General features: G+C 70.3%; 47 protein-coding genes and 2 tRNA genes (2 of these 49 only partly in view). 9 read left to right on the plus strand and 40 right to left on the minus strand.

The window, feature by feature from the left end; genetic code table 11:
- The 6 genes from IE325_RS07030 to hrcA all read right to left on the minus strand — a co-directional run.
- Positions 1-442, minus strand: the 5' portion of a protein-coding gene (locus IE325_RS07030) for a hypothetical protein (protein ID WP_190068842.1). 98 nt of this gene lie to the left of the window's left edge; 442 of the gene's 540 nt are visible here — the first part of the coding sequence; the start codon lies at positions 440-442; its stop codon lies beyond the left edge, outside the window.
- Positions 443-495: 53 nt separating this feature from the next.
- Positions 496-888 carry a VOC family protein gene (locus IE325_RS07035; RefSeq protein WP_190068843.1) on the minus strand — a complete coding sequence of 131 codons (393 nt, stop codon included), beginning with the start codon at positions 886-888 and terminating at the stop codon, positions 496-498.
- A gap of 18 nt (positions 889-906) precedes the next feature.
- Positions 907-1,647 carry a 16S rRNA (uracil(1498)-N(3))-methyltransferase gene (locus IE325_RS07040; protein WP_190068844.1) on the minus strand — a complete coding sequence of 247 codons (741 nt, stop codon included), beginning with the start codon at positions 1,645-1,647 and terminating at the stop codon, positions 907-909.
- Positions 1,644-2,729 (minus strand): nitronate monooxygenase, encoded by a 1,086-nt coding sequence (locus IE325_RS07045; RefSeq protein ID WP_190068845.1) that lies wholly within the window; start codon positions 2,727-2,729, stop codon positions 1,644-1,646. Before IE325_RS07045 ends, IE325_RS07040 begins: the two co-directional genes overlap by 4 nt.
- Before the next feature lie 167 nt (positions 2,730-2,896).
- Positions 2,897-4,033, minus strand: coding sequence for a molecular chaperone DnaJ (gene dnaJ, locus IE325_RS07050; protein WP_190068846.1), 1,137 nt, complete (start codon positions 4,031-4,033; stop codon positions 2,897-2,899).
- Complete coding sequence (gene hrcA, locus IE325_RS07055) at positions 4,034-5,050, minus strand: heat-inducible transcriptional repressor HrcA (RefSeq protein WP_190068847.1); 1,017 nt, start codon at positions 5,048-5,050, stop codon at positions 4,034-4,036. It abuts the gene before it with no gap.
- Between the two features lie 164 nt (positions 5,051-5,214).
- Between hrcA and IE325_RS07060 the strand changes: the two genes are divergently transcribed.
- Positions 5,215-5,946 (plus strand): MBL fold metallo-hydrolase, encoded by a 732-nt coding sequence (locus tag IE325_RS07060; RefSeq protein ID WP_190068848.1) that lies wholly within the window; start codon positions 5,215-5,217, stop codon positions 5,944-5,946.
- A gap of 31 nt (positions 5,947-5,977) precedes the next feature.
- Positions 5,978-6,793, plus strand: a complete 816-nt coding sequence (locus IE325_RS07065) for a DUF3097 domain-containing protein (protein ID WP_190068849.1) — start codon at positions 5,978-5,980, stop codon at positions 6,791-6,793.
- Here IE325_RS07065 and IE325_RS07070 read toward each other — a convergent pair.
- From IE325_RS07070 to IE325_RS07080, 3 genes are all read right to left on the minus strand, one after another.
- Positions 6,771-7,325, minus strand: a complete 555-nt coding sequence (locus IE325_RS07070) for a Uma2 family endonuclease (protein ID WP_190069220.1) — start codon at positions 7,323-7,325, stop codon at positions 6,771-6,773. The two genes, IE325_RS07065 and IE325_RS07070, sit on opposite strands and share 23 nt — an antisense overlap.
- Before the next feature lie 82 nt (positions 7,326-7,407).
- Entirely contained in the window at positions 7,408-8,640 is a 1,233-nt protein-coding gene (hemW, locus tag IE325_RS07075; protein ID WP_190068850.1) for a radical SAM family heme chaperone HemW, read from the minus strand.
- A 27-nt stretch (positions 8,641-8,667) separates the two neighbouring features.
- Positions 8,668-10,605 carry an ATP-binding SpoIIE family protein phosphatase gene (locus IE325_RS07080; protein ID WP_190068851.1) on the minus strand — a complete coding sequence of 646 codons (1,938 nt, stop codon included), beginning with the start codon at positions 10,603-10,605 and terminating at the stop codon, positions 8,668-8,670.
- Positions 10,606-10,707: 102 nt separating this feature from the next.
- Here IE325_RS07080 and IE325_RS07085 point away from each other — a divergent pair, with 102 nt between their 5' ends.
- Positions 10,708-14,871, plus strand: coding sequence for a HAMP domain-containing protein (locus tag IE325_RS07085; protein WP_190068852.1), 4,164 nt, complete (start codon positions 10,708-10,710; stop codon positions 14,869-14,871).
- Between the two features lie 16 nt (positions 14,872-14,887).
- Positions 14,888-15,454: a response regulator gene (locus tag IE325_RS07090; RefSeq protein ID WP_190068853.1), complete on the plus strand. Its 567-nt coding sequence runs from the start codon at positions 14,888-14,890 to the stop codon at positions 15,452-15,454.
- 41 nt (positions 15,455-15,495) lie between these two features.
- Here the strand turns inward: IE325_RS07090 and IE325_RS07095 are convergent, their stop codons facing one another.
- Both IE325_RS07095 and lepA read right to left on the minus strand, forming a co-directional pair.
- On the minus strand, positions 15,496-17,370 hold the full coding sequence (locus tag IE325_RS07095) for an AMP-dependent synthetase/ligase (protein ID WP_190068854.1): 1,875 nt from the start codon (positions 17,368-17,370) through the stop codon (positions 15,496-15,498).
- 245 nt (positions 17,371-17,615) lie between these two features.
- Entirely contained in the window at positions 17,616-19,484 is a 1,869-nt protein-coding gene (lepA, locus tag IE325_RS07100; protein ID WP_190068855.1) for a translation elongation factor 4, read from the minus strand.
- A gap of 222 nt (positions 19,485-19,706) precedes the next feature.
- Here lepA and rpsT point away from each other — a divergent pair, with 222 nt between their 5' ends.
- A complete protein-coding gene (rpsT, locus tag IE325_RS07105; RefSeq protein ID WP_190068856.1) occupies positions 19,707-19,973 on the plus strand; it encodes a 30S ribosomal protein S20 in 267 nt (88 codons plus the stop codon).
- A gap of 187 nt (positions 19,974-20,160) precedes the next feature.
- Here the strand turns inward: rpsT and IE325_RS07110 are convergent, their stop codons facing one another.
- The 10 genes from IE325_RS07110 to leuS all read right to left on the minus strand — a co-directional run bounded on the left by IE325_RS07110 (position 20,161) and on the right by leuS (position 32,577).
- Positions 20,161-20,559 carry a nuclear transport factor 2 family protein gene (locus IE325_RS07110; protein ID WP_190068857.1) on the minus strand — a complete coding sequence of 133 codons (399 nt, stop codon included), beginning with the start codon at positions 20,557-20,559 and terminating at the stop codon, positions 20,161-20,163.
- A gap of 65 nt (positions 20,560-20,624) precedes the next feature.
- Positions 20,625-21,614, minus strand: a complete 990-nt coding sequence (gene holA / locus IE325_RS07115) for a DNA polymerase III subunit delta (RefSeq protein ID WP_190068858.1) — start codon at positions 21,612-21,614, stop codon at positions 20,625-20,627.
- 98 nt (positions 21,615-21,712) lie between these two features.
- Positions 21,713-21,958 carry a hypothetical protein gene (locus IE325_RS07120; RefSeq protein ID WP_190068859.1) on the minus strand — a complete coding sequence of 82 codons (246 nt, stop codon included), beginning with the start codon at positions 21,956-21,958 and terminating at the stop codon, positions 21,713-21,715.
- 40 nt (positions 21,959-21,998) lie between these two features.
- Positions 21,999-22,880 carry a YceI family protein gene (locus IE325_RS07125; RefSeq protein WP_190068860.1) on the minus strand — a complete coding sequence of 294 codons (882 nt, stop codon included), beginning with the start codon at positions 22,878-22,880 and terminating at the stop codon, positions 21,999-22,001.
- 174 nt (positions 22,881-23,054) lie between these two features.
- Positions 23,055-23,894, minus strand: coding sequence for an arylamine N-acetyltransferase family protein (locus IE325_RS07130; RefSeq protein WP_190068861.1), 840 nt, complete (start codon positions 23,892-23,894; stop codon positions 23,055-23,057).
- A 4-nt stretch (positions 23,895-23,898) separates the two neighbouring features.
- Entirely contained in the window at positions 23,899-26,571 is a 2,673-nt protein-coding gene (locus IE325_RS07135; RefSeq protein ID WP_190068862.1) for a ComEC/Rec2 family competence protein, read from the minus strand.
- A complete protein-coding gene (locus IE325_RS07140; protein ID WP_190068863.1) occupies positions 26,568-27,680 on the minus strand; it encodes a ComEA family DNA-binding protein in 1,113 nt (370 codons plus the stop codon). Before IE325_RS07140 ends, IE325_RS07135 begins: the two co-directional genes overlap by 4 nt.
- Positions 27,681-27,797: 117 nt before the next feature.
- Positions 27,798-28,643: a DegV family protein gene (locus tag IE325_RS07145; protein ID WP_190068864.1), complete on the minus strand. Its 846-nt coding sequence runs from the start codon at positions 28,641-28,643 to the stop codon at positions 27,798-27,800.
- 93 nt (positions 28,644-28,736) lie between these two features.
- Positions 28,737-29,516 carry a hypothetical protein gene (locus IE325_RS07150; protein ID WP_190068865.1) on the minus strand — a complete coding sequence of 260 codons (780 nt, stop codon included), beginning with the start codon at positions 29,514-29,516 and terminating at the stop codon, positions 28,737-28,739.
- A 187-nt stretch (positions 29,517-29,703) separates the two neighbouring features.
- Positions 29,704-32,577: a leucine--tRNA ligase gene (gene leuS / locus IE325_RS07155; protein WP_190068866.1), complete on the minus strand. Its 2,874-nt coding sequence runs from the start codon at positions 32,575-32,577 to the stop codon at positions 29,704-29,706.
- A 470-nt stretch (positions 32,578-33,047) separates the two neighbouring features.
- Between leuS and IE325_RS07160 the strand changes: the two genes are divergently transcribed.
- Positions 33,048-34,400, plus strand: a complete 1,353-nt coding sequence (locus tag IE325_RS07160; RefSeq protein WP_190068867.1) for a ferric reductase-like transmembrane domain-containing protein — start codon at positions 33,048-33,050, stop codon at positions 34,398-34,400.
- Positions 34,397-36,010: an NADH-quinone oxidoreductase subunit NuoF family protein gene (locus IE325_RS07165; protein ID WP_190068868.1), complete on the plus strand. Its 1,614-nt coding sequence runs from the start codon at positions 34,397-34,399 to the stop codon at positions 36,008-36,010. Before IE325_RS07160 ends, IE325_RS07165 begins: the two co-directional genes overlap by 4 nt.
- Before the next feature lie 49 nt (positions 36,011-36,059).
- On the opposite strand, the gene IE325_RS07170 is transcribed toward IE325_RS07165, so the two are convergent.
- The 9 genes from IE325_RS07170 to IE325_RS07210 form a co-directional block, all read right to left on the minus strand.
- A tRNA-Ala gene (locus IE325_RS07170) sits at positions 36,060-36,132 on the minus strand.
- A 126-nt stretch (positions 36,133-36,258) separates the two neighbouring features.
- Positions 36,259-36,492, minus strand: coding sequence for a hypothetical protein (locus IE325_RS07175; RefSeq protein WP_003976229.1), 234 nt, complete (start codon positions 36,490-36,492; stop codon positions 36,259-36,261).
- 444 nt (positions 36,493-36,936) lie between these two features.
- Positions 36,937-37,009: transfer RNA gene (locus tag IE325_RS07180), tRNA-Ala, on the minus strand.
- Positions 37,010-37,087: 78 nt separating this feature from the next.
- Positions 37,088-37,753 (minus strand): histidine phosphatase family protein, encoded by a 666-nt coding sequence (locus IE325_RS07185; RefSeq protein ID WP_190068869.1) that lies wholly within the window; start codon positions 37,751-37,753, stop codon positions 37,088-37,090.
- A complete protein-coding gene (gene rsfS / locus IE325_RS07190; protein WP_190068870.1) occupies positions 37,750-38,196 on the minus strand; it encodes a ribosome silencing factor in 447 nt (148 codons plus the stop codon). The genes IE325_RS07185 and rsfS overlap by 4 nt, the downstream gene beginning before the upstream one ends.
- A 124-nt stretch (positions 38,197-38,320) precedes the next feature.
- Positions 38,321-40,006 carry an LCP family protein gene (locus IE325_RS07195; protein ID WP_190068871.1) on the minus strand — a complete coding sequence of 562 codons (1,686 nt, stop codon included), beginning with the start codon at positions 40,004-40,006 and terminating at the stop codon, positions 38,321-38,323.
- Between the two features lie 26 nt (positions 40,007-40,032).
- Complete coding sequence (gene nadD / locus IE325_RS07200) at positions 40,033-40,671, minus strand: nicotinate-nucleotide adenylyltransferase (protein WP_190068872.1); 639 nt, start codon at positions 40,669-40,671, stop codon at positions 40,033-40,035.
- Positions 40,672-40,747: 76 nt separating this feature from the next.
- Positions 40,748-40,912 (minus strand): hypothetical protein, encoded by a 165-nt coding sequence (locus tag IE325_RS07205; RefSeq protein ID WP_190068873.1) that lies wholly within the window; start codon positions 40,910-40,912, stop codon positions 40,748-40,750.
- Positions 40,913-41,042: 130 nt separating this feature from the next.
- Positions 41,043-41,204, minus strand: coding sequence for a hypothetical protein (locus IE325_RS07210; RefSeq protein WP_190068874.1), 162 nt, complete (start codon positions 41,202-41,204; stop codon positions 41,043-41,045).
- Between the two features lie 137 nt (positions 41,205-41,341).
- Here IE325_RS07210 and IE325_RS07215 point away from each other — a divergent pair, with 137 nt between their 5' ends.
- Complete coding sequence (locus tag IE325_RS07215; RefSeq protein WP_190068875.1) at positions 41,342-42,505, plus strand: M48 family metallopeptidase; 1,164 nt, start codon at positions 41,342-41,344, stop codon at positions 42,503-42,505.
- 16 nt (positions 42,506-42,521) lie between these two features.
- On the opposite strand, the gene IE325_RS07220 is transcribed toward IE325_RS07215, so the two are convergent.
- From IE325_RS07220 to proB, 5 genes are all read right to left on the minus strand, one after another.
- The gene (locus IE325_RS07220; RefSeq protein WP_190068876.1) at positions 42,522-43,598 is read right to left on the minus strand and encodes an SCO2583 family membrane protein; all 1,077 of its coding nucleotides are present in this window, start codon (positions 43,596-43,598) and stop codon (positions 42,522-42,524) included.
- Positions 43,599-43,719: 121 nt separating this feature from the next.
- On the minus strand, positions 43,720-44,295 hold the full coding sequence (locus IE325_RS07225; protein ID WP_190068877.1) for an SCO2584 family spore wall biosynthesis protein: 576 nt from the start codon (positions 44,293-44,295) through the stop codon (positions 43,720-43,722).
- A 148-nt stretch (positions 44,296-44,443) separates the two neighbouring features.
- Complete coding sequence (locus tag IE325_RS07230; RefSeq protein ID WP_190068878.1) at positions 44,444-45,730, minus strand: glutamate-5-semialdehyde dehydrogenase; 1,287 nt, start codon at positions 45,728-45,730, stop codon at positions 44,444-44,446.
- A 74-nt stretch (positions 45,731-45,804) separates the two neighbouring features.
- Positions 45,805-46,248 carry a DUF8830 family protein gene (locus tag IE325_RS07235; protein WP_190068879.1) on the minus strand — a complete coding sequence of 148 codons (444 nt, stop codon included), beginning with the start codon at positions 46,246-46,248 and terminating at the stop codon, positions 45,805-45,807.
- A gap of 158 nt (positions 46,249-46,406) precedes the next feature.
- On the minus strand, positions 46,407-47,534 hold the full coding sequence (proB, locus tag IE325_RS07240; protein ID WP_190068880.1) for a glutamate 5-kinase: 1,128 nt from the start codon (positions 47,532-47,534) through the stop codon (positions 46,407-46,409).
- Between the two features lie 201 nt (positions 47,535-47,735).
- Between proB and IE325_RS07245 the strand changes: the two genes are divergently transcribed.
- Positions 47,736-49,775 (plus strand): CDP-glycerol glycerophosphotransferase family protein, encoded by a 2,040-nt coding sequence (locus tag IE325_RS07245; protein WP_190068881.1) that lies wholly within the window; start codon positions 47,736-47,738, stop codon positions 49,773-49,775.
- Here IE325_RS07245 and IE325_RS07250 read toward each other — a convergent pair.
- The 5 genes from IE325_RS07250 to IE325_RS07270 all read right to left on the minus strand — a co-directional run.
- Positions 49,744-50,994 carry a glycosyltransferase family 2 protein gene (locus IE325_RS07250; protein ID WP_190068882.1) on the minus strand — a complete coding sequence of 417 codons (1,251 nt, stop codon included), beginning with the start codon at positions 50,992-50,994 and terminating at the stop codon, positions 49,744-49,746. The genes IE325_RS07245 and IE325_RS07250 overlap by 32 nt on opposite strands.
- 250 nt (positions 50,995-51,244) lie before the next feature.
- Positions 51,245-53,293: a CDP-glycerol glycerophosphotransferase family protein gene (locus tag IE325_RS07255; protein WP_190069221.1), complete on the minus strand. Its 2,049-nt coding sequence runs from the start codon at positions 53,291-53,293 to the stop codon at positions 51,245-51,247.
- 150 nt (positions 53,294-53,443) lie between these two features.
- Entirely contained in the window at positions 53,444-54,943 is a 1,500-nt protein-coding gene (locus tag IE325_RS07260) for a bifunctional cytidylyltransferase/SDR family oxidoreductase (RefSeq protein WP_190068883.1), read from the minus strand.
- 181 nt (positions 54,944-55,124) lie between these two features.
- Positions 55,125-56,297: a hypothetical protein gene (locus tag IE325_RS07265; RefSeq protein WP_190068884.1), complete on the minus strand. Its 1,173-nt coding sequence runs from the start codon at positions 56,295-56,297 to the stop codon at positions 55,125-55,127.
- Positions 56,298-56,391: 94 nt separating this feature from the next.
- Positions 56,392-57,671, minus strand: the 3' portion of a protein-coding gene (locus tag IE325_RS07270) for an alkaline phosphatase D family protein (RefSeq protein ID WP_190068885.1). The gene runs 280 nt beyond the window's last position; the window shows 1,280 of its 1,560 coding nt (coding positions 281-1,560); the start codon falls outside the window, past its right edge; its stop codon occupies positions 56,392-56,394.

Consider the following 57,671-nt stretch of genomic DNA (forward strand, 5'->3'; position numbering starts at 1 on the left):
ACGGATTGACGGGCGAGGGGGTGGCATCGCAGTTCCCCAGCCCGTTCACATGGAACCACTCCTTGCCGCCGACCTTGGCGACGAGATCCCCGCGCACACAGGAGCCGCTGACGGCCCGGGTGATCCGCCCGGTGACGGTGATGTCCTTGCCGTCCTTCGTCTCGCCCTCGCAGTCGACCTTGACGACGGTGTTCTCGGTCGCCGTCGGCGAGCCGTTGCCGTTGCCGCCCTCGTACGAGCCGGTGCAGTTGAGCCACTGCACATCGGCCTTCTGCCGCTCCAGCTCCGCGGTCACGGTCTGGTCGGTGGTGAACGCCACGGTGGCGCTGCTGAGCCCGCCTGGATCACAGGCGGTCATCCCGCCGACGACGAGCACCACGATGCCCGCCGCACCGGCCGGCCTCGCCCCGCGCAAGCTCCGAACCCTGCTCAAAGCCCCCATGGGAGGGCAGCCTGCCACTGTCCCGGCCGCCGCGGTAGAGCGCATACGGCCACTCACGTACGCAGCAGAAGCCACTCCTGGAGTTCCACCAGGTTGCCCTCCGGGTCCTTCAGATGGGCCACGCGCATACGGTCCGTCATGGGTGCGGGACCGTGCAGCAGGGTCGCGCCGCGGGAGGTGATCCGCTCGCAGTAGCCGTCGAGATCGTCCACGCGCAGCACCACCAGGGAGCGGTGGCCGCTGGCCGCGTCACCGAGTTCGCCCAGTATCTCGGCCATCATCGCCCGGTCCTGCAGCGCGATGCCCGCGGCGCCGGTGGCGGGGCTGAACTTCTCGTACGGCCCGTTCATCGCCCCCGACTGCGGCTTGAGGCCGAGGACGTCGGCGTAGAAGCGGTAGCAGGCGGGAAAGTCGCCGACCAGCAGCCGTACTTGAGCGAGTTCCACGGCGACGCGCCTCCCGGGTCAGGACCAGCGGCCGGTGCGGCCGAGGAGCAGTGCCGTCGCCGCGGTTCCCGCGGTGGAGGTGCGCAGGACGGCACGGCCCAGACGGTACGCCTTCGCCCCCGCCTCCTCGAAGAGCGCCAACTCCTCGGGCGACACCCCGCCCTCGGGCCCGACGACGAGCACGATCTCGCCCTCGGCGGGCAGTTCGGCCGTCGCGAGCGGCTCACTGCCGTAGTCACGGTCCTCGTGCAGTACGGCGGCGAAGTCGGCCTGCGCGAGCAGCGCCGCGACCTGCTTGCTCGTCGCCGCGTCCGCGACGTCGGGGAAGCGCACCCGGCGGGACTGCTTGCCGGCCTCGCGCGCGGTGGCCCGCCACTTGCCGAGGGCCTTGACGCCCCGCTCGCCCTTCCACTGCGTGATGCACCGGGAGGCCGCCCACGGCACGATCGCGTCGACGCCGGTCTCGGTCATGGTCTCGACGGCGAGCTCACCGCGGTCGCCCTTGGGGAGGGCCTGGACGACGGTGATACGGGGCTGCTCCGGGGGCTCCTCGTGTACGTCCCCCAGCCGCACCACCAGCCGGTCCTTGCCCTCGGCCGCCTCGACGACGCCCTCGGCCCAGCGGCCGTGCCCGTCGGTGAGGACGACGTCCTCGCCGGCCCGCAGCCGCTTCACGGAGACGGCGTGCCGCCCCTCGGGCCCGTCCAGCACGAAGTCGCCGGCCCGCAACGCCTCGACGACGAACACCGGCGCGGTCATCGTCCGGCACCGCCCTGCGGGTAGCCCGACAACGCTGTCCAAGCCGCGTTCAGTTCGGCGGCCAGCACCTCCACCAGCTGTCCGGCGGGCAGCTCGCGCGCCATGCGGTGCCCCTGTCCCGCCCACAGGGCCATGCCCTGCGGGTCGCCGGAGGCGGCGGCCTTCTTGCGCAGGGGCGAGGTGAGATGGTGGATCTCGGGGTACGCGGCGGGGGCGTAGGGGCCGTGCTCGCGCATGAAGCGGTTGACGAGGCCGCGCGCGGGGCGACCGGAGAAGGCGCGCGTCAGCTCGGTCCGTACGAACAGGGGGTTGGTCAGCGCCTGCTTGTGCAGGGCGTTGGCGCCGGACTCCTGGGTGGCGAGGAACGCGGTGCCGAGCTGGGCCGCGCTCGCCCCGGCCGCGAGGGCGGCGGCGATCTGGCTGCCGCGCATGATGCCGCCGGCGGCGACCAAGGGCAGGCTCACGGTCTCGCGGACCTGGACGATCAGGGAGAGCAGCCCGATGCCGGTGCCGTCGGTCTCGGGGTTGTCGCGATGGGTTCCCTGATGCCCGCCGGCCTCGACACCCTGCACGATCACGGCGTCGGCTCCGGCCCGCTGTACGGCGAGGGCCTCGTCCGGGGTGGTGGCGGTGACGAGGGTGACGGTGCCGGCACGGCGCAGGGACTCCAGGACCTCACCGCCGGGCACGCCGAAGTGGAAGGAGACCACGGGCACCGGGTTGTCGAGCAGCACGGCGAGCTTGGCGTCGTAGCCGTCGTCGCGTCCACTGTCGGGGTCCCCGAGCTCGACCTCGTACCAGGCGGCCTCACCGGCCAGCTGGTGCGAGTAGACCTCCACAGCCGAGGCGTCGGCGTACTCGGGCTGCGGCATGAACAGATTGACGCCGAACGGCCGCTGCGTCAGTCCCCGCAGCTGCTTGATCTCCTGGTACATCCCGTCGGCGGTTTTGTACCCGGCAGCGAGAAACCCCAGCCCACCGGCATCGGACACGGCAGCGGCGAGCTGAGGCACGGACACGCCGCCTGCCATGGGGGCCTGCACGATCGGATGGGGGAAGAGATCGGTCAGCGCGGAGGACATGACGGCATGTTGTCACGTCCTCCGAACAAGTCCGAATCGGCCCTTCCCTCAGCTGTCAGCGCCCGTTGAACGCGTCCTTCAGCCGCGAGAACAGCCCCTGCTGCCCCGGCTGACTGTGCTTGCCCGGGGGCCGACCCCCGGACCCCCAGCAGCCCGCCGAGCTCACGTCAGCGACCGTTGAACGCATCCTTCAACCGCGAGAACAACCCCTGCTGCCCAGGCTGGAACTGCCCCTGAGGCCGCTCCTCGCCCCGCAGCTTCGCAAGCTCCCGCAGCAGTCGCTCCTGCTCCGGGTCCAGCTTGGACGGGGTCTGGACCTCGACGTGGACGATGAGGTCGCCGCGTCCGCCGCCCCGCAGATGTGTGACACCGCGTCCGTGCAGCGGGATCGACTGGCCGGACTGGGTGCCGGGGCGGATGTCGACCTCCTCCATGCCGTCCAGCGTCTCCAGCGGCACCTTGGTGCCGAGGGACGCCGCCGTCATCGGGATCGTCACCGTGCAGTGCAGATCGTCGCCGCGCCGCTGGAAGGTCGAGTGCGGGAGTTCGTGGATCTCGACGTACAGGTCACCGGCGGGGCCGCCACCGGGCCCGACCTCGCCCTCACCGGCGAGCTGGATCCGCGTGCCGTTGTCGACACCGGCCGGGATCTTGACCGTGAGGGTGCGACGGGACCGTACGCGACCGTCACCGGCGCACTCGGGGCACGGGGTGGGGACGACTGTGCCGAAGCCCTGGCACTGCGGGCAGGGCCGCGATGTCATGACCTGGCCCAGGAAGGACCGCGTCACCTGCGACACCTCACCGCGACCGCGGCACATGTCACACGTCTGGGCGGAGGTCCCCGGCGCCGCGCCCTCACCGTTACAGGTGTTGCAGACGACGGCCGTGTCGACCTGGATGTCCTTCGTGGTGCCGAAGGCCGCCTCGTCGAGCTCGACCTCAAGACGGATCATCGCGTCCTGGCCGCGCCGGGTGCGCGAGCGCGGACCGCGCTGGGACGCCGTACCGAAGAACGCGTCCATGATGTCCGAGAAGTTGCCGAAGCCACCGGCGCCGAAGCCGCCCGCGCCCGCGCCGCCCGCCTGGGACAGCGGGTCACCGCCGAGGTCGTAGACCTGCTTCTTCTGCGGGTCCGACAGCACCTCGTAAGCGGCGTTGATCTCCTTGAACCGCTCCTGGGTCTTCGGATCCGGGTTGACGTCCGGGTGCAGCTCGCGGGCGAGCCGCCGGAAGGCCTTCTTGATCTCTTCCTGCGACGCGTCGCGACGCACGCCGAGCACGGCGTAGTAGTCGGTGGCCACTTACGACTCCGCCAGGATCTGTCCGACGTAACGTGCCACTGCGCGTACCGCTCCCATCGTTCCCGGGTAATCCATGCGGGTCGGTCCGACCACGCCGAGCTTGGCGACTGCCTCGCCGCCCGAACCGTAGCCCACCGAGACCACGGAAGTGGAGTTGAGTCCCTCATAGGCGTTCTCGTGCCCGATGCGCACGGTCATGCCCGAATCCCCGGCCTCGCCAAGGAGTTTGAGGAGCACGACCTGCTCCTCCAACGCTTCCAGGACGGGCCGGATGGTGAGGGGGAAGTCATGTCCGAAGCGGGTGAGATTGGCGGTGCCGCCGATCATCAGCCGCTCCTCGTTCTCCTCGACCAGGGTCTCCAGGAGGGTGGAGAGCACGGTCGAGACGGTGCCGCGGTCCTCGACGCCGAAGGCCTCGGGGAGGTCCTCGACGAGCCCCGGCACATCGGCGAAGCGCCGGCCCGCGATCCGGCTGTTGAGCCGGGCCCGCAGATCCGCCAGCGAGGCCTCGCCGAAGGGCGCCGGGCAGTCGACCATCCGCTGCTCGACGCGCCCGGTGTCCGTGATCAGGACGAGCATCACGCGCGCTGGGGCGAGCGAGAGCAGCTCGACATGCCGGACGGTGGACCGGGTCAGGGACGGGTACTGCACGACGGCGACCTGCCGCGTCAGCTGCGCGAGCAGCCGTACGGTCCGAGCCACCACATCATCGAGATCGACGGCGCCGTCGAGGAAGTTCTGGATGGCGCGCCGCTCGGGCGGGGTCATCGGCTTGACGCCGGCGAGCTTGTCGACGAACAGCCGGTAGCCCTTGTCGGTGGGGATGCGCCCGGCGCTGGTGTGCGGCTGGGCGATGAAGCCCTCGTCCTCCAGGGCAGCCATGTCGTTACGCACGGTGGCGGGCGAGACTCCGAGGTTGTGCCGCTCGGTCAGGGCCTTGGACCCCACCGGCTCCTCGGTCCCCACATAGTCCTGGACGATGGCGCGCAGCACCTGGAGCCTGCGTTCACTCAGCATCTCGCGCACACCTCCAGAAGTAGTTCCCCTTGGCGCCTTTCCTGGCACTCTGTCCATCCGAGTGCCAGCCGTCCCCGGCCAGTGTACGGCGGTGGGGTACGCCCCGGGCAAGGCCGGGCCAGGTCCGCCGTGCCCGGTGGTGCTGTCTTGGTTAGCGTCGCCGTATGACGGTGACTTGGGAAGAGCTGGGGTGGGAACGGCTGGCGTCGGGGGTCGGCCGGTGCCGGCTTCCGGGCTGGGACTGCACGGCGGGGCTGGTCGTCGGGGAGGGCAGCGCGTTGATCGTGGACGCCGGGTCGTCGCTCGCGGAGGGCGCCCGGTTGCGTACGCAGGCGCAGTGGCTCGCGGGTCACCGTGTGACTCATCTCGCGCTGACGCACCCCCATTTCGATCATGTCTTCGGCGCCGCGGCGTTCGCGGGGACGGCGGTGTACGGCCCGGTGGGCATGGACACGGTGCTGGAGGGCAGGCACGCGCGCGACGAGCTGCGCGGGGACGCGGTCCGCAACGGCCTCGACCCGGCGTCGGCCGAGGAGGCGGTGGACGCGCTGGTCCGACCGCACCACCAGGTCAGCGGCGAGTGGACCCTCGACCTGGGCGGCGGCCGCCGGGTCCTGCTGGCGAACGTGGGCCCGGCGCACACGGCCCACGACCTGGTGGTGCTGGTGCCGGGCGACCCCGAGGTCGTCTTCTGCGGCGATCTGGTCGAGGAGTCCGGCGAACCCCAGGCGGGCTCCGACGCCGTACCGTCCCACTGGCCGGCCGCCCTGGACCGTCTGCTGGATCTCGGCGGCGAGGACGCGCTGTACGTACCCGGTCACGGAGCGGTGGTGGACGCGGAGTTCGTACGACGCCAGCGAGACGAGCTGGCCACGAGATTCGGCGTGTCGCAGTGACCGTGGGACCGGTTCTCCTAACGTCATCCGAATGCGCCAGTACTCCCCGGACCTGACCCCGCCCTGGAAGAAGCCCAAGCCGGTCCCCGAGGTACCGGCGGAGCCCGGCCTGGTGGTCGAGGAGCCCGGCACCGGCTTCTGCGGTGCGGTGATCCGCTGCGAGGCGGGCACGGTGACCCTGGAGGACCGCTTCGGCAAGCACCGGGTGTTCCCGCTGGAGCCGCGCGGCTTCCTGCTGGAGGGCAAGGTGGTCACCCTGGTCCGCCCGTCGTCCCCGGCTCCGACCCGCCCCGCCCGTACGGCATCCGGTTCCCTCGCCGTCCCCGGCGCACGCGCACGCGTGGCCCGCGCCGGCCGCATCTACGTCGAGGGCCGCCACGACGCCGAACTGGTCGAGAAGGTGTGGGGCGACGACCTGCGCATCGAGGGCGTGGTGGTGGAGTACCTGGAGGGCGTGGACGACCTGCCGTCGATCGTGGCCGATTTCGCACCGGGTCCGGACGCGAGGTTGGGCGTGCTGGTCGACCACTTGGTGCCCGGCACCAAGGAGTGGCGCATCGCCGAGTCCGTGACCAGCGAACACGCCCTGGTGGTCGGCCACCCGTACATCGACATCTGGGAGGCGGTGAAGCCGTCGACCCTGGGCATCGAGGCGTGGCCCCGGGTGCCGCACGGGCAGGACTGGAAGACGGGGGTGTGCCGGGCGCTGGGGTGGCCGCCGGAGAACACCGGGGCGGTGTGGCAGGCGATCCTGAAGCGGGTCGGGTCTTACAAGGATCTTGAGCCGGAGTTGTTGGGGAGGGTGGAGGAGCTGATCGACTTTGTCACGGGTAGCGGTGGGGCCTGACGTCGGTGAAGGTGACGAATCGGGTGGTGTCGAGTTCGATGCCGAGACACTCGATCGGTACCGGGCAGCCGAACCTGCTCAGCCGCTGCACCTGGTAATCGGCTTCCTCCCCGCTGCCCTTCGGGTCGGTGAACAGCACACAGTGCGCCATGATCGGGTCGATGATCAGGTAGACGGGCACGGCACTCGCCGCATAGAGCTCGCGCTTGATCCCGTAGTCGCGATCCACGCTGGTCCGGGAGACGACTTCCACCAACGCCGTGACAACCTCCGAGGGCATGTACGTCCCTTGATCCGGACCAACACCACGTTCGGTCACCACCAGGTCCGGCACGGGCGCGCTGACATCGTCGAGCATGTCGACGCACTGGGTCTGGGGCCGGAACCAACGCAGGCGGGGAATCTGGTCCGCCGCCTCCGTGACGTCGCGGTTGTGGACCAGATCAGGGCTGGGCGACATCACGATCGCCCTTCGCAGAAGTTCGACCCTGATGCCCTCGGGTGGCTCCAGTTCCTCGAAGAACTTGATCATGTCGCGGTCGTTCACAGCGGCACCCTACGAATTGAGTAGCCACCCGAACCGGCCTCGGGCACCGCTTCACTCACCCGAGTGATCAGTCCACCAAATCCCTGACCACCGCATCCGCCAGCAACCGCCCCCGCAGCGTCAGCACCGCACGCCCCTCGTCATAAGGCCCGCCCTCCAGCAGCCCCTCCCCCAGAGCCCGCCGAGAAGCCGCGAGCCCCTCCTCCCGCAGCAACCCCAGCGGCACCCCCTCCCGGAGCCGCAGTTCCAGCAGGATGCGCTCGACCCTTCGGTCCTCCTCGGACAGGAGCTCCCGCCCCGCCCCAGGCGAGCGTCCCTCCGCCAGTGCGGCCGCGTACGCGCCCGGGTGCTTGACGTTCCACCAGCGGACGCCGCCCACGTGGGAGTGGGCTCCGGGGCCCGCGCCCCACCAGTCGGCGCCGCGCCAGTACAGCTCGTTGTGGAGGCAGCGGGCCGGGTCCGAGGTGGCCCAGTTGGAGACCTCGTACCAGTCGAAGCCCGCCTCGGACAGCACCGACTCCGCGATCAGGTACCGGTCCGCGTGGACGTCGTCGTCCGTCATCGGGACCTCGCCGCGGCGGATACGGCGGGCCAGCTGGGTGCCCTCCTCGACGATCAGGGCGTAGGCGGAGACATGGTCCGGGCCGGCGCCGATCGCCGCCTCCAGGGAGGCCCGCCAGTCGTCGTCGGACTCGCCGGGGGTGCCGTAGATCAGGTCGAGGTTGACGTGCTCGAAGCCCGCCGTACGGGCCTCGGTGACGCATGCCTCGGGGCGTCCCGGCGTATGCGTGCGGTCCAGTACGCGCAGGACATGCTGCTTCGCGCTCTGCATGCCGAAGGAGATCCGGTTGAAGCCGCCCTCGCGGAGCGTGGCCAGGTAGGCCGGATCCACCGACTCCGGGTTCGCCTCCGTCGTGATCTCCGCGTCCGGTGCCAGTCCGAACTCGTCGCGGATCGCCCCCAGCATCCGTACGAGATCGTCGGCGGCCAGGAGGGTGGGCGTACCGCCGCCGACGAAGACCGTGCGGACCTCGCGCGGGTCGTCGCCGAGGGTCTTTCGGGCGAGTCGGATCTCGTCGATCAGGGTCTCGGCGTAGTTGTCGCGGGACGCCAGGACGCCGCCGGTGCCGCGCAGCTCGGTCGCCGTGTAGGTGTTGAAGTCGCAGTAGCCGCAGCGGGTCGCGCAGTACGGGACGTGGAGGTAGAAGCCGAGGGGACGGTCGGCGGAACCGGTGAGGGCCTGCGCGGGGAGCGCGCCGTCGGCGGGGACGGGCTCGCCGTCGGGGAGTGCGGAGGGCATGGGTTCCATTGTCCCGTACCGCGCGGGTTACTCCGCCTGCAGCACCAGCAGCGCCAGATCGTCCTCCGGCGGGCGCCCGCCGAACTCGTGCACAAGGCGGCGGATGCGTTCCGCGATGAGCTGGGCGTTCAGGCCCGTGCACCCGGCGAGCGCCGCCGCGAGGCCGTCGCCGTCGTCGAACTGGCGGGAGCCGCTGCGCCGCTCCGTCACCCCGTCGGTCACGCACAGCAGGGTGTCGCCGGAGCGCAGCTCGAAGGTCTCGCTGGTGTAGGTCGCGTCCTCGAAGACGCCGAGGAGGGTCTGGGGCTCGGCGGCGGTGTGGACCTCGCCGTGGGGGCCGAGGAGGAGGGGCAGGGGGTGGCCGGCGGAGGCGAGGGTGCAGCGGATGCCTCCCTCGACGGGGGTCAGCTCGCCGTAGAGGAGGGACAGGAAGCGGGTCTGGGGGCCGTCCCCGGGGGCCGCCGGGCCGACCAGCGCGCGGGCCGCGGCGTCGGCTGCCTCGGTGGCGTCGTCCAGGAGGAGCTGGTTGAGGCGGTCCAGGACGTCGGAGACCCGGTAGCCCTCACGGGCCAGGAGCCGCAGCCAGGGGCGGGCGATGCCGATCACCACGGCGGCCTCCGGGCCCTTGCCCTGGACGTCGCCGATGGCGAAGCACCAGCGGCCGTCGCCGGCCGGGAACAGGTCGTAGAAGTCTCCGCTGGGACCGCCCTTGTCGTACGGCTCGTAGACGAGGGCGCTGGCGACGCCCGGGATCTCCGCGACGGCGCCGGGCAGCAGTCCGCGCTGCAGGACCCGGCTGATGGTGGCCTGGCGGGCGTACTGGCGGGCCGCGCCGATGGCGAGGGCCACCCGGCGGCTGAGGTCCTCCACAAGGCCGGTGACCTCGTCGGGGAAGCGCATGAGGTCGGCCCGTCCGATGACCAGGGTGCCCAGCGGATGGCCGCCGGCGATGAGGCGGTACGCGAGCGCGGTGCCGTGCGCGTGGCGGGTGCCGAGCGCCTCGCCGGGCCAGGGGTAGGGGACGGGCCCGGTGCGGTGGTTGTCGGGCGGGATCGGCGGTTCCTTCTCCAGGGCGCGGCGCAGTTCCTCGATGAGGTTCTCCGAGCCGTGCCAGACGCGGGCCAGCCGGGGCCCGGTGCCGGCCGTGGCGTCCGCGGGCCAGCCCGCCCCGCCCTGCGTCTCACCGGAGCCGGGGTACCCCCAGCGCCCGGCGACCTCGTCCTCCAGCCACACCGCGCACCAGTCCGCGAGCCGCGGCACGATCAGCTGGCCGGCGAGCGCGGCGACGAGGTTCTCGTCGAGCTGCCCGGCGAGCAGGTCGGAGGCCTCGGCGAGGAAGGACAGGGCGCCCCGGTTGAGCCAGTCCCGCTCCCGCTCGGCGCGCTGCGGCTCCGGCGCGAGGATCTCGGCGACACGCAGCCCGCGCCCCTCGGCGTACGTCTCCGGGTACTCCCCCGCCGCCACCGGGTCCTCGGCCGGCAGCCGCGCCCACACCGTCTTGGCGCCGGTGCGATAGGTGACGCCCCAGGACTCCGCGAGCCGGGACACCAGCCGCAGCCCGCGCCCGTACTCCGGTGTCTCGTACGGCGCCTCCAGCTCCCCGTCGCGCGGGGCGCGCGAGGGGTGGTGGTCCAGGACCTCGACGAGGAGGGCGCCGTCCGGCTCCAGCCGGCAGGTGAGCTCGACCTCGGTACCGGCGTGCACGACGGCGTTGGTGACGAGCTCGCTGACGGCCACGACGGCGTCGTCGACGAGCCGCTCGCTGACGTGCTCGGTGCCGGGGAGTCCGGACGCGGCCCACTCGGTGAGGGCGGAGCGTACGAGGGTGCGGGCGGAGCCCGGGGAGAGCGGGCTGCCGGGGAGGGTGGTGCGGGCCTCCGCGCCGGTCTCCGCTCGCGGACCCTCGTGCGCGGGCGCCTCAGAGGCACGGGAAAGCGTCTCCCGTTGCACCGGAATGGCCCCCATGTACAGCTCCCCGAACGGTTCGGACGAATACGCCTCAGTCGACGCCGACAGAGTGACAGACTGGCCACGCCCATAAGCACCGAGTTACCGAAGTGGGCCGCCATGAGTGAGAACCGTGCTACGCGTGTGCTCGAAGACGGACAGAAAGACGGTCAAATTCGAGCATCGGACCTGCGCGCGCTGCTCGCCGCGATGACCGCGGCCCGGGACGGCGACTTCCGCAGGCTCCCGGAGACGGGCGAGGGGGTCGTGGCCGAGTTGACCGCGGTCTTCAACCAGGTCATGGACCGCAGTACGCATTTCAATGGAGAAGTGCAGCGCGTGAAAAGGGAGTTGGTCCGGCACGGCAGGCTGGACGAGCGGCTCTCGGCGAGCCCGGGCCAGGGCGACTGGACGACACGCGTCAACGACGTCAACCATCTGCTCGACGCCCTGGTGGCCCCGGCGGCGAACGCCACGCGCGTGCTGGACGCGGTGGCGGGCGGCGATCTCACCCAGCGCGTCGATCTGCATGACGGCACCCGTCAGTTACGCGGCGACCTGCGCCGGCTGGGCCGGGCCGTGAACAAGATGGTCGACCAGCTCTCCCTGTTCACCGGCGAGGTCACCCGCGTCGCCCGCGAGGTCGGCACCGAGGGCCGGCTCGGCGGTCGGGCCAAGGTGACGGGCCTGTCGGGCAGTTGGCGGGACGTGACCGAGGCGGTCAACGCGATGGCGTCCCGGCTGACGGCCCAGGTGCGGGACATCGCGGCGGTGACGACGGCCGTGGCGCGGGGCGACCTGACCCGCACGGTCACCGTCGAGGCGACCGGCGAGCTGCTCGAACTGAAGCTGACCGTCAACACGATGGTCGACCAGCTCTCCGCCTTCGCCGACGAGGTGACCAGGGTCGCCCGCGAGGTCGGCACCGAGGGGCAGCTGGGCGGGCGTGCGCAGGTGCGGGGCGTCAGCGGCGTATGGAAGGACCTCACCGACAACGTCAACTTCATGGCGTCGAACCTGACTTCACAGGTCCGCAATATCGCCCAGGTGACGACCGCCGTGGCCAACGGCGACCTGTCGCAGAAGATCACCGTGGACGCCCAGGGCGAGATCCTGGAGCTGAAGTCGACCATCAACACGATGGTGGACCAGCTGTCCGCCTTCGCCGACGAGGTCACCCGCGTCGCCCGCGAGGTCGGCACCGAGGGCAACCTCGGCGGCCGGGCTCAGGTGCGCGGCGTGTCCGGGGTCTGGAAAGACCTCACCGACAACGTCAACTTCATGGCGGACAACCTGACCTCCCAGGTCCGCAACATCGCCCTCGTCTCCACCGCCGTCGCCCAGGGCGACCTCGGCAAGAAGATCACGGTGGAGGCGAAGGGCGAGATCCTCGAACTGAAGTCGACCATCAACACGATGGTGGACCAGCTCTCCGCCTTCGCCGACGAGGTCACCCGCGTCGCCCGCGAGGTCGGCACCGAGGGCAACCTCGGCGGTCAGGCGCAGGTGCGCGGCGTGTCCGGGGTCTGGAAAGACCTCACCGACAACGTCAACTTCATGGCGCTGAACCTGACTTCACAGGTCCGCAATATCGCCCAGGTGACGACAGCCGTCGCCAACGGCGACCTCTCCAAGAAGATCACCGTCGACGCGCGCGGCGAGATCCTGGAGCTGAAGGACACCGTCAACACGATGGTGCAGCAGCTGCGCGCCTTCGCCGACGAGGTCACCAGGGTCGCCCGCGAGGTCGGAACCGACGGCCGGCTCGGCGGCCGTGCGCAGGTGCTGGGCGTCTCCGGGGTGTGGCGGGACCTCACCGACAACGTCAACTACATGGCGGACAACCTCACTTCCCAGGTGCGCAATATCGCCCAGGTCACCACCGCCGTCGCCAACGGCGACCTCTCCAAGAAGATCGACGTGGACGCGCGCGGCGAGATCCTGGAGCTGAAGACCGCCATCAACACCATGGTCGACACCCTCTCCTCCTTCTCCTCCGAGGTCACGCGCGTGGCCCGCGAGGTGGGCTCCGAGGGCCAACTGGGCGGCCAGGCACGGGTGGAGGGCGTGTACGGCACCTGGAAGCGTCTGACGACGAACGTGAACGAGCTGGCGTCGAACCTGACCACCCAGGTCCGCGCGATCGCCGAGGTCGCCTCCGCGGTGGCCCAGGGCGACATGTCCCGCTCGATCACGGTCGAGACGCGCGGCGAGGTCGCCGAGCTGAAGGACAACATCAACCTGATGGTGGCCAACCTGCGCGAGACGACCCGCGCCAAGGACTGGCTGGAGTCCAACCTGGCCCGCCTCGCCGCCCTGATGCAGGGCCACCGTGACCTGATGGAGGTCGCCGACCTGCTGCTGCGCGAGCTGACACCGCTGGTGAACGCCCAGTACGGCGCGTTCTTCCTGGCCGACCCGGACGAGGAGAGCGCCGCGCTGCGCACCACGGTTCCCACGAAGGGACTGGCGTTCATCGCCGGGTACGGCTCGGCTCAGGGCACGACCATCGAGACCGGCGGTCTCCCGGTGCACGGCCTGGTCCGGCAGGCGGCCCGGGAGAAGAAGCGGATCCTGGTCGAGGAGGCCCCACCGGACTACATCAAGATCAACAGCGGGCTCGGCGAGGCGTCTCCCAGCAGCGTCGTGATCATCCCGATCCTCTTCGAGGACAAGCTGCTCGGCGTGATCGAGCTGGCGTCCTTCTCCCGCTTCTCCGATGTGCACCTGGCGTTCTTCGACCAGTTCGTGAACACCATCGCCGTCGCGATCAACACGATCATCGCCAACTCCCGTACGGAGTCCCTGCTCGGCGAGTCCCAGCGTCTGGCCATGCAGCTCCAGGAACGCTCGGACGAACTCCAGATGCAGCAGGCGGAGCTTCAGCGCTCCAACGCCGAGCTGGAGGAGAAGGCGGCGCTGCTCGCGACGTCGTCGCAGTACAAGTCGGAGTTCCTGGCGAACATGTCGCACGAGCTGCGCACCCCGCTGAACTCCCTGCTGATCCTGGCCCGTCTGCTCTCGGACAACCCGGACGGCCATCTCTCCGACCAGGAAGTGCAGTTCGCGACGACGATCCACCGCTCCGGCTCGGACCTGCTCCAGCTGATCAACGACATCCTGGACCTGTCGAAGATCGAGGCCGGCCGGATGGACGTACGCCCGAAGAAGCTCCCGCTGATCAAGCTCCTGGACTACGTCCACGCCACCTTCCGCCCGCTCACCCTGGACCGTGGGCTCGCCTTCGAGGTGGCGGTCGGCGAGGACGTGCCGCGCGAGATGTACTCCGACGAGCAGCGCCTCCAGCAGATCCTGCGCAACCTCCTGTCCAACGCGATCAAGTTCACCGCGACGGGCCGGGTCGAGCTACGGGTGGGCCGGCTGAAGGACCCCGAGCACCGATGGGGGTCCCCCCGCTCGAGCGAAGTCGAGAGTGGGGGAGTCCTGGAGAGCGACGAGGTGATCGCCTTCGCGGTCAGCGACACGGGCATCGGCATCGCGGCGGAGAAGCTCCCGGTGATCTTCGAGGCGTTCCAGCAGGCCGACGGCACCACCAACCGCAAGTACGGCGGCACGGGGCTCGGCCTGTCCATCAGCCGCGAGATCGCGGGCCTGCTGGGCGGCCGTATCGTCGCCGAGAGCGAACCCGGCAAGGGATCGACCTTCACGCTGTACGTCCCTGTCGTCAGCCCCGGGCACTCGGCGACCGGCCCGGTGCCCGAGGACCGTCCGCTGCCGGTGCCGGAGCAGATGTCGGCCGAGCCGTACCCGGCCGCCCACGACACGGACGACTCCTGGCCGACGCCGACCAAGCTGGAGGCGTGGCAGACGGGGCGGGCAGGCCGGGTCCTGCCGGGCCGGCGGGTGCTGATCGTGGACGACGACATCCGCAACGTCTTCGCGCTCACCCATGTGCTGGGCCGGGTCGGCATGCCCGTGCTGTACGCGGAGAACGGCCGCGAGGGCATCGAGACCCTGGAGCGCAGCCCGGACGTCGAACTCGTCCTGATGGACATCATGATGCCGGAGATGGACGGGTACGAGACAATCTCGGCCATCCGCCGCACTCCGCGCTGGGCGCATCTGCCCATCGTCGCCCTGACCGCGAAGGCGATGCCCGGAGACCGGGAGAAGTCCATCGCGCGGGGCGCCAACGACTACGTACCGAAGCCGGTGGACGTGGATCAGCTGCTCACCGTCGTCTGCGACCTCCTGGACCCCGAGGGCGCGGACGCCACGGCGGCTGACACCCCGGAGGAAACGGCGGGATCCGCCGACGAATGAATGAGGCCAATTCAACATGAGCGCTGAGGTAACGACCGAAGAGCGTGCCGGCATCCTCCTGGTCGACGACATGGAGGACAACCTGATCGCGCTGGAGGCCGTCCTGGGGTCCCTCAACGAGCCGCTCGTCCGCGCGCGTTCCGGCGAGGAGGCCATGAAGGCGCTGCTGCGGCAGCGCTTCGCCCTGGTCCTCCTCGACGTCCGGATGCCGGGCATGGACGGTTTCGAGACCGCCACGAACATCAAACGCCTCGACCAGACCAAGGACGTCCCGATCATCTTCCTGACCGGTGTGGAGGACGATCCCGTGTATGCGTTCCGCGGCTATGCGACGGGCGCGGCGGACTATCTGACCAAGCCGTTCGATCCGTGGGTGCTGCGGGCGAAGGTGACGGTGTTCCTGGACCTGTACCGCAAGAACCGTCAGCTGGAGCATCTCCTGAGCCGCGAGCACGGGCACAGCAAGGAGCTGAGCGCACAGCTGACGGCCCTGGAGCAGCAACTGGCGGAGGACACGCCCCCGGACATGACGGACCTGCGCGCGAGGGTCCACGAGATACGCCGGCTTGTCGGACAGGCGTGATTCACACACCGGACCGTCACCACTCAGCCCCCCGCCATCCCCTACGCCTCCCGCGTACCCGCGTACATCTCCTCGATCAGCGCCTTGTACTCCCGCTCCACCACCGGCCGCTTCAACTTCAGACTCGGCGTGATCTCACCGTGCTCCACATCGAGATCCCGCGGCAGCAGCCGGAACTTCTTGATGGTCTGCCACTTCTGCAGTCCGCCGTTGAGCTGCTTGACGTACTCCTCGACCATCGCCACGGTCTGCGGCGCGGCCACGACGTCGGCGTACGACTTCCCGCCCAGCCCGTTCTCCTCGGCCCAGCCCAGGATCGCGACCTCGTCGAGGGCGATCAGGGCGGTGCAGAAGTTCCGGTCGGCGCCGTGGACCAGGATGTTGGAGACGTAGGGGCAGACCGCCTTGAACTGGCCCTCGACCTCGGCGGGCGCGATGTACTTGCCGCCGGACGTCTTGATCAGGTCCTTCTTGCGGTCGGTGATGCGCAGGTATCCGTCCGGGGACAGCTCGCCGATGTCACCGGTGTGGAACCAGCCGTCGCTCTCCAGCACCTCGGCGGTCTTGTCGGGCAGCCCGTGGTAGCCCTCCATGATGCCGGGGCCGCGCAGCAGGATCTCGCCGTCGTCGGCGATACGGACCTCGGTGCCGGGCAGCGGCTTGCCGACGGTGCCGGTGCGGTAGGCCTCGCCCGGGTTCACGAAGGACGCGGCGGAGGACTCGGTGAGGCCGTAGCCCTCCAGGATGTGGATGCCGGCGCCGGCGAAGAAGTAGCCGATCTCCGGGGCGAGCGCGGCCGACCCGGAGACGCAGGCGCGCAGGTTGCCGCCGAAGGCCTCGCGGATCTTGGCGAAGACGAGCGCGTCGGCGACCTTGTGCTTGGCGGCGAGACCGAAGGGCGCGGAGTGGGTGCCGGTGCGCCGGAAGTTGTCCTGGGTGACCTTGGCGTACTCGCGGGAGACCTCGGCGGCCCACTGGAAGATCTTGTACTTGGCGCCACCGCCCGCGCGGGCCTTGGCGGCGACCCCGTTGTAGACCTTCTCGAAGATGCGGGGCACGGCCGCCATGTACGTCGGCTGCACGACCGGCAGATTCTCGATGATCTTGTCGACGCGGCCGTCGACGGCGGTGACGTGGCCGACCTCGATCTGCCCGGAGGTCAGCACCTTGCCGAAGACGTGCGCGAGCGGCAGCCACAGGTACTGCACGTCGATGCTGCTGACCAGGCCGGTCGCGGCGATCGCCTTCGCCATGTACGACCAGTTGTCGTGCGGCAGCCGTACGCCCTTGGGGCGGCCGGTGGTGCCGGAGGTGTAGATGAGGGTGGCCAGCTGATCCTTGGTGATCGCGCCGACCCGCTCCTTGACCAGGTCGGCGTCCTTCTCCAGGCGGGCCGCGCCGCGCTTCTCCAGCTCGTCCAGGGTGAGGATCCAGTCGGCGGTCTCGACGCCGGCCGGGTCGATGACCACGACATGCGTGAGATGCGGCAGCTCGGCGCGCTTCTCCACCGCCTTGGCCAGCTGCGCCGCGTCCTCGGCGATCAGCACCCGGCTCTCGGAGTCGGAGAGGATGAACGCCGACTCCTCGGCGTTGGTCTGCGGATAGACGGTGGTCGTCGCGGCACCGGCGCACATGATGCCCAGGTCGGCCAGTATCCACTCGATACGGGTCGAGGAGGCGAGGGCGACGCGCTGCTCGGGCTGGACGCCCAGCTCGATCAGTCCAGCCGCGATGGCGTAGACCCGCTCGGCGGCCTGCGCCCAGCTCAGCGACTTCCACTCGTCGGGGCCCTGCCCCGAGGCCGCCGGCACGGGATAGCGGTATGCCTCGGCGTCCGGCGTGGCGGCCACGCGCTCCAGAAAGAGGGTCGCCACGCTCGGCGGACGGTTCTCGATCAGTGTCTGTGTGTCGCTCAAGACATCCTCCGGGGGCCCGCGACTGTGCGGCTGGTTCCACTCACATTGGTTCCACTCACGTTGTTTAACTCGTGAGTAACTATCGAGCAGGGATCAGGTTAGAGCCCGACCGGCCCCGACGTAAGGGGCTGCGGCCTGTCACTTCCTACAGACAGCGACGCTACGCACGCGTAGGGGCCCGTCGCGCTTTCGCACGACGGACCCCTGTTGCGGCGATTTGCCGGGTCACCTGGTGTTACCTGCGGTTACTTCTTGCCCTTGCCCGACCCCGCGCTGTCATCACTGCTGAGCACCGCGATGAAGGCCTCCTGCGGAACCTCCACGGAACCCACCATCTTCATCCGCTTCTTGCCTTCCTTCTGCTTCTCCAGCAGCTTCCGCTTACGGGAGATGTCACCGCCGTAGCACTTGGCGAGGACGTCCTTGCGGATGGCGCGGATGGTCTCGCGGGCGATCACCCGGGAGCCGATGGCGGCCTGGATGGGCACCTCGAAGGCCTGCCGCGGGATGAGCTCGCGCAGCTTGGCGACCAGCCGCACGCCGTACGCGTAGGCCGCGTCCTTGTGCGTGATCGCCGAGAAGGCGTCCACCTTGTCGCCGTGCAGCAGGATGTCCACCTTGACCAGGGAGGACGTCTGCTCACCGGTGGGCTCGTAGTCCAGCGAGGCGTAACCGCGCGTCTTGGACTTCAGCTGGTCGAAGAAGTCGAAGACGATCTCCGCGAGCGGGAGGGTGTAGCGGATCTCGACGCGGTCCTCGGAGAGGTAGTCCATGCCGAGCAGAGTGCCGCGCCGGGTCTGGCACAGCTCCATGATCGAGCCGATGAACTCGGTCGGCGCGAGGATCGTGGCCCGCACGACCGGCTCGTACACCTCGTTGATCTTGCCCTCGGGGAACTCGCTCGGGTTGGTGACGGTGTGCTCGGTGCCGTCCTCCATCACCACCCGGTAGACCACGTTCGGCGCGGTCGCGATCAGGTCGAGGCCGAACTCGCGCTCCAGCCGCTCACGGATCACATCGAGGTGGAGCAGGCCGAGGAAGCCGACGCGGAAGCCGAAGCCGAGGGCGGCGGAGGTCTCCGGCTCGTAGACGAGCGCGGCGTCGTTGAGCTGGAGCTTGTCGAGGGCCTCGCGCAGCTCGGGGTAGTCGGAGCCGTCCAGCGGATACAGCCCGGAGAAGACCATGGGCTTGGGGTCCTTGTACCCGCCGAGGGCCTCCGTCGCCCCCTTCTGCTGGCTGGTGACGGTGTCACCGACCTTGGACTGGCGGACGTCCTTCACACCGGTGATGAGGTAACCCACCTCACCGACGCCGAGGCCGTCGGCGCCCAGCATCTCGGGCGAGTTCGTCCCGATCTCCAGCAGCTCGTGCGTGGCGCCCGTCGACATCATCTTGATGCGCTCGCGCTTGTTGAGCTGGCCGTCGATGACACGGACGTACGTCACGACACCGCGGTAGGAGTCGTAGACCGAGTCGAAGATCATCGCGCGGGCGGGGGCGTCCTTGACGCCGACCGGCGCCGGGACCTCCTTGACCACCTTGTCGAGCAGGCCGTCGACACCGAGACCGGTCTTGGCGGACACCCGCAGCACATCGCTCGGGTCGCAGCCGACCAGGTTGGCGAGCTCCTCTGCGAACTTCTCGGGCTGCGCGGCCGGCAGGTCGATCTTGTTCAGTACGGGGATGATCGTGAGGTCGTTCTCCATCGCCAGGTAGAGGTTGGCGAGGGTCTGGGCCTCGATGCCCTGGGCGGCGTCGACGAGGAGGACGGTCCCCTCGCAGGCGGCGAGCGACCGCGAGACCTCGTAGGTGAAGTCGACGTGCCCCGGGGTGTCGATCATGTTGAGGATGTGCGTGTTGCCGGGTTCGTGGGTGGGAGCCCACGGCAGCCGCACCGCCTGGGACTTGATCGTGATGCCGCGCTCGCGCTCGATGTCCATCCGGTCGAGGTACTGAGCACGCATCTGCCGCTGCTCGACCACGCCGGTCAGCTGGAGCATCCGGTCGGCGAGCGTGGACTTGCCGTGGTCGATGTGCGCGATGATGCAGAAATTGCGGATCAGAGCCGGGTCGGTACGGCTCGGCTCGGGCACATTGTTAGGGGTCGCGGGCACGCAGGGTCCTGTCTCTTGAGGCGCCTTATGCCTCGGGTCGGATCTATACGTAGGCTCCATGGTCCCATGGGCGGCGGACTGGGGCCGGTTTGGGCCATTCTCCGGGCCGCTGGTAGCCTGGGTGGCTGTGTCTCATGCCCTCTCAGCGCGAGGCACACCCCAAGAAATCACCTGGCAGGGGTCCCACACGGTCCCGTGCCTGAACCTGAAAAGGCTCAATCAGTGGCGAACATCAAGTCCCAGATCAAGCGGATCAAGACCAACGAGAAGGCCCGGCTGCGCAACAAGGCCGTCAAGTCCTCCCTGAAGACCGCGATCCGCAAGGCCCGCGAGGCCGCTGCCGCGGGTGACGTCGAGAAGGCCACCGAGTACCAGCGCCTCGCCGCGCGTCAGCTCGACAAGGCCGTCTCCAAGGGCGTCATCCACAAGAACCAGGCCGCCAACAAGAAGTCGGCGCTTGCTTCGAAGGTCGCGTCCCTCAAGGGCTGACACCTTTCTCTGATCTGACCGCCGGAAGGACCCAGAGCGGGCCCTCTCTCATCCGCTCCCGACCGGCACCCCGGATCCGCACGCGGCCTGCGTTCGCCACGCGGGTGCGGATCCAGCAGCTTCATTCGAAGGCCCCGGCACCTCGCCCTTCCCCAGGGCGGGCGCCGGGGCCTTCGGCATGACTGCGTCAGGACCAGAAGTCGTTGCCCTTTTCGATGTCCGCGACGCACTCGTCGAGGTCGGTGATCTTGTCGCCGACGATCCGGAAGACGATGCCGCCCATCTCGTCGATGTGCTTGCCACCGCGGTCGGCGGTGAAGTGGTGCGCGGAGATGGCGTGCCCGCGGCCGTCTACGAAGATGTTGCGCAGCTCGACCTTGAACGTCCCGTCGGTCTCCGAGAAGAGCCGGCCGTAGTACCCCTCGAAGATCGAGTCGACGCCTTTGTAGTCCCCCGACAGCGGGTGGGAGCCGGGTACGTGGTGCGTGCAGTCCCCGGTCATCAGGCCGCGCAGGGTGTCCATGTCTCCGCGCTGGAAGGCCTCGTAGCCCTTGCGTACGAGAGCCGCGTGCGGGTGTTCAGCCATGGTGCTCGCCACCTTTCCCAATCCGGCGAAATACGGCTGATACGCCCGATTCTCCTCTCCCGGGCCTAGCCGCGCCCTCTGGACCGAGCCGCCCGCGCGATGGTCACGACCGCCTTCTCCAGGGCGTACTCGGGATCATCGCCGCCGCCCTTCACTCCGGCGTCGGCCTCGGCGACCGCCCGCAGCGCGATCGCCACCCCGTCGGGTGTCCATCCGCGCATCTGCTGCCGGACGCGGTCGATCTTCCACGGCGGCATGCCCAGCTCGCGCGCGAGATCGGCGGGACGCCCGCCGCGCGCGGAGGACAGCTTGCCGATGGCCCGGACGCCCTGGGCGAGGGCGCTGGTGATCAGGACGGGCGCCACCCCGGTGGCCAGCGACCAGCGCAGCGCCTCCAGCGCCTCGGCCGCCCGGCCCTCGACAGCCCGGTCGGCCACGGTGAAGCTCGACGCCTCCGCGCGGCCGGTGTAGTACCGCCCGACGACCGCCTCGTCGATGGTGCCCTCGACATCGGCGACCAGCTGGCTCACCGCGGACGCCAGCTCCCGCAGATCGCTCCCGATGGCGTCGACCAGCGCCTGGCAGGCCTCGGGCGTCGCGGAACGCCCCGTCGCCCGGAACTCGCTCCTGACGAACGCCAGCCGGTCCGCCGGCTTCGTCATCTTCGGGCACGCCACCTCCCGCGCCCCCACCTTGCGGGCGGCGTCGAGCAGCTTCTTGCCCTTGACCCCACCGGCATGCACCAGCACCAGCGTGATCTCCTCGGCGGGCGAGGCGAGATACGCCGTCACGTCCTTGACGGTGTCGGCCGACAGGTCCTGCGCATTACGTACGACGACGACCTTGCGCTCCGCGAACAGCGAGGGGCTGGTCAACTCGGCCAGCGTGCCCGGCTGCAACTGCTCCGGCATCAGCTCCCGCACATCCGTGTCCGCGTCGGCGGCCCGGGCGGCGACCACCACCTCCCGCACGGCACGGTCGAGCAACAGCTCCTCCTGACCCACGGCGAGGGTCACGGGGGCGAGGGGATCGTCGTTCGCACTCTTCTTGGCCATCGCGACAAGGATGGCATGGGCCACTGACAACCCCTACCGGGCGAGCATGCGGCAGGGCACGACAATCGACGTCACCACGAGGCCCTCCCAGCGGAGCGTCACGGCTCCTCCCGCCACCCGTCCCACTCCCCCGCGAACTCGTCCAGCGCCCCCGGATCCAGCCGCCCCTGCTCATCCCGCAGCACAACAAGCCACTGCGCGTCCTCGGCATCGTCCTCGCCGGCCAAGGCGTCCCGCACCAGCCGCGGCTCCTCGTCGATGCCGAACCGCTCCCCGAGCGCCTCCGCGGCCTCCTGAGCCGCGTCTCGGTCGGGCAGCACCAGCACATGTCTCACATCGCTCACGGAGCCATTCTCGGGCACCCTGCGTGGGGCGAGTCCCGGGTCAGCCCTTGCGCACCAGCTGCACATCCAGCTCGACCTGGATGCTCGGCCCCACCACCGCGATCCCCCGCGCCAGCACGGTCTGCCAGCTCACGGTGAAGTCGTCCCGATGCAGCTCGGTGGTGGCCCGGCACGCCGCCCGCACCTCGCCCTCCATGCCGTTGCCGAGGCCGAGGTACTCCGCGTCGAGCACGACCGTCCGCGTCACCCCGTGCAGCGACAGCGCCCCGGTCACGGCCCACCGCTTGCCGCCCTTGTGCACGAACCGCTCGCTGTAGAACTCCAGCGTCGGAAAGGCCGCCACATCCAGGAAGTCACCCGACCGCAAGTGGTCGTCCCGCATCCGCACACCCGTGTCGATGGACGCCGCGTCGATCACCACATGCATCGCCGACCGCTCGACGGGGTCGGTGATCCGCACCACCCCCGCGAACGAGTTGAACCTGCCGCGGATCCATGCCAGCCCGATGTGCCGCGCGGAGAACCCGATCGAGGTGTGCGCGGGCTCGATCTCCCAGTCGCCGGGCCCCGGGAGCTCCGGCGGCTGGGCGACCTGGAGGATCACGTCACCGAGCGAGGCGAGCGCGTTCTCCCCGACCGTCGCGGTCGTCCGGTACGGCGTGTATCCCTCGGCCGACACCGCGAGCCGGTACTCACCCGCCGGCACCGTCGTCACGAACGACCCGAAGGGATCCATCCCCCCGCTGACCACCGTCCGCCCCCTGGCGTCGCTGACCGTGAACTCCGCGTGCCGCACGGGCTCGTTGACCGGATCGAGCACCCGGCAGCTCAGCACCCCCGCGCTCGGCGGGGTTTCCAGCGCCGCCAGAGGGCTCGTCCGCTGTTCCCGGTTCGTTCGGCTTCCCCGCCGGCGACCGATCATCCTCGACACCCCCTGCACGACTCGACCTCACGCGTTACCGAAGGGGCATTCGACCACCGCTGAGTTTTTCGGGGCAACACGGGATCACATCGTGGGAAACCGGCACTTGCGCTGGTTCTACCCGCTAGTAGCACCAGTGGGGCATCGAACCGGACCCAGGCCCTCCGCCCTCCGTCAGCCGCCCCGGTCGGCCTTGCTCACCGTCGGCACCCGGTCCACCTCGATCCCGAACCGCTCCCGGTACACCCTCAGCACCTCCTCGTCCGAACCCAACTCCCTCTCCTCCCGCGACCCGTCCGCCGCCGTCGTCTTGAACGTGCGGCCGCTGAGCGTGATCCGCCCTCCCTCCTCCGTCACCCGCGAGCACACCAGCGACTGTGTGAAGTGCGACAGCGGCGAGGTGCTGTGCCACCACGCCCCGGCCACGAAGTCACCGAGCGCCCGGGGCCTCCGGTCCAGCCGGTACTGCGGTCTGCCGTCCATGACGACGTCCAGATCCGCCGCCTCCGCCGTCTCCTGCGCGCCACGCACCCCGGCCGCGTCCGGCCCTGCCTCGACGACCCGGAACACCCCCGCCGGATCCACCTGCTCGCCCCGGGCCTCCAGCGCCAGCGGATAGTGGCTGTGCGCCCCGAAGCCCACATCCGCCAGCCACGCGCCCCCGTCCACCGTCCCCACCTGCAGCGCCATGTGGTCGTACGGGATCCCGAGCCGCTCCTCCTGGCCGTAGACCCGCGCCGCGAGCAGCGTCACATCGAACCCCAGCGCACCGAGCAACGCCCCGAACGACCCGTTCAGTTCGTAGCAGAACCCGCCCCGCCGCGCGCCCACCACCTTGTCCAGCAGCCGCTTCTCCTCCAGCACGATCTCCTCGCCGAGGTGGATCGACAGGTTCTCGAAGGGCACGGTCTGAAGGTGGCGCAGTTGCAGCTCACGCAGCACGTCCACGGTGGGCCACGCCGGGTGCTCGACTCCCAGGCGCCGGAGATAGGCATCAACCTCTACGGAATCCATGGCCTCAGTCTCCCGCCACGGTGAGCTCCGCGCCGGTACCCGCGACCGCGAGCGCCCCGTCCTCGTCCGTCCGCAGCACCACGGCTCCCTGCGCCCGCAGCGCCGCGACCGTGCCGGGAGCCGGGTGACCGTAGGGGTTGTCCGCCCCCGCGGAGATCAGCGCCAGCCTCGGCGCGGCCCGGCGTATGAGCTCCGGGTCCTGGTACGCCGAGCCGTGGTGGGCGACCTTCAGGACGTCCACGCCGCTCAGCAGCGCCGCAGCCGGTGATCTCAACAGCGCCCGCTGGGCCGGGGGTTCCAGATCGCCGAGCAGCAGGAACCGCAGCCCGGCCGACCGGACGAGCAGGGTGACGCTGGAGTCGTTCGGGCTGTCCGGGGCGTCAGCCGTCAGAGCCGGGTGCGGCGGCGGCCACAGCACCCGCCAGCTCAGGGCCCCGGTGCACCGCTCCTCCCCGGCTGCGGCCCGCGTCACGGGAATCCTCCGGGCTGCCGCCTCCCTCCGTACGAACTCCACCTGGTCCACCGGCTCTTCGTGCCCCGTCGTCTCGATCGCGCCCACCGCACGCCCACGTAGCACACCGGGCAGGCCCGCCACATGGTCGGCGTGGAAGTGGGTCAGCACGACGAGCGGGATCCTCGTGATGCCGAGCGTGTGCAGACATCGGTCGATCGGTGCCGGATCCGGGCCTGCGTCCACGACCACGCCCGTCCCCGCGCCCGCCGCGAGCACCGTCGCGTCGCCCTGTCCCACATCGCACATCGCGAACCGCCACCCCGGCGGCGGCCACCCCGTGACCACCCTGGTCAGCGGCGGTGGCTGCACCACCGCCAGCAGAAGCAGCGCCCCGCAGACACCGCACCACCAGGGGTGCCGCAGCAGCCGTCGGCCGACGAGCACCACGAGCACCGTGACGAGGGCGAGCAGCGCCGCCCCGGTCCAGCTGCCGGGCCAGTCCACACCCGCGCCGGGCAGCGCGGCACCCGTCCGGGCCACGTCCGCGAGCCAACCGGTCGGCCAACTCGCGCACCACGCCAGGGCCTTGGCCACCGGCATCGCGAACGGTGCCGCGGCCAGCGCCGCGAAACCCAGCACCGTGGCCGGCGCGATCGCGAACTCCGCGAGCAGATTGCACGGCACCGCCACCAGGCTCACCCGGGCCGACAGCACCGCCACGACCGGCGCACACAGCGCCTGCGCGGCAGCCGCGGCCGCCAACGCCTCGGCCGGGCGGGGCGGCACTCCGCGTCTGCGCAACGCCGCGCTCCAGCGGGGCGCGAGGGTGAGCAGGGCACCGGTGGCCAGGACGGAGAGCAGGAAGCCATAGCTCCGGGCCAGCCAGGGGTCGTACAGCACAAGCAGCAGTACGGCCGTGGCCAGCGCCGGGATCAGCGATCTGCGGCGTCCGGTCGCGAGGGCCAGCAGCACGACCGCACCGCAGGCCGCGGCCCGCAGCACGCTCGGGTCCGGTCGGCACACAACGACGAATGCGAGCGTGAGCGCTCCGCCGAGCAGGGCGGTCGTCCGCAACGAGATGCCGAGGCGCGGCGCGAGCCCACGGCGCTCGACCAGCTGGGCCGTACCGGGCGAACCGATCAGCAGGGCCAGGATGATCGTGAGGTTGCTGCCGGAGACGGCGAGCGTGTGCGCGAGGTCGGTCTCCTTGAACGCCTCGTCCAGCTCCGGCGTGATCCGCGAGGTGTCGCCCACGACCAGCCCCGGCAGCAACGCCCGCGCGTCCGCCGGCAACCCGTCGGTCGCCTCCCGCAACCCGGCCCGCAACCTCCCCGCCAGCCGCTGCGCGGCCGACGGCTCCGCCACCACCTCCGGCACCACCGGATCCCGCACCCTCAGCACGGCCGCGATCCGGTCCCCGTCCATCAGGGAGGGCGCGAGCCGGGCGGTCACCGTCAGCCGGGTGGAGGGGAGGAGGTTCAGCCAGGGTGAGGGCCGGGGCGTGGGGTGGTGCGTGGGCTGGGGCGTGGGCCGGGTGGCGGAGGGGCCCTGCGGGCCCTGCCCACGCTGCGGCCGCCCGCCTGCGTCGCCCGAGGTCCCCCAGCCCCCGTCGACGATCATCAACACCGGCGCCCGTGTCACCACGGCCGTCCCGTCCGGCTTCTCGACGCGTCGCACATCCGCGTTGATCAGCACGGAACTCGGCGCCATGTGATTGCCCTTGACCCGCGGCCGGGTCAGCCGGGGATCGGACGTCACCTCGACCTCGGCGGTCACCGTGGCGAACTCCCGCGCCAGCTCCGGCACCGGCCCACGCCGCAGATCAGCCCCGTGCAGCCCGGCGGAGACGGCGGCTGCGGCGACGCAGAGAAGCAGGGCGGCGACGGAGATACGGGGCCAGGTCGGACGCACCGGCGCCGGGCTCGGGGTCCGCGCGCTCACCCTTGCTGTCCCGATACCTGTCCCACCCCGCCGCACCAGCAGTAATAGGCCCACCCCGAGCAGACAGACCACCGCCACGCCGCCCACCCACTCCGGCGGGGCATCCAGCATCAGCGCCGCCGTCGCCCAGGCGGCGAGGGCCGGTGGGACGAGACGTAGGTCGGTCGGTCCTTCCTGCCGGGGGTGAGCGGCGCCCAGGCGTCGTCCCGACTCGGCGTGGACGGTGGAGCGGGAGGGCGAGGGAGGGGGCGCGGGGTCGGGTGGGCGGACGTCGTGGATCATGGCCGTACGAGATTCTGTAGATCGGCGAACCGGCGGTCGCCGATGCCATTGACCTCGCGCAGTTCGTCCACCGAGCGGAAGCCGCCGTGCTGGGTGCGGTAGTCGATGATGTGCTGGGCCAGTACCGGGCCCACGCCCGGGAGGGTGTCGAGTTGATCCACGGTCGCCGTGTTGAGGGCGACCGGTGCGGCCGGGGCGGTACCTGGGGCCGCCGCACCGCCCGAGCCGGTAGCCGGAGCGGCTCCGGGCACGGCGGCCGGAGCGCCGACGATGACCTGCTCCCCGTCCATCAGGAACCGGGCCCGGTTGAGGCTGTCGGTGTTGGTGCCGGGGCGCACCCCACCGGCCGCGCGCAGGGCGTCGGCGACACGCGAGCCCGCCGGCAGACGATGGATCCCGGGCTCGCGCACCTTGCCGCTGACGTCCACCACAATCTCGGCGGCGGCCGTGCCGGCAGCACCTGCGGCACCGGATGCCGAGCCACCGGTCACCGAACCGGCCGCCCCGCCCTGCTCCTCCCCGGCACCCTCACCAGCGCCGCCGTACTGGGCCGCCGCACGCACCACCTCAGGAGCCCGCACGGACTGCGCTCGCCCGGCCCAGAAGTGCTGCACCGCGAAACCGGCGGCGAGGACCAGCACCACCGCGAGCGCGACCACGCTCCGCCGCTCCAACCCACACCGCGCCTGCAACCACACGGGCATGCGCTCCCGCAACGCCAGCCCGGCCCGCGCCCGCCAGCGCTCGGCCCTTACGTCACCACTCACATCACCGTCACCGGCACCGCCACCGACGGCCACACCGGCATCGGCACCGACGCCGACAGCACCCCCGCCATCAGCCCCGCGACCGTCCCCGCCCGGCGGCCCCGCCCCCGACTCCCGCCACTCCCCGCCACGTTCGCCGAAAATCACCTCGGCGCGGCGCCTCAACTCCTCCGCCGACGCATGCCGCTGCCGCGCCCTGCCCCGGACCCGCGTGCCTCGTCGCTGCCGGGCGCGGCCGTCGGAGTACGGCCCTCGCCCCGGACCACTGGTCACCGCCGGGCGACGTGCCCGAGTGCCAGTACCTACGCCCGTACTCGTATCTGTGCGTGATCGAATCGCCATGCGACGAGGATCCGACACCACGCCACATCCGCGATGATCTTGCTCAATTCCCGGGGATTACCACCCAGTTGTGGATAACCCCGCCACTCACACGAGTGACGCGAGGGCGCCTCCCCGTCACCGAGGCGAAACCACAACCCCCAACAACCCGGGCCCGGTATGCGCCCCGATCACCGCCCCGACCTCGCTCACATGCAGATCCGCCAACCCCGGCACCCGCGCCCGCAAACGGTCCGCCAGCGCCGACGCCCGGTCGGGAGCGGCGAGATGGTGCACCGCGATGTCCACCGGTGCGCTGCCCGCACGGTCGGCCGCGATCTCCTCCAGGCGCGCGATCGCCTTGGATGCCGTCCGCACCTTCTCCAGCGGGCCGATCCGGCCATCCTCCAACTGCAGCAGCGGCTTCACCGCGAGCGCGGAACCCAGCAAGGCCTGCGCGGCGCCGATGCGACCGCCGCGGCGCAGATAGTCCAGGGTGTCGACGTAGAAGTAGGCGGCCGTGGCCCCGGCCCGCTTCTCGGCGGCCGTGACGGCCTCGTCCACCGTGCCGCCCGACTCCGCCGCCTCGGCCGCCGCGAGCGCGCAGAACCCGAGCGCCATGGCCACCATGCCGGTGTCCACCACCCGCACCGGCACCGGCGCCTCGCGCGCCGCGAGGACCGCCGCGTCGTAGGTGCCGGAGAGCTCGGCGGACAGGTGCAGGGAGACGATGCCGGTGGCGCCGGACTCGGCGACCTCGCGGTAGTGCTCCGCGAAGACCTGGGGGCTGGGGCGCGAGGTGGTGACGGGGCGTCGCTTCTGCAACGCCTGGGCGAGGGAACGGGTCGAGATCTCGGTACCCTCGTCCAGCGCCTGGCCGCCGACGACCACGGTCAGAGGTACCGCTGTGATGCCGTGGCGCTCCATCGTCCGGGGCGGCAGGTAGGCCGTTGAATCGGTGACGATCGCGACATGGCGGGACATGAGCTGGAGGTTACCTGGCGTAGCGCCCGGGCGGCAGCCCGACCCCGCTCAGCCGGTGAAGCCTTGACCGGAGCTGGGCGTGGCCGCGGGTGCTCAAGTCGTGCTCTCAGGGCGGGGTTTCTTCTGCCAGGGATAGGTCTGGCGCGGGCCCGGCGGGTTGATGGCGGCCCTCGTGGGCTCCTCGGCCCGCTGCCGCTGAGGGCTGTCCGGCCAGGTCTGCTCGGTCGTGTCACCGGCGTCGGCGGCGGGTGCCTCCGGCCACGGGGGCGGCGGGGAGGACGGACGCTCGGGCACCGCCTCCTCCACGGTGGATTCCGTCGTGGATTCCGTCGTCTGCCAGTGCCGCAGGGCCCCGGTCTCCACGTCGATCTGCGCGCTGAGGGTGTCGAGGTCGTCGTCGGCGAAGCGGCGGGCGCGGTCGCGGGCCGCCCAGCGCAGTGAGTCGGCCGCCTCGACGATGCGCTCGGTGCGCTCGCGCAGGTCGGGCAGTCGCCCGGCGAGTGTCGTACGGTCCGGCTCGGACTCCAGACGCCTGAGCTCCGCGTCCAGTTCATGGCCATGTGCGCTGAGGCGCTGGAAGAGGCCGAGGGACTCCTTGAGGGACTCGTCCTCGGTGGCGCCGGCCTGCAGCGCGTCCTGGGTGGCCCGCATGGAGGTGCGCAGCTTCAGTCTCAGCTGCGCCAGCTCGCCGACCGCTCCGGGCTGGGCGAAGGACTTGGCCCGCAGGGTGTGGTCCTCGACCGTGCGCCGCGCGTGGGTGATCGTCTCGTCCACGCGGCGTTTGGCGGCGCCGACCACCTTCACCGTGGCGTACGCACCGAGTGCGACGAAGAGCACGAAGAGCAGGGCGACGACTGCGATCACTGCTTCCACGAACTCCTCCTCCGACCGGCCGCGACATGCCCGACCTCACGCCACGTCACGGCACGCCACATCACTCTTCAACGGTAAACGCAGCAGGCAGGCCCGGAGTTCCAGAAGAACCCCGAACCTGCCCGTAGGGGATCACCCCGAGCCGCAAGAACCTACGCGGGCCCTACACGAGAACCCAGGCCGGGACCTACGCCGGAACGATGTTCACCAGCTTCGGCGCCCGCACGATCACCTTCCGGATCCCGGCCCCGTCCAGCGCCGCCACGACCTTCTCGTCGGACAGCGCGACCTTCTCCAGCTCCTCCTCGGAGATGGCCGGCGGGACCTCCAGACGGGCCTTGACCTTGCCCTTGATCTGCACGACGCAGGTCACCGTCTCGTCGACCACGTACGCGGGGTCGGCGACCGGGAAGTCCTCGTGCACCACCGAGCCGGTCCGCCCCAGCTTGCGCCACAGTTCCTCGGCGATGTGCGGGGCCAGCGGCGCGACCATCAGCACCAGCGACTCGGCGACGGAGCGCGGAACCGCGCCGCCCGCCTTGGTCAGGTGGTTGTTCAGCTCGGTGACCTTGGCGATGGCGGTGTTGAACCGCATGCCCTCCAGGTCCCCGCGCACCCCGTCGATCGCCTTGTGCAGGGCACGCAGCGTGTCCTCGTCGGGCTCGGCGTCGACCACCGTCACGGCGCCGGTCGTCTCGTCCACGACGTTGCGCCACAGCCGCTGCAGCAGCCGGAACTGACCGACGACCGCGCGGGTGTCCCACGGGCGGGAGACGTCCAGGGGGCCCATCGCCATCTCGTACAGACGCAGCGTGTCGGCGCCGTACTCGGCGGCGATCTCGTCCGGAGTGACCGCGTTCTTCAGGGACTTGCCCATCTTGCCCAGCAGCCGGGAGACCTGCTCGCCCTGGTAGAAGTACGCGCCGTCGCGCTCCTCCACCTCGGCGGCCGGCACCGCGATGCCACGGCTGTCGCGGTAGACGTAGGCCTGGATCATGCCCTGGTTGAACAGCTTGTGGAACGGCTCCGCAGAGGACACATGCCCCAGGTCGAACAGCACCTTGGACCAGAAGCGGGCGTACAGCAGGTGCAGCACGGCGTGCTCGGCACCGCCGACGTACAGGTCGACACCACCGTGCGGCTGACCCTCGCGCGGGCCCATCCAGTACTGCTCGATCTCCGGGTCCACCAGCCGGGAGGAGTTGTGCGGGTCCAGGTAGCGCAGCTCGTACCAGCAGGAACCGGCCCAGTTGGGCATGGTGTTGGTCTCACGCCGGTAGGGGCGAGGACCGCGCCCGTCGCCCAGGTCCAGCGTGACGTTGACCCAGTCCTCGTTGCGCGACAGCGGCGTCTCGGGCTGGGTGTCGGCGTCGTCCGGGTCGAAGGTGCGCGGGCTGTAGTCCTCGACCTCGGGCAGCTCCAGCGGCAGCATCGACTCGGGCAGCGAGTGGGCGATGCCGTCCTCGTCGTAGACGATGGGGAAGGGCTCGCCCCAGTAGCGCTGGCGGCTGAACAGCCAGTCGCGCAGCCGGAAGTTGACGGTGCCCTCGCCGACGCCGGACCGCTCCAGCCACTCGGTGATGCGGGCCTTGGCCTCGACGACGCCCAGGCCGTCCAGGGAGATACCGTCACCGGTGGAGTTGATGATCTTCGCGTCGTAGGACGAGAAGGCGTTCTCCCAGGTGGAGGTGTCCGTGCCGCGGCCGTCCGTCGGCTCGACGATGCAGACGATAGGCAGCTCGAAGGCGCGCGCGAACTCGAAGTCGCGCTGGTCGCCGCAGGGTACGGCCATGATCGCGCCGGTGCCGTAGCCCATCAGGACGTAGTCGGCGATGAAGACGGGCACCTGCTCGCTGTTGGCCGGGTTGGTCGCGTACGAGCCGATGAAGACGCCGGTCTTGTCCTTGGCCTCGGCCTGGCGCTCGACGTCGGACTTGGAGGCGGCCTGCGCGCGGTAGGCGGCGACGGCCTCGGCCGGGGTCGCGTGACCGCCGGTCCACACGTCGTGGGTGCCCTCGGGCCAGGCGTCCGGGGTGAACTTGTCGACCAGCGGGTGCTCGGGCGCCAGCACCATGTAGCTCGCGCCGAACAGGGTGTCGGGCCGGGTGGTGAAGACGGTGATGCGCTCGCCGTCCACGGGGAAGTCGACGCGGGCGCCCTCGGAGCGGCCGATCCAGTTGCGCTGCTGCAGCTTGATGGCCTCGGGCCAGTCCAGCTCGTCCAGGTCGGTCAGCAGCCGGTCGGCGTAGGCGGTGATCCGCATGTTCCACTGGCGCAGCTTGGCCTTGAAGACCGGGAAGTTGCCGCGCTCGGAGCGACCCTCGGCGGTGACCTCCTCGTTGGCCAGCACGGTGCCCAGGCCGGGGCACCAGTTGACCGGCGCGTCGGAGGCGTAGGCCAGGCGGTACTCGCCCAGGACGTCGGCGCGCTCGCCGGCGGTCAGCGTGTCCCAGGAGCGGTCACCGGGGACGGCGCGCTCACCGGACTCGAACTGCGCGACCAGTTCGGCGATCGGGCGGGCCTTCCTCGCCTCGTCGTCGTACCAGGAGTTGAAGATCTGCAGGAAGATCCACTGGGTCCACTTGTAGTACTCCGGGTCGATCGTGGCGAACGACCGGCGCTTGTCGTGGCCCAGGCCCAGCCGGCGCAGCTGGACCTTCATGTTCTCGATGTTGGCCTCGGTGGAGACACGCGGGTGCGTGCCGGTCTGCACGGCGTACTGCTCGGCGGGCAGGCCGAAGGCGTCGAAGCCCAGGGTGTGCAGGACGTTGTGGCCGGTCATGCGCTGGAAGCGCGCGAAGACGTCGGTGGCGATGTAGCCCAGGGGGTGGCCGACGTGCAGGCCCGCACCGGAGGGGTACGGGAACATGTCCATGATGAACTTCTTGGGCTTGGCGACGACCGAGGGGTCGCCCGCCAGATCGCCCTTGGGGTTCGGCGCCGCGTACGTGCCCTCGGCGTCCCAGAAGTCCTGCCAGCGTGCCTCGATGTCGGCGGCCACGGCCGCCGTGTAGCGGTGCGGCGCGGCCACCTCGGCGGCAGCGGGGTTCGTCTCGCTCATGATCCTCAAAGCTCCATCGATCGTCTCTGCCAGCGGCTGCGGTTCTCCGGAAACGAAAAATCCCCTCGCACAGGAGGGGACGCCGCGCCGATGCCGACCATCCGATTCGCCCGGTGGTCGGGATTGATCAGCGCGGCTCGCTAAGCAGAAGGCGTACGGCACGCATGGCGTCAGGGTACCGCAGCGCCGTAGCGGGTCGCGACGGGCTTCCGGCGAGGCTGGTGACGGTGCTCACGCGGAGCTCACATATGAACAAACGCACCCCCCGCTCCGTACCTGAAAGTTGTGAAGACCTCGAAAAGCTGAACAACGTTCAATTGTTACCTGGCGTAACAGTCGCTAAGGGACATCGCACGTCCCACCCAGCCCGTAGATAACAACGCAATAACTCAAACGCCGTACCCCCCGGTATGGAGCCACTTAGAGTGCGGCAACGGGACCGCCTTCCCGAACCGCTCGGAGTTGCCCCCATGAACCCTCGTCGTAGTAACAGTTCGCTCCCCAGGACGGGCCGGTCGGCCTATGGGGTGGCGACCGCTGCTGTTCTGCTTCTCATACCCCTGGTCGTGCTGCTCGGCGGTACCTGGCTCCAGGAGTTCCTCAACTTCGGTGCCGGCGTCCTGTCGCTCGTCTGCCTGACCTGCTCGGTGATCTGGGGCCTGGTCGCCCAGGACCGGATGATCCTCAACACCCGCCAGCGGATCATCGCCCAGGGCATCCACCGGGTGACCGCCGTCGGCTCGATCGCCTTCCTCCTGGTGCACATCGGCGTCAAGCTGGCCCTGGACCACGCCACCCCGATCGCCGCGATCATCCCCTTCAGCCTGGTCTTCGCCGGCGGCAGCGAGATCCCGGGCAGCGCCTTCCTCATCGGCCTGGGCTCCCTGGCCGCCCTGCTCATGATCTTCGTGGGCATCACCGGCGCCCTGCGCAACCAGTTCGCCTCCCCGGCGCCGGTCGCCGCCCGCTGGCGCGCGATGCACATGCTGGCCTACCCGGCCTGGTGCTCGGCCCTGATCCACGGTCTGTTCGCCGGCCGCCCGGCGAAGACGTTCTTCATGGTCAGCTACGAACTCTGCGTCGTCGCCGTCGCCGCCGCCCTCGCCCTGCGCGCGGCCCCGCGCCCCGTCAAGCGCAAGGTCGCCGACCGGCTCGCCCAGATCATCGGCAACGACCCCGGCGCCCGCGACGACCTGGAGGAGAGCCGCGCCAGGGCGGCGTCCGGATCCTCCCTGCCGGGCTACGACAACCCGCGCCCGGCGCGCGGCTCACGCGAGGAGCGCCCCGGCCCGCTGCCCGGCATGCCCTCCCAGGCCCCCTCGGCCGCGGAGACCACGGGCGGTTTCGCCGCCGCCTACCGCGCCGTCAACCCGCGCGGCCAGCAACAACAGCCGTACGCCGACCAGACCTCCCGTATGGACATGCCCCTGGACATGCAGCCGACGGAGGCCATCCCGCGCGTCGACGGCGGCCCGGGCGGCACCGGCAGCTGGCCCATCCCCTCCCCGCCGCCCGTCGGCGAAGCACCCCCGTCCGCCTACGACCCGCTCAACGACACGGGCTACAACATCCCGGTCTACGACAATTCCGGCACCACGACCTACGGTTCGAACACCTCGGGCTACGGGGCCAACGCGGCCGGCTACGGGTCGAGTGATGTGTACGACACCGCTGAGACAAACGCCGTCTTCGGTACGTACAACCAGAACGACACGTACAACAACAGCGGTCCCGCCACTGAAACATTCCCCGGTACGTCCTACGACTTCGACGCACCGGGTTCGGGCGAACCTTGGAACACGCCTTCCGGAGGCTTTAAGTGAACGAGGCCCTGCCCGACGTACCCGAGGTCCGCGTGGTCGGTCTCCCTCAACTCACGTCGGGCTTCGACCTTGTCGAAAGACTGGATCTGCCCATGCACCTCAAGGTGCACGGGCCGCTCGAACCGCTGGGCGGCGAGCAACTCGCCAAGCTCGCCGAGAACATCAACCTGAAGGGCCGCGGCGGCGCGGGCTTCCCCTTCCACAAGAAGCTGCGCTCGGTCGCCGAGGCCGCGATCAAGCGCGGCGTACGGCCGGTCGTGGTCGTCAACGGCAGTGAGGACGAACCGGCCTGCCGCAAGGACACGGTGATGATCAACCGTGCCCCGCATCTCATCCTGGACGGCGCGCTCTTGTGCGCCGAGGCCCTGGGTGCCCGCACGCTCGTGGTGGGGGTCACCCGGGAGTCCACCCAGCGCTCCATGGAGGCCGCCCTCGCCGAGCGCGGCCTGAGCAACAGCCGCCGCTCCGCGCTACGCGCGTTCGTGCAGCGCAACCCGGTGCGCATGGTCACCGGCGCCGCCGCCTCCCTGATCCGCTCGATCGACGGCGGCCCGGCGATCCCGCCCGGCCGCAAGGTCAGCGCCTCGCAGAACGGCGTCGGCGGCGCACCCACGCTCCTCTCCAACGCCGAGACGTTCGCGCAACTCGCCATCGCCGCCCGCATCGGCCCGGAGCGCTACGGCAACACCGGTCTGTACGACGAGCCGGGCACCGTCATGCTCACGGTCTCCGGCGCGGTGGCGCGGCCCATGGTCATCGAGGTCCCGACCGGCGTGCCGCTGCGCTACGTCCTCCAGCTGGCCGGCGCCCCGCCGGTGCCGCAGGGCGTGCTGACCGGCGGCTACCACGGCAAGTGGATCGACGCGGCGACGGTCAACGAGGCGATCGTCTCCCGCAATTCGCTGGACGCGGTGGGCGGCGCGCTCGGCGCCGGCGCGATCCTGCCGATCACTCAGGAGACCTGCCCGCTGGGCGAGTCGCTGCGTGTCGCACAGTGGCTGGCCGAGGAGAGCGCGGGCCAGTGCGGCCCCTGCTACCTCGGTCTGCCGGCCGCCGCGCGCGGCATGGAGGACATCCTCAACGGCGGTGGCCCGGCCGCCCTGGAGGCGCTCAAGCAGGTCGCCAAGAACGTGAAGCGGCGCGGCGCGTGCTCGCACCCGGACGGCTCCGCGATGTTCCTGGAGTCGACCATCAAGGCGTTCACCGACGACCTCGCGGCCCATGTCCTCGGAAACGGCTGCGGACGGCCCGTGGAGGGCGTTCTGCCGCTCTTCGAGGGCGGCAGGGCCCCCACGGGCATCCCGGGCGGCGCGGAGGAGGAGGAGAACGGCCCCGCGCGCCAGAAGATCTACGTCGACTGGACGCTGTGCCGCGGCCACGGTCTGTGCGCCGACATCCTCCCGGAGGTCTTCCAACTCGGCGCCGACGGCTTCCCGACCGTCGCCCAGGCGATGGTCCCGCGCTACGCGGAGGCCAAGGCCCTGCGCGCGGTGCGCCGTTGCCCGGCCCTCGCCCTGCGCATCGAGGAGGACACCCGAGGTCAGGACACCTCCCGCAACAACCTGCCGGTCCTCTCCCAGGGCCGCGGACGGCGGGCCCTGGGCCGCTGAAACACGACGAAGGCGGATCATCCTGGTGGATGATCCGCCTTCGCGTCTGTGGAGCTAAGGAGAATTGAACTCCTGACCTCCTGCATGCCATGCAGGCGCTCTACCAACTGAGCTATAGCCCCTTGCCTGGTTTCCGCCGGTTTCCCTCGCGGCGACGCCAACATTACCGGGCGACCGGGTGCAGCACCAAATCGTTTACCCCGCAGGGCAGTACGACCCGAAATGTCGGAATCCGCCAGCCCCGATGATCATGCGGTCACGAAGGAATAGAACCGCTTGAGCGTGCAGTGTTCTTCAAGGAGACGGCCATAGATCGGCTCGCCCTCGAGTTCACGGTACGTCTCGATCGGGTCGCCTTTTATGATCAGCGCCCGCGCGCATTCCTCGCACCAGTACTGGTAGTCGGGGTTCACCGGTTCCATGTCACGGACGATCGGCGTCCCGCTGCCGCACCAGTCGCACTTTCGCCTGTGTGCACCCATCGATCAGCTCCAGCTGTGGCCGCAGGCCGTGCACACGTAGGAAACTCCGCCGTTGTCACCGAGAAGCTGGGCGACGTGGACGGAACCGCAGGAAGGGCAGCTGAGGCGGGTGATCGTATCCCGTGTCAATGCTGCTTCGAAGAGGTGACCGACCTCTTCGAGGATGCTCGCAGGCATCGCTACTCCCTCCCGTCGGGCCGCGCCCCCTCCGGCCGTTTGATTCTGCCACGGCCGGACCAATACGGTCAGCGACGCCTCAGTACCAGTCCGGACACGGCAGCCTCCGTGGCCGTACCCCTCGCATGAACACGCACCTCGAAGCGCCTCCTGAGAGGTATACGCCTGCGAGGCCCGAGTGACTCAAGCCGATCCCGGAGCAGTTCGGCGCGGATACCAGAAGATCCCGCCGATCGGATCGATCGGCGGGATCTTGTTGTCTCGCTGTGGAGCTAAGGAGAATTGAACTCCTGACCTCCTGCATGCCATGCAGGCGCTCTACCAACTGAGCTATAGCCCCTTGCGTTCCTCCCGCTCGGCGGGCGAACAAGAAGAACTTTAGCCTGCGACCTGCCAGAAAGTGAAATCCGGCCCGGTGTCAGTCGTCGTCGCCGAGCACCGGCTCCGGCAGGGTGCCGGCGTTGTGCTCCAGCAGGCGCCAGCCGCGCGCGCCCTCACCCAGGACCGACCAGCAGCAGTTGGAGAGGCCACCGAGGCTCTCCCAGTGCCGGGCCTGGAGGCCGAGGAGGCGCCCGATGGTCGTACGGATGGTGCCGCCGTGGCTGACCACCACGAGCGTGCCGTCCTCGGGGATCTTCTCGGCGTGCCGGAGCACCACGGGCGCGGCGCGGTCGGCGACCTCGGTCTCCAGTTCGCCGCCGCCGCGGCGGATCGGCTCGCCGCGCTTCCACGCGGCGTACTCCTCGCCGTAGCGGGCGATGATCTCCTCGTGCGTCAGGCCCTGCCAGGCGCCCGCGTAGGTCTCGCGCAGGGCCTCGTCGTAGGTCACCTCCAGGCCGGTGAGACCGGCCAGCTCCGCTGCCGTGGCGGCGGCGCGCTGGAGGTCGGAGGCGATGATCGCGTCGGGCTCGAGGTTCACGAGGAGTCGGGCGGCGCGGCGGGCCTGGGAGATGCCCGCCTCGGTGAGGGCGACGTCCGTGGTGCCCTGGAAGCGGCGCTCCACGTTCCACGAGGTCTGGCCGTGCCGCCACAGGATGACGCGGCGGCCGCGCTTGCCGGTGGGCACCTGGTCGGTGGTGCTCATCGCCACTCACCGCCGAGCTCGGCCGCCTCCTCGGCGGCCTGGTGCTCCGCGTGCTCGGCGGCCTTGCCGCGGGTCGCCTTGGCGTCCTCGGGCAGGTCGAGCTCGGGGCAGTCCTTCCACAGCCGCTCCAGGGCGTAGAAGACGCGCTCCTCGCTGTGCTGGACGTGGACGACGATGTCGACGTAGTCGAGCAGGACCCAGCGGGCCTCTCGGTCGCCCTCGCGGCGCACCGGCTTGGCGCCGAGCTCCTTGCTGAGCCGCTCCTCGATCTCGTCGACGATCGACTTGACCTGGCGGTCGTTGGGCGCGGAGGCCAGCAGGAAGGCGTCCGTGATCGACAGGACGTCGCTGACGTCGTAGGCGATGATGTCGTGCGCGAGCTTGTCGGCGGCCGCCTGGGCGGCGGTGTTGACGAGCTCGAGGGAACGGTCGGTAGCGGTCACTACAAGGCTTTCGGTCGGCGGACACTTGGCTTCATTCGACCTCAAGGGTCTCACGGACCAGTGACAGCACCCCACGTGATTATCGCTTCACGTGGGGTGGCCTGCGGTGATGTACGGAGCGGCGCTACGAGGAGGACGGTTCGTAGTCCTGGCCCAGGAGCACCGAGACATCGGCGTTCCCGGCCACGTCGCCCTTGCTGACCGCGTCGGCGGACAGGCCCAGGGTCTTGGCGACCTCGGTGGCGTTGTCCTTGTCGGCCGCGTCGGCGTAGACGACCTCGGAGGTGGCCTCGGTGGCCGTGTTGCCGCCCTCCAGGAAGGTGAAGCCGCCGTTCAGCAGGACCACGCGGGCCTTGCCGGTGTTGTCCTTCACGCCGCTGGCGTTGCGGACGGACACCCGGATCGCGGCGTCCTTGTCGGGGCTCTTGGCGGTGCCGCCGAGGACGTCCTTGACGACGCTCGCGCTGGCCTGCGCATTAAGTGTGCCGTCGCCCTGTACGGGCATCATCGCCGTCTTGTAGTCGCCGCCCTTGGCGAGGTCGGCGAGCCTGGCGAGGAAGGCGCCGAGGTCCTTGTCGGTCAGCGGCGGCTCGATGATCATGCCCAGGGTCTGCACGGTGGTGGTCGCGCCCTGGGTGTCCGAGGTCAGCTTGCGCAGCACGGCCTGCATGACCTGCCCGAACCGCTCCAGCTGGGCGTTCTGGGCCTCGCCGGAGCCCTGGTAGGTGGCGTAGGCGACGGCCGTCTTGCCGCTGAGGGTCTGTGCCTTGCCCTTGCGGACCAGGGGTGCGGCGCCCTTGGACTTGGCGCCCGGGTCGGGCACGTCGGCGTTGGTGTCGACCTCGATGTTGCCGATCAGGTCGACGAGGTTCTGCAGATACGGGGTGTCGAGCCGCCAGGTGCCCTGGATCTCGGTGCCGAGGGCGGTGTCGATGGCGTCGCGGGTGCCTGAGGAGCCGTCGTCGTCGACCGACTTGGCGAGCGTGGTCGTGCTGCCGTCGTCGCCGGCCAGCGCGAGGGAGTTGGGCAGCAGGACGGTGGTGCCCTGCTTGGTGGTGGTGTTGTCGACGAGCAGCGCCGTGGAGGTGCCGCCCTTCCCGGTGTTGTGCAGGTGGACGACGATCACGTCGCGCTTCTGGGCGCCCACGGGTGTCGCGGTGTCGGTCTTGTCGTCCGAGGAGCTGAGTCCGGGCAGCTTCCCGGCGTACCAGAGGTAGCCGACGCCGCCGGCCGCGACCATCGCCAGGACGACCACGAGGGCGATCACACGCGCGCGTGCCCGTCGCTTGGCCTCCTCGCGGCGCTCGGTGCGGTTCTCGGTGAACTTCAGCCAGTCGATGACGTCCTCGGAGTCCTGGTCGGGCTCCTCGACGAAGGCGAACTGCTCGGTGCGGTAGTCCCGGTCGCCGCGCCCCTGGGCGCCCTGGTCCTCGACCGGTCCGGCCTGGTGCGGGATGTACGCGGTCTGCTCGGCGGCACGCGGCTGCTGCCCGCTGGTGGCGGTACGGCCGTAGGGGTCGTACGACTGGGTCTGCTGCTGGTGCGTGCCGGTGCCGTACGGGTCGTAGCCCGACGGCTGGCGGGGCTGCTGGCCGGTGTCGCCGCCGCCGTAAGGGTCGTACGACTGGGTCTGCTGCTGCCCGGTGCCGGTCGCGTACGGGTCGTAGCCGTAGCCCTGCTGTCCGTAAGGGTCGTACTGCTGCTGGGGCGGCACCTGTCGGTACACCGGCCGCCCGTACTCGTCGTACCCGACCAGTTCGTACTGGTCGGCCCCGTGCCCTGCGTCCCCCGCGTCGTATCGGTCGTTCACCGGTAGCCCCTCTCGGCTCACTCGCCTCACTCGCCGCGGTACAGCTCACGTTTGTCGATGTAGCGCACGACTCCGTCGGGCACCAGATACCAGATGGGATCTCCCTTCGCGACTCTCGCGCGGCAATCGGTGGACGAGATGGCCAGCGCGGGAACCTCGACCAACGACACACCGCCCTCGGGGAGTCCGTCGTCGTCGAGGTGGTGTCCGGGCCGGGTGACGCCGATGAAGTGCGCCAGGGAGAACAGCTCCTCGGAGTCCCGCCAGGTCAGGATCTGGCCGAGGGCGTCGGCGCCGGTGATGAAGAACAGGTCCGTGTCGGGGTTGAGCGCGCGCAGATCGCGCAGGGTGTCCACGGTGTACGTGGGGCCGCCGCGGTCGATGTCGATGCGGCTGACGGAGAACTGCGGGTTCTCCGCGGTCGCGATGACCGTCATCAGATAGCGGTCCTCGGCCGGGGAGACATTCCGGTGGCTCTTCTGCCACGGCTGGCCGGTCGGCACGAAGACGACCTCGTCCAGATGGAACTGCGCGGCGACCTCACTGGCCGCGACGAGGTGGCCGTGGTGGATCGGGTCGAACGTTCCGCCCATGACGCCGAGGCGGCGCTTGCCGGGGTTCGTCGGGCCGTTTCCGGGGCCGGTAGGCATGTCCTGCTCTCCCATGCGTGCAGACCCTACCGGCCCCGCCTGAGAGCTCCGCCGACAGTTGTCCGGGCGGAGACAGGGGGCTGGCCGGGACTCAGCGGTCGCGGTTGAAGCGGGTGGTGATCCACAGCAGCAGCATGAGGATGACGAACGCGCCGCCGCCGGTGACCAGCGGGCTGATGCTGTCGTGGTTGCCGCCGTGCTCCTCGCCCTCGGCGGCGAGGGTGACCAACTGGGCAGCTGCGCTGTGGAAGCTCATCTTCGGCGTGACCTATCGGTGTGGGCGGGATAAAGATGTCGGCTCATCGTAAGCGGGCGCCATGACGAGGATCACGCCGACTCCCCCGCCCGGGCGCCTTCGACGACCGGCGGGCAACCTTCCCGGCGGTTCAGTCGTCCTTCTGCCTGTAGCCGCGCAACAGGAACCACGCGGTCAGCACACAGCCCACGACCATCACGATCAGTACGACCCGGAGCAGATTTCCCGCCCCCTGCTGCTCGGCTGCGGTCGCGGCCTCGGTGAGCCAGGCGGCCGCGGGGTTGTGCTCCATGACGCGGAACTCCTTCGCTGTAGTGCCCGTCCAAGGTAACTCCGCCTAGGCTGGGCTCTGCTTCGGGGGCGCAAAGGGCGGAACAAGGCTCCGCAAAGGGCCGAGAGAGACCCATCGAGACGCACATGGGGGAAGACATGTCCGACGGCCACGAGCACAACGGGCACGAGAACGTGCCGAGCAGGCAGCGCAGGCGTTTCCCGGGGATCTCCTCGCGTGCGTACGAACACCCGGCGGACCGTTCGGCCCTGGTGGCCCTGCGCAAGCTCAGCGGCTTCGACACGGTCTTCAAGGCGCTCAGCGGGCTGCTGCCCGAGCGCAGTCTGCGGCTGCTGTTCCTGTCGGACTCGGTCCGCGTCTCGGACCAGCAGTTCACCCACCTCAACGACATGCTGCGGGACGCCTGCTACATCCTGGACCTGGAGAAGGTCCCGCCGATGTACGTCAACCAGGACCCGGTGCCGAACGCCATGTGCATCGGCCTGGACGAGCCGATCATCGTCGTCACCACGGGCCTGGTCGAGCTGCTCGACGAGGAGGAGATGCGGGCGGTCGTCGGCCATGAGGTGGGCCATGCCCTCTCCGGCCACGCGGTGTACCGCACGATCCTGCTCTTCCTCACCAGCCTCGCCGTCCGGGTCGCCTGGATCCCGCTCGGCAATCTCGCGATCATGGCGATCGTCACGGCGCTGCGGGAGTGGTTCCGCAAGTCGGAGCTCTCCGCCGACCGGGCAGGTCTGCTGGTCGGCCAGGATCTCCAGGCCTCGATGCGCGGCCTGATGAAGCTCGCGGGCGGCCACCATCTGCACGAGATGAACGTGGACGCGTTCCTGAAGCAGGCCGAGGAGTACGAGGCGGGCGGCGACCTGCGCGACTCGGTCCTGAAGATCCTGAACGTCCTGCCCCGCTCCCACCCCTTCACCACGGTCCGCGCGGCCGAGCTGAAGAAGTGGGCGGAGTCCCGCGACTACCAGCGGATCATGGACGGTCACTACCCGCGCCGCACGGAGGACAAGGACACCTCGGTCACCGACTCCTTCCGTGAGTCGGCGTCCCACTACGCCACGCACGTGAAGTCCTCCAAGGACCCGCTGATGAAGCTGGTCACGGACATCGCTGGCGGCGCCGGCGACCTGGGCGGCCGGGTCCGCCGGGGCTTCGGCGGCTTCACGAGCGCGCCGCCGAAGGACGCGCCGAGGCGGGACGAGACGGACGGCACGGACCGTACGGACGGCACGGACCGTACGGACGGCACGGACCGTACGGACGGCAGGGACGACGCCGACGGGACCGAGAGCTGACGACCGGGCCGACGGCTCACACCTTCGGCTGGGACCCCGGCGCCAGCGACCCGCACAGCGCCGTGGCCCCACCCGTCGCATAGGGGTCGGTCCCCGCGGGGCCGCCCTCCTTCGCCGTCTGGCCCGCCAGCAGCGGATGCAGCCGGTTCGTGGAGTCGTCGGCGCAGGACAGCGGCCCGGCCTGGACGTAGGAGACGACCAGCTGGGCCTGGTGCAGGCGCAGGTCCTCGCGGTCGAAGCGGAAGTGCAGCTCACGCCGGACGGTGAAGAGCGAGGCCTCGCTCGCCTTCGCCCCGGCCTGCGCCGGCCGCAGCGCGTACACGAACGTATGGTCCGCCGTGACCTCGAGGGCGGAGGCGTCGGTCTCGGCGGCCTGGAGCGTGCCCTGCACCCGGATCTTGCGGTCGGCCAGCTCCGCCTGCGCGGCGTCGAAGCGAACCAGCCACCCGGTCGGCGCATGCCGTCCGTCCGCGGCCGGATGCCCGAAGCTCTGGTCGAACTGGTCGAGTTGGTCGGGGTCGAGCAGCACCCGCACCGGACGGACCTGGTCACCGGTGAGCACCTCGGGGTACAGCGAGGACCGCACGATGTAGTCCTTGGCGATGATGAGCGCGCTGGTGACCTGGCTGTCCGAGAAGTGCGCGGTACTGCGCGCGGCCGGCAGCGGTATGCCCTCGGCGCCGATCCGGTACTGCGCGGCGGGACTGTGCGCGTACAGGTAGTCGGTGTCGGCGATCCCGGGCACCTCGCCCTCCGGGGCGAGCGGGATGACGGTCATCCGCAGCGGCTCGGCGGGCGGCCCCGAACCGGCCTGGGTCTGGTAGGGGTGCCGTACACCCATGTAGATCGCCGTGCCGAAGGCGACGGCGATCAGCAGCACGAGGATCAGCGCCTGCCGGGACAGGCCGCGGCGCAGGGGGGCACGGCGGCGTACGGCGGGCGTGTGGTCGGTCATCCGCTCCTGGGCGGAGAACTCCTGAAGCTGGGCAGCACGGACGAACGACTCGTCGAAGACGACGGATCGGTACTCGTCCTCGCCACCTCCGGGGCCGCCCTCGGGTGTCCCCTCAGGTGGGTCTCCAGGCCCTCCCATATCTTCAGGGTAGGTCGCGGGGAGCCCGGGTAAACGCCCTGTTGCACGACAACTTCTGACAGGTTCTCACCAGAATCGTGCGGCGGCTCTCCGTAACGCTCAGGCCCTCGATCGACTCCGGTCAGGGGGTCCGCGGGGTGGCCGGAACGGCCGGCGGCGAGTACTCCGCGGAAGCGGACGGCGACGGTCCGCTGCCCTGCTCCAGGCCGGTGGACGCCGGTGGCACCACCTGGTCCCGGTTGTCCGAGGAGGCGCCGCGATAGACCGCCGCGAAGGCAAGCGCGACCATGCCGATGCCCATCACCAGGGCGAGCATCCAGGCCACGGGACGATGCCAGCGGACCTGCTTGCCGTACGTCCCCGGGGAGCCGTAGGGGCCTTCGAGGATGTCCGTGTCGTCCAGATCGTCCAGCTCGGGATCATGGCCGAAAGCGGGGCGGCCGTCGGGGCCGTACCCGTCGTCGTACCGCTCGCCGCGGCCGTGGGCCCGGCGGGCCTCCGCCTCGGAGGCCTCGGCTCTGGCCTGGGCGGCGGCAAGGAGGCGCTCGACGGCGGTCGGCTCATGCACCGCGGCCGCCTGTACGAAGGCCTCGTCGAAGACCACGGAGGCGAACTCTTCGTCCGACACCCCGCGGTCGTGGTCGTCGTCGGGCTCCCAGCCGTCAGGGAACGGCGTGCCCCCCACGTCCTCCGGCACGGGATCCAGAGTAGTCCTGGGGGGTCAATTTGGGCAGACGGTATGGAAATTCATCCGCCTTGTGAGACACCCCTCGTGCGTCACGGAGGCAGCCGGGGGCGCGTGTCGGACGCATATGCCCTGGCCGCGCGCCCCTACGCCGTCCGGCTCAGCGGCGTACGTGCCCGTCGCCGGTGACGATGTACTTGGTGCTGGTCAGCTCGGGCAGCCCCATCGGGCCGCGGGCGTGCAGCTTCTGGGTGGAGATGCCGATCTCCGCGCCGAAGCCGAACTGGCCGCCGTCGGTGAAGCGGGTGGAGGCGTTCACCGCGACCGTCGTGGAATCGACCAGTCGGGTGAACCGGCGGGCCGCCTGCTGCGAAGTGGTGACGATCGCCTCGGTGTGACCGGACGTCCACAGCCGGATGTGCTCGACGGCCTTGTCGAGGGAGTCCACGACCGCCGCCGCGATGTCGTACGACAGGTACTCCGTCTCCCAGTCGTCGGTCGTGGCCTCGACGACGGTCGCCTTGGAGTCCTTGGCGAACGCCATGACCCTCTCGTCGGCGTGCACGGTCACGCCCGCCTCCGCGAGGGCGTCCAGGGCCCGCGGCAGGAAGTCGGCTGCGATGTCCTGGTGGACCAGGAGGGTCTCGGCGGCATTGCAGACGCTGACCCGCTGGGCCTTGGAGTTGATCAGGATCTCGATGGCCATGTCGAGGTCGGCGCGGGCATCGACGTAGACATGGCAGTTGCCGGTGCCGGTCTCGATGACGGGGACGATCGACTCCGAGACGACGGTCTGGATCAGCGAGGCACCGCCGCGCGGGATCAGCACGTCGACCAGGCCGCGGGCCCGCATCAGCTCGCGCACGCTCTCCCGGCTCTCCCCGGGCACCAGCTGCACGGCGTCGGCGGGCAGCCCGGCCCCGCCCACGGCGTCCCGGATCACCCGCACGAGGGCGCTGTTCGACTCGTACGCCGAGGCCGAGCCGCGCAGCAGCACGGCGTTGCCGGACTTCAGGCACAGCGCCGCCGCGTCCACCGTCACATTCGGGCGGGCCTCGTAGATGATCCCCACGACACCCAGCGGGACCCGCACCTGGCGCAGGTCGATGCCGTTGGGGAGCGTGGACCCGCGCACGACCTCGCCGACCGGGTCGGGCAGCGCGACGACGTCCCGTACATCGGAGGCGATGGCGCGTACCCGCTCCGGCGTCAGCGTCAGCCGGTCGATGACGGACTCGCTGGTGCCGGCCTCGCGGGCCTTGGCGATGTCCTTGGCGTTGGCCTCGACGATCTCACTCGTACGGACCTCCAGGGCGTCCGCGATGGCGAGCAGCGCGTCGTCCTTGTCGGCCCGCGGGAGCGGGGCGAGGTCGGCGGCGGCGGCCTTGGCGCGGTAGGCGGCCCGGTTGACCGGGGACATGGAGTCGTACGGCGAAAGCGTGGTCATGAAAGAAGGGTAGTGCGCCCGCGAGGCCGGTCCATCGTTCGTTTCAAACCCCGAGACGAGCCCTCCACGACCGGTCAAAAGGGGTGGACACCGACCGGCGTCGCCGGTGGCGGTCCGTATCCCTCCGCGATGCGCTGGTGGTAGGTCTCGCGGTCGATGACCTCCAGGCCGACGATCTCCCAGGGCGGCAGTCCCGCGCTCTGGCGGTGCTCGCCCCACAGACGCAGGGCGACCGCGGCCGCGTCGTGCAGGTCGCGGGCCTCTTCCCAGTAGCGGATCTCGGCGTGGTCGTTGGCGTAGCGGCTGGTCAGCAGAAAGGGGTGGTCGTGGGCGAGCTGTTCGAGGGCGCGCCGCACCTCCTTCAGCGGGGCCTCCCGGCCGGAGACACTGAGGGTGACGTGCCACAGACGGGGCAGGTCCTCGGGCTGCTCGTACCGGTCTCCGGCCGCGACGCTCGTCAAGGCGCGCTCCTCACCGGCCGCACGGGACGCCGCCGCCCCAGGGCGCACTCGTCTCACGGCGGCCTCCTTCACGCAAGGGTCGAGCAGTGTGGAATCTGTCCCTGAGACAAAGTTGAGCAGGCCGCAAGGGCTCGCGGGGCGGTTTTGCGGAACGTCCACCTCAGGGCGACGTTTGAAGCGGGGCGTTCCCCCTGTTTTCGGCTGCCGCCGCCCTCTCAGGGCTCCAGGACCACCAGATCGTCCCGATGCACGACCTCCCGCTCGTACTCCGCCCCCAGCTCCCGCGCCAGCTCCCGCGTCGACCGGCCGAGCAGCTGCGGGATCTCCTTCGCGTCGAAGTTGACGAGCCCGCGGGCGACCGCGTGCCCGGTGCTGTCGCGCAGTTCGACCGGGTCGCCCGCGCTGAACTCGCCCTCGACGGCCGCGATCCCGGCCGGGAGCAGGGACTTGCGGCGCTCCACGACCGCCTTCACCGCACCGTCGTCGAGGGTGAGCGAGCCCTGGGGCGTGGAGGCGTGCTGGAGCCACAGCAGCCGGTCGGCGGAGCGTTTGCCGGTGGCGTGGAACCAGGTGCCGGTGTCGCCGCCGGACAGGGCCTCGGCGGCGTGGATCGCGCTGGTCAGCACGACCGGGATACCGGCGGCGGCCGCGATCCGGGCCGCCTCGACCTTGGTGACCATGCCGCCGGTGCCGACGCCCGCCTTGCCCGCGCTGCCGATCTCGACATGGGCCAGGTCCTGCGGCCCCCGCACCTCCGCTATCCGCGAGGTCCCCGGCCTGCTGGGGTCGCCGTCGTACACGCCGTCCACGTCGGACAGCAGGACCAGCAGATCCGCCCGTACGAGATGGGCGACCAGCGCGGCGAGGCGGTCGTTGTCGCCGAAGCGGATCTCGTCCGTGGCGACCGTGTCGTTCTCGTTGACGATCGGGAACGCGCCCATCGCGAGCAGCTTGTCGAGGGTGCGCGAGGCATTGCGGTGGTGGGCCCGGCGGCTCATGTCGTCGCTGGTCAGCAGGACCTGGCCGACGCGGACGCCGTGACGCGCGAAGGAGGCGGTGTAGCGGGCGACCAGGAGGCCCTGGCCGACGCTGGCGGCGGCCTGCTGGCGGGCCAGGTCCTTGGGGCGGCGGCGCAGTCCCAGCGGGGCGAGCCCGGCCGCGATGGCGCCGGAGGAGACCAGGACGATCTCCCGCTCCCCGCCGCTGCGGCCCTTGGAGAGGACGTCCACCAGCGCGTCGACGCGGTCGGCGTCCAGGCCGCCGGACGCGGTGGTCAGTGACGAGGAGCCCACCTTGACGACGACTCTGCGAGCCTCGCGCACACCCTGCCTTGCCCCTGTCACCTGTGCTCTTTCCCCTCGCGCAAATGCCGGTTGCCTCGGCTCGAAATCTACGCGAACCGGATGGCGCGGCGCGCACCGGTCCAGCCCCCGGACAGCCGTCGAGTGACCGTTCGGACGGTCAGGACACGTGCGTGTCGTCTGCAGGCCGCCGCGCGTTAACCCGGCGCACGACGTCCCGCGCCGACCTTGGAGTGACCGCAGTTGCCCACACCCCTGTCCCGCATCCCGGCCAGAGCCCTGGTCGCGGCTCTCCTGGCCGCAGCCTTCTGCGCCCAGGCCGTGGCCGCGCTGCGCCCGCACGTCCCGCTGCTGCTCGCCTCGACGGTCGTGTCCCTGGCCGTCGAGGGCGTGCTGTACCGCTGGCACCGCGGCATGCTGTCGATGTTCGCCAAGTCGCACGCGGACATCACCGTGCGGCATGTGCTGCGGGATCTGTTGCTGGTCGTCGCCCTGCTGCGGCTCGGCGAGCAGCACCGGGAGACGCTGTACACACCGCTCATCGCAGGTCTGCTCGCCTTCTACGCGCTGCACTGCGCGATCCAGGCGGTCTCGGTGCTGGTCCGCCGCACCCGCACCCTGCCGGTGGTCACCCGCAACATCGACGCCTCCGCGCTGCGCCTGTCCCCCGCCCCACCGGTCCTGCTGCGCCGCCCCGGCCACCGGCTGCTGATCTTCGGCCTCCCGGCCACCACGGGCCTGCTGGCCACGGCGGCCACCGACGACCGGCGCTGCGCCGCGCTCGGCATCGCGCTGTCCCTGGGGCTGGCCCTGCTGGGCCTGTACGACCTTCTCGTACGGCTGCTGCCGTCCCGGCGCCCGGCGGGCGAGCGGGAGGCGCTCCAGTGGCTGGACGCCTGGCTGGCGGAGTACCGGCCGACGGTCGGCCTGTACTTCTCCGGCGGCGCCTCCTCGGCGTACCAGGCGAACATGTGGCTGGAGCCCCTCGCCCAGCTGGAGGGCCGTCCGCTGATCGTGCTGCGGGAGCGGTTCATGGTGCAGAAGATCGCCCCGACCGACGTCCCGATCCTGTGCCTGCCGAAGGTGTCGACGCTGATGCGCCTGGAGGACTCCTCGCTCGAAGTCCTCATCCACCCCTCGAACTCCGGCAAGACCTCCCAGGTCCTGCGCATCCCCACGCTGAAGCACACCTTCGTCAACCACGGGGAGAGCGACAAGCTGTCGTCCTGCAACCCGTACGCGAAGGCCTACGACGAGGTGTGGGTGGCCGGTCCGGCGGCGCGGGAGCGGTATGCGCAGGCCGAGGTCGGCGTCGAGGACAAGGACGTGGTGGAGATCGGCCGCCCGCAGCTGGACGCCGTACGGCCGTACGAGGGGGCGCCGACGGGTGCCCGTACGACCGTGCTGTACGCGCCGACCTGGGAGGGCTGGGACGGCAACCCGGGCAACACCTCGGTGATCGAGGCCGGCGAGAACCTCGTACGGGCGCTGCTCGCGGACCCGGGCGTACGGCTGCTGTACAAGCCGCATCCGCTGACGGGCTCCGTGGACGCGCGGGCCGGGGCGGCCGATCTGCGGATCCGTGAACTGATCGGGGCGGCGAACCGGAAGCGGGCGGGTGACAGCAATGGTGAACTGGCGCTGCGCACCCTGGAGTTGGACCGGCTCACCACGACCGCCCTGCGGGCCGGCGCCGATCAGGTGGAGCGGATGCTGTTCCAGGCGGCGCCGGAGCCGGGGCGGGCGGACGCGGTGGCGGCGGCCACGGCGGCCTGGGAGGAGGCCTACTGGGCCTCGCTGCCCGAGGACGAGCACCAGGTCGTCACCACACCCCGGCCCACGCTGTACGCCTGCTTCAACCAGGCGGACCTGCTGATCAGCGATGTGTCGAGCGTGATCAGCGACTTCCTGGCGAGCGGGAAGCCGTACGCCGTGGCGAACACCAGTGGCCTCGCGGAGGACGTGTTCCGCAAGGCCTTCCCTACCGTGCGCGCGGCGACCGTGCTGGCGCCGGACGCGGCCGGGGTGCCGGACCTGCTGCGGACGGTGCGGCACCCCGAGAAGGACGAACTGGCCGATGCTCGGGCCGAGTTGAAGCGACACCTGCTGGGGCCGGACGAGCCGGTGTCACAGGTGCGCTTCAACGACGCCGTGCAAGCACTGTGCAAGACGGCCCGGGAGCACCGCACACGAATGGCGGAGCGGCTGGCTGCGGAGGCCGCAACGGAGATCCCGGACCAGCGGCGGTCCGCTACGCCGCCGCAGCCCGCCCACCCGGCGTAGGCCCGCCCGACGACGGCCTCGCGCCGCCGCCCGCGGACCTCAGCACCCGGCGCGCCTTGCGCACCGCGCGGCGCAGGAACGAGTCGGTGCCGCCCTCCCGGTAGCCGGGGTAGGCGCGGGCCTGGCGCGGATCGGCGAGGTAGACCGAGTCGGGGACACCGGCCGCGCGGTCCCGGAAGTGCGGGTAGGCGAGGTAGAGCCGGCGGCCCTTCTTCTCCAGGAGGGCCGCCGGCTGCTTCTTGGCCCGGACGAACTCCACGACCGGCAGCAGGAGATCGGCGCGCTGCGCGGCGACCAGGTGCAGCCGCAGTCGCTCGTCCACCTTGAGGCGGCGGGCGATGTCCGGGGTCCAGAAGGTGTCCATGAGGGGCTTGGCCAGTTCGAGCTTGTGCTGCCTGACCTTCTCGCTGTCCTTGGCGTACTGGGGCCCGAACTGCGGCAGCAGGGTGATGAGAAACGGGCGGACCATGAGCAGGTCGCGGCGGTCGCCGGCGGGCAGGTGCTCGGCTATCAGGTTCATCAGGGCGCGCGCGGAGTCGAAGCGCAGGGTGTAGCCGCCGCTCTTCGTCACATGCTTGCCGTCGTCGCGGCCCACCAGGTAGTAGCAGGTGTAGTCGGCGACCACGGAGACGCCGTCGGCCCGCAGATAGGCCTCCATCGTGAACAGCGCGTCCTCGCCGGTCCACAGGGATTCGTCGAAGCGCATGTTGTGCCGGGTCAGCAGGTCCCGGCGGAACAGCTTCTGCGCGCTCAGCGTGAACTTGATGTTGGAGGAGAAGACGTCGGTACGGTCCAGCGTCTTGCCCCACATCGACTTGGGCGCCGTGCGGTTGACGCCCTCGACGCGGCCGAGCACCACGTCCGTGCCGTTCTTGTCGCCCATCGCGACCATGCGCTCAAGGGCCTCGGGGCCCAGCCGGTCGTCGGCGTCCAGGAAGAAGACGTAGCGCCCGGTCGCCTTGCCGAGACCGACGTTGCGCGGTCCGCTCGGGCCGCCGGAGTTCTCCTGCCGGATCACGGTGACCCGCATCGGCACGCGGGCCGCGAAGTCCTCCAGGCACTGCCCCGTGCCGTCGGTCGAACCGTCGTCCACCGCGATGACCTCGATCCGCTCCGGGTCGATGGTCTGTGCCTCGACCGACGCCAGGCACTCGACCAGGTAAGGCATCGCTTCGTACGCCCCGATGATCACAGTCACATCAGGCTGCGCAACGGTCACGTTTCCCCCTCATCAATGGGATATTTCCCCCGTATCAGCTCATTCGCTAACTGGTAGACGGTTGAGCATGCCAACCGGTTGCCTTAGCCATGTCATTTAGTGATCCAGATCACATAGGGAACTGACATGGACTCACGCTAATCGGGAACCGTAAGGGGCCCGCAAGAAGGCATGAGAACCACAAGAACTCATGAAAAACGGCGCGGCCCCCGAGGAATGCTCCTCGGGGGCCGCGCCGTTGGCGGGTGTCTCAGGCCGTCAGATCGTCCCGCGCCACCGTCACCGACGCCTCGGGCACGGCCGCCGCCGCCCGTGACTCCTGGCCGACATTGCGCGTCTCGGCCTTGATCGCGAGGTTCCCCACGGCGGTGTTGAACTGGACGATGGACGTCGGCTCGTCCGGGCCCAGCAGATACCGCTTGAGGTCGCCCCGGTCCTCGGCCAGCGGGTCCGCCGCCGGGTCCCGTACGGCGTCCAGCAGCCCGCCCAGTTCGGCCGCGCTGTTGGACAGGATCGTCGCGGCGCGCACCGCGGTGTTCTGCCGCTTGAACTCCTCCACGCCCAGCTCGGCCGAGTCGGTGACCGCGTACGGCTTGCCGCTGGCGATGAAGTCGGAGACCACGCTGGAGATGTCGGAGACCATCGCGTCGGAGACGTTGAAGCAGTCGTACAGCCGCGGCTCGGCGCCGGTGATGACGCGGTGCTCATGGCCGCCGAAGGAGTTCCAGTACGCGGTGTTCCACGCGGCGCGCAGCCGGGCGACCTCCTCGTGCCTGGCGATGTCGACCAGGCCGTCGCGGGTGGCCTCGGCCTCGTCGCCCTTGGCGTTGCCTTTGCCCTTGCCGGACAGCTCGGCCAGGCGCGCCTCGATACGGGTCAGCTCGGCCTTGGCGGCGGCCTGCGCGGCGGCGTCGGCGGTGAAGCGGGCGTCGGTGGCGCGCTCGGCGGCGGCCTTCTCGACCAGCGCGGTGATCCGGCGGTGCGCGGCGCCGGCCTCCTTGCTGACGGTGCCGGTGAAGGGGTGCGGCTTGTACAGGACGCGGACCGGCGGGTCGGCCTTCACCAGCTTCTTGATGATGTTCTCGCCGGCCAGCACGATCGAGGTGTTGCCCGGATTGCCGTCCCAGCCCTCCCAGGTGGGCGCGTACAGCACGGTCGGGATACGGCCGTCCGGCACCCCGCTCCAGCCCTGGATCGGCGCCAGCTGCGGGCGGCCGACCTCGACGATGTCGTCGTCGCGGACGCCGACGTCGGCTATGGCGTAGCGGTCGCGGCCCGCGCGGCCCGCGGTCCACACCTCGTCGTAGACCTTGCTGTACGGGTTGACGCTGGCCAGCTTGTCGCTGTCGCCGTGGCCGATGAAGACGTGCTTCATGGTGGGGACGCGCAGCAGGTGGATGTTCTTGCCGACGTTCGCGGCGTACAGGGCGACGCGCACGTTGGTCAGGTCCAGGTTCATCAGGTGGACGCCGCCGGGCACGCAGATCACGGGGACCGTGGTGGGCGCGAGGTTGTTCAGGATGACCCGCTCACGCAGGATGACAAGCGGCCTGGAGTCGAGCTGCTCCATGGTCTCCAGCCACATGTTGACCTGGTAGGCGGAGTCCTTGGAGCCGGAGAAGTACAGCACCGTCTCGGGCCGGTACTCGGCCAGCCAGGCGTCGACGGCGGCCAGGACCTTGTCGGCGTTCGGCGGGATCTTCGCGCCGCGCACATACGGCACCAGCGCCAGCACGTACAGCAGGCCCAGGCCCACGGTGACGCCGATGCCGATGAACCCGGCCACGGCCGACTCCAGGGACGCCGAGACGAGGATGCCTGCGACAGCCGCGAGATCGAGGTGCAGCATCTTCTCGGCGGAGCGGTGCAGCAGCACGCGCGGCGGGGCGTCCGGGATGCGGATGCGCGAGGCCAGGTCGATGTTGCGGGTGGCGACCGGCATACGGCGGCGGTTGCGGATCAGGGTGACCAGCGCGCCGTGCGGGGCCTGGAGGCCGTAGAAGGCGATGAAGCAGGCGATCGCGCCGTAGTAGATCAGGTCGTCCGCGAGGCCGAGGCGGGCCAGCAGCAGGATCAGCAGCAGCTGCCGGATCAGGAAGCGGATCGACAGACCGGCCCGGACCTTGCTCAGGCGGTTGACCAGATAGCTGCCCTTGCGGTGCAGATAGTGGTCCGCCAGGTACGTCACGGCGGCCGCGGCGGCGAAGGCGGGGATGCTCGGGACGAGCGCGGCCAGCATGAGTGCCGGGAAGCCCAGCATCATGAGGGCCGCCGCGGCCAGCTCGGCCGCGCTGCCCACCCGGGCGACGCGAATAGCAGTGGATATCACGTAGAACCTGCTCAGGAGAGGGGCCGGTCTGATGGAGGGGGGAAGGACTCAGGCCCCTGTGAATTCTCCGTGAACGAAGAAACGCAGAGGCCTGAATTCCATAAGGCTATTAAATCTTGATTATGCCATGCCGTCCTGCCGGTCGAGGACACTGGCCAGCGCCTGCTCGAAGCCGGAGGCCTGACCGGCGGCCGCGGTCGGGTCCTGCTGGCGGACGTCGATGACATGGCCGGTCAGCTCGGAGAGCAGCACGTCCAGGGAGGTCCGGGCGACGGCCTCGGAGGAGAGCAGGCTGCCCGCGGGCTCCTGGCCGAAGGCCTTGGTGCGCATCGGGGTTGCGGTGCGCTCCGGGTTGATGCAGTTCACCCGGATGCCGTCACCGGCCCACTCGTCGGACAGGGCCTGGGTGAGGTTCACCATGGCGGCCTTGGTCGAGGAGTAGAGGCTGTACTCGGCGCGACCGCGGGTGTAGCTGCTGGAGGTGTAGAGCAGCAGCTGGCCCTTGGTCTCGGAGAGGTACTTGTACGAGGAGCGCGCGATCTGCACCGGGGCCAGGTAGTTGACCTTCAGCGCCTCCTCGATGGTGGCGTTGTCGGTCTCGGCGAGCTTGCCGATGCGCAGCACACCGGCGGTGTTGACGACGTAGTCGATCCGGCCGGTCTCGGCGTACGCCTTGGACAGCGCGTCGTCGACCTCCTCCGGGTTCTCCACGTGGGTGCCGGTGGTGGAGCGGCCCAGCGCGTACACCTTGGAGCCGTAGGACTCGGCCAGTTCGGCGATGTCCTTGCCGATGCCGTAGCTGCCGCCGAAGACGACGACGGTCTTGCCGGTCAGCAGCTCGCGGTAGGTCTCCTCGGAGACCTGCTCGGGCGTGGCGGTGGACGCCAGCTGGAAGAGCTTGTCGGCGATGAAGACGTCGACCGGCTGGGTGACCTTCATGTTGTACTCGTCGCCCGCGACGACGTGGATCGGCACGTCAGGCAGGTACTTGAGCACGACCGAGCAGTCGTCCGTGGCCTGGAAGTTGGGGTCACCGGCGGCGACCTCGTAGGCCCGCTTGATGGTGGACAGCTTGAACGCCTGCGGCGTCTGGCCGCGGCGCAGCCGGGAGCGGTCCGGGATCTCGGTGATGAACTCGCCGTCCTCGCCGTGCGTGCGCGTGACGATGATGGTGTCCGCGGACGGGATGGCGACGTCGACGGCCTGGAAGCGCTCCAGGGCCACGACACAGTCGTCGATCACACGCTGTGACAGCAGCGGGCGTACGGCGTCGTGGAAGAGGACGTTCAGGTCCTCGCCCTCGGCGAGGCCCTCACCGAGGGCCGCGATGGCGCGCTCGGTGGTCTCGTTTCGCGTCGAGCCGCCTTCGATGATCTTCTTGACCTTCGTGAACCCGGCCTTGGCCACGATCTTCTCGATGTCCGGCACATAACCGGGCGCCATCAGCACGATGATGTCGTCGATCGAGTCGGCCTTCTCGAAGGTGGTCAGCGTGTGCTCGATGACGGCCTTGCCGGCGATCTTCAGCAGCTGCTTGGGGATCGACAGACCCACCCGCTGACCGGTGCCACCGGCCAGGATCACTGCGGTGGTACGGGGCTTGGCTATGTGCTGGGACACAGGTGACCTACCTTGTGGCGACTGGGAACCTGGAAATGGTCCCACTTGCGGTTACCGCAGTGCAAGGTGAGCGTCCCCGGCTGCATATGTGCGCGCAACCTGTCATTCACCTTGTACGCATGGTCGATGGCGAGAGCCTCTCCGGAGACTCCGGGTCATAGCTGTGAGTAACCGCACAGGCTCAGCGGAGCCGCAGTCGCTTGAGGCAGCGGTGCCCGAGCACCCGCACCAGCTCGCCCGACGGCGTCTGGTGGACCGAGCGCGTCCTGGCGGGCACGGCGGCGGCCGCGAGGGCTCCGTAGAGCGCCTGGGCGGCGACCTCGGGGGCGATGCGCGGCTCGGCGACGGCGCCCGTCCCCGCCTCGTCCTCGGCGGACAGCAGCTGCATGTCGCCGAGGACTCGCACGCCCGTGCCCCCGATACGCTCCGCGATCTCCTCCCCGATTCCGGCGGCGGCCTCGACGGCCCATCGCGGGGTGCGGATCTTCACGTCGCCGGGACCGGGGACGCACGAGTTCTTCATATGCATCACGGCGCCGTTTCGGACGAGCTGTGAATACAGCTCCTCGGGCAGTTCATTGGCTCGGAATTCCTTATTAAGATTCCGCAGCATTTCGGTCTCGGCGAGGGTGAGCGAGCGATTCGCCGCGTCCGGAACGGGACGCAACAGACCTTCCGGAAGCCCGAGCAGCGCCTCGAAGGTGCGCATCAGCCCCTCCCGGTCCCGGTCGTCCACCACGACCACGGTGACCCGCCCGGCACCGGCCACCCGCACCCAGCGCTCCACGAGCCGATCGTGCCGGTGCCGCCGCCAGAAGCTGGGGTTGGGCTGCTCGTACGGCGCCTTTTTGAGCATGTGGGTGAGCCAGTCCTCGTAGCCCATGCGCAGGCCGTTCTGCACGTACTGCTGCCACTGCGAGGGCATGATCCGCACGAGCGGGCGCAGGGTGACCAGGACATGCACCCGGTCGCCGCCGAGTTGCTCCACGATCCGCGCGATGGCCGTGTCGTCGGGGGCGTCGGCGAAGAACTCGCTGCTCAGCACCGAGGTGCGCCGGCCCGTGGCGCGCACCTGCTCAAGCAGGCGCTCCCAGTGCCGCTCGGTGGGCGCGGTGTCGCCGATCATGCCGGTGCGGGCACAGGCGGCGAGGACCGCCTCCATGGGGTGCCGGGTGGTGGCCGGCCACTCGACGCCATGCCGGCTCATCTCGTCCTTCGCCGCGAACAGCGCGCCCTGGATCGAGGTGGTGCCCGTTTTGTGCGGACCGATGTGCAGCAGCCGGGTCCCGGTCGGCAGCGGGGCGATCACATCACCGTCGACCGGGAGTTCATCTCTCGTACAGTCCGTCTCCATGGTCAGAGGACGGTAAGAGAGGTTCCTGAGACCGCGCTGAGAGTGGCCTGGGACACGGATGAGTCCCAGGCCCCCCACCAGTTGTTACGACCGTCTAGACGACCTCGACGCCCGGCCGCCCCGCCTCCACCCGCAGCGACGCCAGCGTGCTCGGCGTCGACGTCTGCTGCCGGACCGTGTCCACGACCCGCACCTGCGCGTCGATCCCGTCGCGCCGGACGTCGAAGAGGTGGTAGCCGCGATGGGCGTCGAGCAGCTTCCAGTGCGGGTTGTCCGGCACGCGGGGGTCCCACTCCTTGTGGAACGCGGCCTGGTCCTGGTCACCGTTGCTGGAGATGGACGTACCGACGAACTCGGCGCCCACGACGGCGGAGTCCGGATCGGCGTAGTCCTCCTTCAGATCGCTGATCATCGTGAGGTGGCGGTCGCCGGTGAACACGACCGGGTTGCGGACGTGCTTCAGCTCCTCCATCAGGGCGTTGCGCTCGGCCTGGTAGCCGTCCCAGGCGTCGTAGAACCAGAGCTTGCCCGGGCCGACCTGAAGGTCGGTCTCGGCCATCATGATCTGCGAGCCGATCATGTTCCAACGGGCCGGAGAGTGCCGCAGCCCGTCGATCAGCCAGTCCCGCTGCTCGGCGCCGAGCATGGTGAGCGAGGGGTCCTGGGCGCCTTCCTGGCTCTTGGCCTGGTCGCTGCGGTATTGCCGGGTGTCGAGGACGCTGAGCCGGGCAAGGCGGCCGAACTCCAGGCGGCGGTACATCTGGATGTGCGGGCCGTTCGGGATGGCGCTCGCCCGGACCGGCATGTGCTCGTAGTACGCCTGGTAGCCGGCGGTCAGCCGGGCCACGAAGGCGTCGTGCGACTGCTTGTCCGGGTCCTGCGGGATCTCGCCGGCGAAGTCGTTGTCGATCTCGTGGTCGTCGAAGGTCACCACGAAGGGCGCGTTGGCGTGCATCGCCGCGAGGTCCGGGTCGGTGCGGTACTGGGCGTACCGGTTGCGGTACTGCGTCAGGCTGAACGGCTCACCCGTGCCCTCGTGCCGGCGCACGCCCGTCGACGCCGGCGTCGACTCGTAGATGTAGTCGCCGACGAACAGGACGAAGTCGGGGTCCTGGTCCAGCATGTCGGCGTACGGCGTGAAGTAGCCGTGCTGCCAGTTCTGGCAGGAGGCCAGCGCCATACGCAGCCGCCCGCCGGAGCTGTGCGGATGCGGCGCGGTACGGGTGCGCCCGATGGGCGAGATCTGGCCGCTGGTGCGGAAGCGGTACCAGTACTCACGCCCCGGACGCAGCCGCCGTACGTCGACGTGCACGCTGTGCCCCAGCTCGGGGCGGGCCTGGGCGACACCGCGGCGCACCGGTTTGCGGAACCGTT

Origin of the sequence: Streptomyces lanatus (assembly GCF_014655715.1) — a bacterium.
Classification (GTDB): domain Bacteria; phylum Actinomycetota; class Actinomycetes; order Streptomycetales; family Streptomycetaceae; genus Streptomyces; species Streptomyces lanatus.

Bases quoted from the DNA above. Each gene is read 5' to 3' on its own strand.
- IE325_RS07040 (WP_190068844.1), bottom strand. From the start codon at position 1,647: ATGACCGCGCCGGTGTTCGTCGTCGAGGCGTTGCGGGCCGGCGACTTC.
- IE325_RS07045 (WP_190068845.1), bottom strand. From the start codon at position 2,729: ATGTCCTCCGCGCTGACCGATCTCTTCCCCCATCCGATCGTGCAGGCC.
- hrcA (WP_190068847.1), bottom strand. From the start codon at position 5,050: ATGCTGAGTGAACGCAGGCTCCAGGTGCTGCGCGCCATCGTCCAGGAC.
- IE325_RS07060 (WP_190068848.1), top strand. From the start codon at position 5,215: ATGACGGTGACTTGGGAAGAGCTGGGGTGGGAACGGCTGGCGTCGGGG.
- IE325_RS07065 (WP_190068849.1), top strand. From the start codon at position 5,978: ATGCGCCAGTACTCCCCGGACCTGACCCCGCCCTGGAAGAAGCCCAAG.
- IE325_RS07070 (WP_190069220.1), bottom strand. From the start codon at position 7,325: ATGATCAAGTTCTTCGAGGAACTGGAGCCACCCGAGGGCATCAGGGTC.
- hemW (WP_190068850.1), bottom strand. From the start codon at position 8,640: ATGCCCTCCGCACTCCCCGACGGCGAGCCCGTCCCCGCCGACGGCGCG.
- IE325_RS07080 (WP_190068851.1), bottom strand. From the start codon at position 10,605: ATGGGGGCCATTCCGGTGCAACGGGAGACGCTTTCCCGTGCCTCTGAG.
- IE325_RS07085 (WP_190068852.1), top strand. From the start codon at position 10,708: ATGAGTGAGAACCGTGCTACGCGTGTGCTCGAAGACGGACAGAAAGAC.
- IE325_RS07090 (WP_190068853.1), top strand. From the start codon at position 14,888: ATGAGCGCTGAGGTAACGACCGAAGAGCGTGCCGGCATCCTCCTGGTC.
- IE325_RS07110 (WP_190068857.1), bottom strand. From the start codon at position 20,559: ATGGCTGAACACCCGCACGCGGCTCTCGTACGCAAGGGCTACGAGGCC.
- holA (WP_190068858.1), bottom strand. From the start codon at position 21,614: ATGGCCAAGAAGAGTGCGAACGACGATCCCCTCGCCCCCGTGACCCTC.
- IE325_RS07125 (WP_190068860.1), bottom strand. From the start codon at position 22,880: ATGATCGGTCGCCGGCGGGGAAGCCGAACGAACCGGGAACAGCGGACG.
- IE325_RS07130 (WP_190068861.1), bottom strand. From the start codon at position 23,894: ATGGATTCCGTAGAGGTTGATGCCTATCTCCGGCGCCTGGGAGTCGAG.
- IE325_RS07135 (WP_190068862.1), bottom strand. From the start codon at position 26,571: ATGATCCACGACGTCCGCCCACCCGACCCCGCGCCCCCTCCCTCGCCC.
- IE325_RS07140 (WP_190068863.1), bottom strand. From the start codon at position 27,680: ATGGCGATTCGATCACGCACAGATACGAGTACGGGCGTAGGTACTGGC.
- IE325_RS07145 (WP_190068864.1), bottom strand. From the start codon at position 28,643: ATGTCCCGCCATGTCGCGATCGTCACCGATTCAACGGCCTACCTGCCG.
- leuS (WP_190068866.1), bottom strand. From the start codon at position 32,577: ATGAGCGAGACGAACCCCGCTGCCGCCGAGGTGGCCGCGCCGCACCGC.
- IE325_RS07160 (WP_190068867.1), top strand. From the start codon at position 33,048: ATGAACCCTCGTCGTAGTAACAGTTCGCTCCCCAGGACGGGCCGGTCG.
- IE325_RS07175 (WP_003976229.1), bottom strand. From the start codon at position 36,492: ATGGGTGCACACAGGCGAAAGTGCGACTGGTGCGGCAGCGGGACGCCG.
- IE325_RS07185 (WP_190068869.1), bottom strand. From the start codon at position 37,753: ATGAGCACCACCGACCAGGTGCCCACCGGCAAGCGCGGCCGCCGCGTC.
- nadD (WP_190068872.1), bottom strand. From the start codon at position 40,671: ATGGGAGAGCAGGACATGCCTACCGGCCCCGGAAACGGCCCGACGAAC.
- IE325_RS07205 (WP_190068873.1), bottom strand. From the start codon at position 40,912: ATGAGCTTCCACAGCGCAGCTGCCCAGTTGGTCACCCTCGCCGCCGAG.
- IE325_RS07210 (WP_190068874.1), bottom strand. From the start codon at position 41,204: ATGGAGCACAACCCCGCGGCCGCCTGGCTCACCGAGGCCGCGACCGCA.
- IE325_RS07215 (WP_190068875.1), top strand. From the start codon at position 41,342: ATGTCCGACGGCCACGAGCACAACGGGCACGAGAACGTGCCGAGCAGG.
- IE325_RS07220 (WP_190068876.1), bottom strand. From the start codon at position 43,598: ATGGGAGGGCCTGGAGACCCACCTGAGGGGACACCCGAGGGCGGCCCC.
- IE325_RS07230 (WP_190068878.1), bottom strand. From the start codon at position 45,730: ATGACCACGCTTTCGCCGTACGACTCCATGTCCCCGGTCAACCGGGCC.
- IE325_RS07265 (WP_190068884.1), bottom strand. From the start codon at position 56,297: ATGGAGACGGACTGTACGAGAGATGAACTCCCGGTCGACGGTGATGTG.